Annotated in this window: 52 protein-coding genes and 1 pseudogene; 28 read left to right on the top strand and 25 right to left on the bottom strand. The window is 68.0% G+C overall.

The features are described from left to right. Positions 1 to 332 precede the first annotated feature (332 nt). The 3 genes from ABGB18_RS45850 to ABGB18_RS45840 form a co-directional block, all read right to left on the bottom strand. Positions 333 to 1,274 (bottom strand): NYN domain-containing protein, encoded by a 942-nt coding sequence (locus tag ABGB18_RS45850; protein ID WP_347701999.1) that lies wholly within the window; start codon positions 1,272 to 1,274, stop codon positions 333 to 335. Between the two features lie 107 nt (positions 1,275 to 1,381). After that, positions 1,382 to 1,591 (bottom strand): acyl-CoA carboxylase subunit epsilon, encoded by a 210-nt coding sequence (locus tag ABGB18_RS45845; RefSeq protein ID WP_347701998.1) that lies wholly within the window; start codon positions 1,589 to 1,591, stop codon positions 1,382 to 1,384. Next, entirely contained in the window at positions 1,588 to 3,177 is a 1,590-nt protein-coding gene (locus ABGB18_RS45840) for an acyl-CoA carboxylase subunit beta (protein WP_347701997.1), read from the bottom strand. The genes ABGB18_RS45845 and ABGB18_RS45840 overlap by 4 nt, the downstream gene beginning before the upstream one ends. A 36-nt stretch (positions 3,178 to 3,213) precedes the next feature. Between ABGB18_RS45840 and ABGB18_RS45835 the strand changes: the two genes are divergently transcribed. The 3 genes from ABGB18_RS45835 (at position 3,214) to ABGB18_RS45825 (ending at position 8,241) form a co-directional block, all read left to right on the top strand. Then, on the top strand, positions 3,214 to 3,990 hold the full coding sequence (locus tag ABGB18_RS45835; protein ID WP_347701996.1) for an ABC transporter ATP-binding protein: 777 nt from the start codon (positions 3,214 to 3,216) through the stop codon (positions 3,988 to 3,990). Beyond that, a complete protein-coding gene (locus ABGB18_RS45830; protein WP_347701995.1) occupies positions 3,987 to 5,552 on the top strand; it encodes a hypothetical protein in 1,566 nt (521 codons plus the stop codon). Before ABGB18_RS45835 ends, ABGB18_RS45830 begins: the two co-directional genes overlap by 4 nt. A gap of 67 nt (positions 5,553 to 5,619) precedes the next feature. Continuing rightward, a complete protein-coding gene (locus tag ABGB18_RS45825; RefSeq protein WP_347701994.1) occupies positions 5,620 to 8,241 on the top strand; it encodes a phosphoenolpyruvate carboxylase in 2,622 nt (873 codons plus the stop codon). Between the two features lie 31 nt (positions 8,242 to 8,272). Here the strand turns inward: ABGB18_RS45825 and fdhD are convergent, their stop codons facing one another. After that, positions 8,273 to 9,115 (bottom strand): formate dehydrogenase accessory sulfurtransferase FdhD, encoded by an 843-nt coding sequence (fdhD, locus tag ABGB18_RS45820; protein ID WP_347701993.1) that lies wholly within the window; start codon positions 9,113 to 9,115, stop codon positions 8,273 to 8,275. A gap of 298 nt (positions 9,116 to 9,413) precedes the next feature. Between fdhD and ABGB18_RS45815 the strand changes: the two genes are divergently transcribed. The 9 genes from ABGB18_RS45815 to ABGB18_RS45775 all read left to right on the top strand — a co-directional run bounded on the left by ABGB18_RS45815 (position 9,414) and on the right by ABGB18_RS45775 (position 17,004). After that, positions 9,414 to 10,235, top strand: a complete 822-nt coding sequence (locus tag ABGB18_RS45815) for a biotin--[acetyl-CoA-carboxylase] ligase (protein WP_347701992.1) — start codon at positions 9,414 to 9,416, stop codon at positions 10,233 to 10,235. Positions 10,236 to 10,323: 88 nt separating this feature from the next. Further along, on the top strand, positions 10,324 to 10,833 hold the full coding sequence (locus ABGB18_RS45810; RefSeq protein ID WP_347701991.1) for a PH domain-containing protein: 510 nt from the start codon (positions 10,324 to 10,326) through the stop codon (positions 10,831 to 10,833). 15 nt (positions 10,834 to 10,848) lie between these two features. Next, positions 10,849 to 11,811, top strand: coding sequence for an adenylate cyclase regulatory domain-containing protein (locus ABGB18_RS45805; RefSeq protein ID WP_347701990.1), 963 nt, complete (start codon positions 10,849 to 10,851; stop codon positions 11,809 to 11,811). 15 nt (positions 11,812 to 11,826) lie between these two features. Further along, positions 11,827 to 12,912, top strand: coding sequence for an S-(hydroxymethyl)mycothiol dehydrogenase (locus tag ABGB18_RS45800; protein WP_347701989.1), 1,086 nt, complete (start codon positions 11,827 to 11,829; stop codon positions 12,910 to 12,912). Then, positions 12,912 to 13,532, top strand: a complete 621-nt coding sequence (locus ABGB18_RS45795; protein WP_347701988.1) for an MBL fold metallo-hydrolase — start codon at positions 12,912 to 12,914, stop codon at positions 13,530 to 13,532. Before ABGB18_RS45800 ends, ABGB18_RS45795 begins: the two co-directional genes overlap by 1 nt. A gap of 85 nt (positions 13,533 to 13,617) precedes the next feature. Beyond that, complete coding sequence (locus ABGB18_RS45790) at positions 13,618 to 13,839, top strand: (2Fe-2S)-binding protein (protein ID WP_347701987.1); 222 nt, start codon at positions 13,618 to 13,620, stop codon at positions 13,837 to 13,839. Between the two features lie 18 nt (positions 13,840 to 13,857). Continuing rightward, complete coding sequence (bfr, locus tag ABGB18_RS45785; protein WP_347701986.1) at positions 13,858 to 14,337, top strand: bacterioferritin; 480 nt, start codon at positions 13,858 to 13,860, stop codon at positions 14,335 to 14,337. 714 nt (positions 14,338 to 15,051) lie between these two features. Beyond that, positions 15,052 to 15,720 carry a response regulator transcription factor gene (locus ABGB18_RS45780; protein ID WP_043620820.1) on the top strand — a complete coding sequence of 223 codons (669 nt, stop codon included), beginning with the start codon at positions 15,052 to 15,054 and terminating at the stop codon, positions 15,718 to 15,720. Positions 15,721 to 15,723: 3 nt separating this feature from the next. After that, entirely contained in the window at positions 15,724 to 17,004 is a 1,281-nt protein-coding gene (locus ABGB18_RS45775; RefSeq protein ID WP_347701985.1) for an ATP-binding protein, read from the top strand. Here ABGB18_RS45775 and ABGB18_RS45770 read toward each other — a convergent pair. Then, on the bottom strand, positions 16,988 to 17,470 hold the full coding sequence (locus ABGB18_RS45770) for a GtrA family protein (RefSeq protein WP_347701984.1): 483 nt from the start codon (positions 17,468 to 17,470) through the stop codon (positions 16,988 to 16,990). The genes ABGB18_RS45775 and ABGB18_RS45770 overlap by 17 nt on opposite strands. Positions 17,471 to 17,785: 315 nt before the next feature. On the opposite strand from ABGB18_RS45770, the gene ABGB18_RS45765 reads away from it, so the two are divergent. Genes ABGB18_RS45765 through ABGB18_RS45755 form a run of 3 tightly spaced genes read left to right on the top strand, consistent with a single transcriptional unit; the run spans position 17,786 to position 20,413 of the window. Continuing rightward, positions 17,786 to 18,946, top strand: a complete 1,161-nt coding sequence (locus ABGB18_RS45765) for a 5-(carboxyamino)imidazole ribonucleotide synthase (protein ID WP_347701983.1) — start codon at positions 17,786 to 17,788, stop codon at positions 18,944 to 18,946. A 50-nt stretch (positions 18,947 to 18,996) separates the two neighbouring features. Then, the gene (gene purE / locus ABGB18_RS45760; protein WP_347701982.1) at positions 18,997 to 19,491 is read left to right on the top strand and encodes a 5-(carboxyamino)imidazole ribonucleotide mutase; all 495 of its coding nucleotides are present in this window, start codon (positions 18,997 to 18,999) and stop codon (positions 19,489 to 19,491) included. Positions 19,492 to 19,531: 40 nt separating this feature from the next. Then, positions 19,532 to 20,413 (top strand): GNAT family N-acetyltransferase, encoded by an 882-nt coding sequence (locus ABGB18_RS45755; RefSeq protein WP_347701981.1) that lies wholly within the window; start codon positions 19,532 to 19,534, stop codon positions 20,411 to 20,413. 24 nt (positions 20,414 to 20,437) lie between these two features. Here the strand turns inward: ABGB18_RS45755 and ABGB18_RS45750 are convergent, their stop codons facing one another. Continuing rightward, complete coding sequence (locus ABGB18_RS45750) at positions 20,438 to 21,751, bottom strand: UDP-glucose/GDP-mannose dehydrogenase family protein (RefSeq protein ID WP_347701980.1); 1,314 nt, start codon at positions 21,749 to 21,751, stop codon at positions 20,438 to 20,440. A gap of 126 nt (positions 21,752 to 21,877) precedes the next feature. Between ABGB18_RS45750 and ABGB18_RS45745 the strand changes: the two genes are divergently transcribed. After that, positions 21,878 to 23,041: an acyl-CoA dehydrogenase family protein gene (locus tag ABGB18_RS45745; protein ID WP_347701979.1), complete on the top strand. Its 1,164-nt coding sequence runs from the start codon at positions 21,878 to 21,880 to the stop codon at positions 23,039 to 23,041. A 181-nt stretch (positions 23,042 to 23,222) separates the two neighbouring features. On the opposite strand, the gene ABGB18_RS45740 is transcribed toward ABGB18_RS45745, so the two are convergent. Beyond that, positions 23,223 to 23,513, bottom strand: coding sequence for a hypothetical protein (locus ABGB18_RS45740; RefSeq protein WP_347701978.1), 291 nt, complete (start codon positions 23,511 to 23,513; stop codon positions 23,223 to 23,225). 275 nt (positions 23,514 to 23,788) lie between these two features. Between ABGB18_RS45740 and ABGB18_RS45735 the strand changes: the two genes are divergently transcribed. Then, positions 23,789 to 24,709, top strand: a complete 921-nt coding sequence (locus ABGB18_RS45735; protein WP_347701977.1) for a hypothetical protein — start codon at positions 23,789 to 23,791, stop codon at positions 24,707 to 24,709. A gap of 57 nt (positions 24,710 to 24,766) precedes the next feature. Here the strand turns inward: ABGB18_RS45735 and ABGB18_RS45730 are convergent, their stop codons facing one another. The 3 genes from ABGB18_RS45730 to ABGB18_RS45720 all read right to left on the bottom strand — a co-directional run bounded on the left by ABGB18_RS45730 (position 24,767) and on the right by ABGB18_RS45720 (position 26,079). Then, a complete protein-coding gene (locus ABGB18_RS45730) occupies positions 24,767 to 25,381 on the bottom strand; it encodes a transposase (RefSeq protein WP_347701976.1) in 615 nt (204 codons plus the stop codon). A gap of 145 nt (positions 25,382 to 25,526) precedes the next feature. Then, positions 25,527 to 25,757, bottom strand: coding sequence for a hypothetical protein (locus ABGB18_RS45725; protein WP_347701975.1), 231 nt, complete (start codon positions 25,755 to 25,757; stop codon positions 25,527 to 25,529). Further along, complete coding sequence (locus ABGB18_RS45720; protein ID WP_347701974.1) at positions 25,750 to 26,079, bottom strand: hypothetical protein; 330 nt, start codon at positions 26,077 to 26,079, stop codon at positions 25,750 to 25,752. Before ABGB18_RS45720 ends, ABGB18_RS45725 begins: the two co-directional genes overlap by 8 nt. Positions 26,080 to 26,190: 111 nt before the next feature. On the opposite strand from ABGB18_RS45720, the gene ABGB18_RS45715 reads away from it, so the two are divergent. Next, complete coding sequence (locus tag ABGB18_RS45715; RefSeq protein ID WP_347701973.1) at positions 26,191 to 26,559, top strand: winged helix-turn-helix domain-containing protein; 369 nt, start codon at positions 26,191 to 26,193, stop codon at positions 26,557 to 26,559. On the opposite strand, the gene ABGB18_RS45710 is transcribed toward ABGB18_RS45715, so the two are convergent. Together ABGB18_RS45710 and ABGB18_RS45705 are read right to left on the bottom strand one after the other, a co-directional pair. Continuing rightward, a complete protein-coding gene (locus ABGB18_RS45710) occupies positions 26,519 to 26,710 on the bottom strand; it encodes a hypothetical protein (protein WP_347701972.1) in 192 nt (63 codons plus the stop codon). The genes ABGB18_RS45715 and ABGB18_RS45710 overlap by 41 nt on opposite strands. Next, the gene (locus tag ABGB18_RS45705) at positions 26,707 to 26,922 is read right to left on the bottom strand and encodes a hypothetical protein (RefSeq protein WP_347701971.1); all 216 of its coding nucleotides are present in this window, start codon (positions 26,920 to 26,922) and stop codon (positions 26,707 to 26,709) included. The genes ABGB18_RS45710 and ABGB18_RS45705 overlap by 4 nt, the downstream gene beginning before the upstream one ends. Positions 26,923 to 27,074: 152 nt before the next feature. Between ABGB18_RS45705 and ABGB18_RS45700 the strand changes: the two genes are divergently transcribed. Both ABGB18_RS45700 and ABGB18_RS45695 read left to right on the top strand, forming a co-directional pair. Beyond that, entirely contained in the window at positions 27,075 to 27,815 is a 741-nt protein-coding gene (locus ABGB18_RS45700; protein ID WP_347701970.1) for an XRE family transcriptional regulator, read from the top strand. A gap of 2 nt (positions 27,816 to 27,817) precedes the next feature. Then, positions 27,818 to 28,294 (top strand): NUDIX domain-containing protein, encoded by a 477-nt coding sequence (locus ABGB18_RS45695; RefSeq protein WP_347701969.1) that lies wholly within the window; start codon positions 27,818 to 27,820, stop codon positions 28,292 to 28,294. Here ABGB18_RS45695 and ABGB18_RS45690 read toward each other — a convergent pair. From ABGB18_RS45690 to ABGB18_RS45680, 3 genes are read right to left on the bottom strand one after another with little or no spacing between them, the layout of a single operon-like run. Next, complete coding sequence (locus ABGB18_RS45690; protein ID WP_347701968.1) at positions 28,262 to 28,828, bottom strand: HD domain-containing protein; 567 nt, start codon at positions 28,826 to 28,828, stop codon at positions 28,262 to 28,264. The two genes, ABGB18_RS45695 and ABGB18_RS45690, sit on opposite strands and share 33 nt — an antisense overlap. A gap of 35 nt (positions 28,829 to 28,863) precedes the next feature. Then, positions 28,864 to 29,382: a GntR family transcriptional regulator gene (locus ABGB18_RS45685; RefSeq protein ID WP_347701967.1), complete on the bottom strand. Its 519-nt coding sequence runs from the start codon at positions 29,380 to 29,382 to the stop codon at positions 28,864 to 28,866. Beyond that, positions 29,366 to 29,719, bottom strand: coding sequence for a hypothetical protein (locus tag ABGB18_RS45680; protein ID WP_347701966.1), 354 nt, complete (start codon positions 29,717 to 29,719; stop codon positions 29,366 to 29,368). Before ABGB18_RS45680 ends, ABGB18_RS45685 begins: the two co-directional genes overlap by 17 nt. A gap of 153 nt (positions 29,720 to 29,872) precedes the next feature. Here ABGB18_RS45680 and ABGB18_RS45675 point away from each other — a divergent pair, with 153 nt between their 5' ends. Together ABGB18_RS45675 and ABGB18_RS45670 are read left to right on the top strand one after the other, a co-directional pair. Then, a complete protein-coding gene (locus ABGB18_RS45675) occupies positions 29,873 to 30,601 on the top strand; it encodes an XRE family transcriptional regulator (protein WP_347701965.1) in 729 nt (242 codons plus the stop codon). 1,172 nt (positions 30,602 to 31,773) lie between these two features. After that, positions 31,774 to 32,021 (top strand): annotated as a pseudogene (locus tag ABGB18_RS45670) (phosphoketolase); the annotation flags it as partial. A 56-nt stretch (positions 32,022 to 32,077) separates the two neighbouring features. Here ABGB18_RS45670 and ABGB18_RS45665 read toward each other — a convergent pair. The 5 genes from ABGB18_RS45665 to ABGB18_RS45645 form a co-directional block, all read right to left on the bottom strand. After that, the gene (locus tag ABGB18_RS45665; protein WP_347702000.1) at positions 32,078 to 32,476 is read right to left on the bottom strand and encodes a hypothetical protein; all 399 of its coding nucleotides are present in this window, start codon (positions 32,474 to 32,476) and stop codon (positions 32,078 to 32,080) included. 95 nt (positions 32,477 to 32,571) lie between these two features. Further along, a complete protein-coding gene (locus ABGB18_RS45660) occupies positions 32,572 to 33,021 on the bottom strand; it encodes a hypothetical protein (RefSeq protein ID WP_347701964.1) in 450 nt (149 codons plus the stop codon). Further along, a complete protein-coding gene (locus ABGB18_RS45655; protein ID WP_347701963.1) occupies positions 32,972 to 34,951 on the bottom strand; it encodes an RHS repeat-associated core domain-containing protein in 1,980 nt (659 codons plus the stop codon). The genes ABGB18_RS45660 and ABGB18_RS45655 overlap by 50 nt, the downstream gene beginning before the upstream one ends. A 1,186-nt stretch (positions 34,952 to 36,137) precedes the next feature. Continuing rightward, positions 36,138 to 36,272, bottom strand: a complete 135-nt coding sequence (locus ABGB18_RS45650) for a hypothetical protein (protein ID WP_347701962.1) — start codon at positions 36,270 to 36,272, stop codon at positions 36,138 to 36,140. A gap of 233 nt (positions 36,273 to 36,505) precedes the next feature. After that, positions 36,506 to 37,534, bottom strand: a complete 1,029-nt coding sequence (locus ABGB18_RS45645) for a sulfite oxidase (RefSeq protein ID WP_347701961.1) — start codon at positions 37,532 to 37,534, stop codon at positions 36,506 to 36,508. 241 nt (positions 37,535 to 37,775) lie between these two features. On the opposite strand from ABGB18_RS45645, the gene ABGB18_RS45640 reads away from it, so the two are divergent. After that, positions 37,776 to 38,120, top strand: coding sequence for a DUF202 domain-containing protein (locus ABGB18_RS45640; RefSeq protein ID WP_347701960.1), 345 nt, complete (start codon positions 37,776 to 37,778; stop codon positions 38,118 to 38,120). Between the two features lie 275 nt (positions 38,121 to 38,395). Here the strand turns inward: ABGB18_RS45640 and ABGB18_RS45635 are convergent, their stop codons facing one another. The 3 genes from ABGB18_RS45635 to ABGB18_RS45625 form a co-directional block, all read right to left on the bottom strand. Then, entirely contained in the window at positions 38,396 to 39,835 is a 1,440-nt protein-coding gene (locus ABGB18_RS45635; RefSeq protein WP_347701959.1) for an MFS transporter, read from the bottom strand. Positions 39,836 to 40,213: 378 nt separating this feature from the next. Further along, positions 40,214 to 41,818, bottom strand: coding sequence for a multicopper oxidase family protein (locus ABGB18_RS45630; protein ID WP_347701958.1), 1,605 nt, complete (start codon positions 41,816 to 41,818; stop codon positions 40,214 to 40,216). After that, a complete protein-coding gene (locus ABGB18_RS45625) occupies positions 41,811 to 42,239 on the bottom strand; it encodes a hypothetical protein (RefSeq protein WP_347701957.1) in 429 nt (142 codons plus the stop codon). Before ABGB18_RS45625 ends, ABGB18_RS45630 begins: the two co-directional genes overlap by 8 nt. A gap of 107 nt (positions 42,240 to 42,346) precedes the next feature. Between ABGB18_RS45625 and ABGB18_RS45620 the strand changes: the two genes are divergently transcribed. The 5 genes from ABGB18_RS45620 (at position 42,347) to ABGB18_RS45600 (ending at position 48,286) form a co-directional block, all read left to right on the top strand. Continuing rightward, positions 42,347 to 43,273, top strand: a complete 927-nt coding sequence (locus ABGB18_RS45620) for a LysR substrate-binding domain-containing protein (RefSeq protein WP_347701956.1) — start codon at positions 42,347 to 42,349, stop codon at positions 43,271 to 43,273. A 901-nt stretch (positions 43,274 to 44,174) separates the two neighbouring features. Then, the gene (locus tag ABGB18_RS45615; protein WP_347701955.1) at positions 44,175 to 44,876 is read left to right on the top strand and encodes a vWA domain-containing protein; all 702 of its coding nucleotides are present in this window, start codon (positions 44,175 to 44,177) and stop codon (positions 44,874 to 44,876) included. A gap of 173 nt (positions 44,877 to 45,049) precedes the next feature. Continuing rightward, a complete protein-coding gene (locus ABGB18_RS45610; protein ID WP_347701954.1) occupies positions 45,050 to 46,036 on the top strand; it encodes a protein phosphatase 2C domain-containing protein in 987 nt (328 codons plus the stop codon). Positions 46,037 to 46,057: 21 nt separating this feature from the next. Beyond that, on the top strand, positions 46,058 to 47,095 hold the full coding sequence (locus ABGB18_RS45605; protein ID WP_347701953.1) for a hypothetical protein: 1,038 nt from the start codon (positions 46,058 to 46,060) through the stop codon (positions 47,093 to 47,095). Continuing rightward, positions 47,096 to 48,286, top strand: a complete 1,191-nt coding sequence (locus ABGB18_RS45600) for an FHA domain-containing serine/threonine-protein kinase (RefSeq protein WP_347701952.1) — start codon at positions 47,096 to 47,098, stop codon at positions 48,284 to 48,286. On the opposite strand, the gene ABGB18_RS45595 is transcribed toward ABGB18_RS45600, so the two are convergent. Both ABGB18_RS45595 and ABGB18_RS45590 read right to left on the bottom strand, forming a co-directional pair. After that, complete coding sequence (locus ABGB18_RS45595; RefSeq protein WP_347701951.1) at positions 48,276 to 49,712, bottom strand: hypothetical protein; 1,437 nt, start codon at positions 49,710 to 49,712, stop codon at positions 48,276 to 48,278. The genes ABGB18_RS45600 and ABGB18_RS45595 overlap by 11 nt on opposite strands. Positions 49,713 to 50,204: 492 nt before the next feature. Then, a complete protein-coding gene (locus ABGB18_RS45590; RefSeq protein ID WP_347701950.1) occupies positions 50,205 to 50,468 on the bottom strand; it encodes a hypothetical protein in 264 nt (87 codons plus the stop codon). Positions 50,469 to 50,984: the final 516 nt, after the last annotated feature.

Here is a 50,984-nt window from a genome sequence, read left to right as displayed (position 1 = left end):
GACTGGACGCCGCACACGAGGCCCGGGTTGCGACCCGGCGAGAACTACGCCAGGATCCCCTTTAACCACTCCTGCGGCTGATGGGTATTTCCGGCCCGATCTGGTGCATTTTCTCTGACACACCTCGGTGCTCGGCAGAACCCGCGCCCGCCTGCTCGCCGGCTGGACCGGCCCGCCTCCACCCGCGACCTGGCACAGCGCGCCGGACTCTCCGAGCCCGGCGCGAACCGGCACCTCACAGCGCTATTCAGGGCGGGCCTGTGCTCGGCCCACCCGTACGGGCCGCTACGCCCTGTACGCTCGTACGGCGACCGCTGAGGCCCCCTGGAGGGCTACTTGGACGAGACCCCCACCCCCAGGTCGAACTCCCGGTAGACGCGCGCCCAGAAGCCGTCACGCAGCCACACCCGCGCCTCGGGGTAGGGCCGCAGCGAGTGCCCGAGCTCCTTCTCCGCCTCGATGAGCAGCTCGGTGTCGATCACGGTCGGCAGGATCGGCCCCGGCAGCAGGTCGCGGATGTTGTCGCGGCCCCGGGTCAGTATCCACTTCTGCGCCACATGCTCGCCCACGTCCTCCACCCGCGGCCGGCTCGGCCCGAGCTTGGCGACCTGGCCGGGCTTGGCGTGCGGTTTGACGGGCGTGCGCCCGGCGAACACCTGGGCGGGCGAGGGCGCCGCGGCGGGCGGGGTGACCGGAACGGGCTGCGGTGCACGGCTGAAAAAGGGCCTTAGGAAGTCAGCGTTGATCACTTCGACGGTGTCGGACTCCCACACCAGGCGTTCTGCCTGGTTGGTGCCGTAAGGAGGTTCGACGCCCCAAAGATGGATGCGCACGCCGTACGCCTGCGCCGCCTCGACCGCCGGAACCATGTCCTCGTCGCCCGCCAGCAGGATCGTGTCGGTGACCGCATGATGCCGGGCCAGCGCCTCCAGGTCGCTTCGGATCTGCGCGTCCACGCCCTTCTGCTGACCACGGGCGTTCAGGTTGCCAAGCCGCACCTTGACCCATGGAAGCTGGGCGATGACCCGCTGGTCGACGGTGGGCACGCGGTCACGGGCTGCGTCATACCAATAGATCCGCAGAAGTTCGCCGGAAATGCGTTCCTCTGCATGTTTCTGAAGGCTCTGGATGAGCTCATCGGCGGCCACCCGATATTCCTTGCGCTCCTTCGCGCCGAGCAGCACCTCACCCGCTGCAGCGTACAGATAACCGACATCCACCAGGACGGCGTACTTGGCTGCCACCGGATGCGGCATGAGGTCTGGGATGGCCATGTCGTCCTCCAGGCCGCGGAGTTAGTTGATCGGCTGACTATATACGCCTACTTTCTCTAGATAGTCCCAACTCCCGGGGAACTTGACACCCGATTCTCAGGATCTATCTAGGGTAGTGCGCTCATCCGCCATGCCGACTTCCCTGGGACGACAGGCTTACGCATACCTCTAGCCGGGTTTCGCCATGTTTGGCGACGCGGTTGGGGAGGGGTCTCCGGTTGGGTCGCCGGGTTCTCCCGCGCGGCGAGTACGGACACCAACGCGGCGATCTCCTCGGGCGTGGCGTCCCCACGGACAATACGCAGATGGTCCGTCATAGTGGGATGTTCCCATGTTTCTTGGGCAGCGGCGTCGCCCGCTTGTTGCGCAGCGCCCGCAGCGCCCTGACGACCTGGGGCCGGGTTTCGGACGGCCGGATCACCGCGTCCACATAGCCGCGTTCGGCCGCGATGTACGGATTGGCCAACGTGTCCTCGTACTCGGTGACCAGCCTGGCCCGCTCGGCCTCCGGGTCCTCGGAGGCGGTCAGTTCGCGCCGGTAGAGGATGTTGACCGCGCCCTGGGCTCCCATGACCGCGATCTGGGCGGTGGGCCACGCCAGGTTGACGTCCGCGCCGAGGTGCTTGGACCCCATGACGTCGTACGCGCCGCCGTACGCCTTGCGCGTGATGACGGTGATCAGCGGCACGGTGGCCTCGGCGTAGGCGTAGAGGAGCTTGGCGCCGCGGCGGATGATTCCGTTCCATTCCTGATCTGTGCCAGGAAGGAATCCCGGTACATCAACAAAAGTCAGTATAGGAATATTAAAAGCATCACATGTTCGAATAAATCTGGCGGCCTTCTCGGATGCGTTGATATCGAGACATCCGGCGAAATGCATGGGCTGGTTGGCCACGACGCCCACCGGTTGCCCGTCCAGACGGCCGTACCCGACCACGATGTTCGGCGCGAACAGCGCATGGACCTCCAGGAACTCCCCGTCGTCCAGCACGTGCTCGATCGCCCGGTGCATGTCGTACGGCTGGTTCGCCGAGTCGGGGATCAGCTCGTCGAGCTCGGGATCCGGCTCCAGGTCCGTGGCCGCGGCGTAGAGCGGCGCCTCGTCCAGGTTGTTGGAGGGCAGGTAGGAGAGCAGCGCCTTGACGTATTCCAGCGCGTCCTCCTCGTCGGCGGCCTGGTAGTGGGCCACGCCCGACTTCGTGTTGTGCGCGCGCGCCCCGCCGAGCTCCTCGAACGTGACCTCCTCGCCGGTCACCGTCTTGATCACGTCAGGGCCGGTGATGAACATGTGCGACGTCTGGTCCACCATCACCACGAAGTCGGTCAGAGCGGGGGAGTAGACGTGTCCGCCGGCCGCGGCTCCCATGATCAGCGAGATCTGCGGGATCACTCCGGAGGCGTGCACGTTGCGCTTGAAGATCTCGGCGTAGAGGCCGAGCGCGACCACGCCCTCCTGGATGCGCGCGCCGCCGCCCTCGTTGATGCCGATGATCGGGCAGCCGGTCTTGATCGCCAGGTCGAGCACCTTGACGATCTTCTCGCCGTACACCTCGCCGAGCGAGCCGCCGAACACGGTCACGTCCTGCGAGAACACGCACACCTGCCGGCCGTCGATCGTGCCGTGCCCGGTGATGACGCCGTCGCCGTACGGCCGCCGCTTCTCCAGCCCGAACATCGAGGACCGATGCCTGGCGAACTCGTCGAACTCGACGAAAGAGCCCTCGTCCAGCAGCGCCAGCACCCGCTCGCGGGCGGTCATCTTGCCCCTGGCATGCTGCTTCTCCACCGCCGCCGAGGACCCCGCGTGCAGGGCCTCGTCGAGCCGTCCTTCCAGGTCGGCGATCTTCCCGGCAGTGGTGTGGATGTCCGGTTCTTCCGGCACCTTCTCGGCAGCTCCGCTCATGCGCGCAAGGCTAGTCCCTCCTCCTAGAGTGGATCCATGACGGATGCCGTTCGCACGCACGGCCTGTTCAAGCGCTACGGCGGCCAGATCGCGGTGGCGGGGGTGGATCTCGTGGTCCCCGCCGGCAGTTTCGCGGGGTTAGTCGGGCCGAACGGAGCAGGCAAGACCACGACGCTCAGCATGATCACCGGGCTGCTCCGCCCCGACGGCGGCTCGGCCGAGGTGGGCGGCTTCCACGTCTGGCGCGATCCCGTCGAGGTCAAGGCGCGCATCGGCGTGCTGCCCGAGGGACTGCGGCTGTTCGAGCGGCTGTCGGGCCGCGAGCTGCTGCTCTACAACGGCAGGCTGCGCGGCATCCCCAAGGCCGACGTCGAGCAGCGCGCGGACGAGCTGCTGGCCGTGATGGACCTCACCGGCGCCGCCGACAAGCTGGTCGTCGACTATTCCACCGGCATGCGCAAGAAGATCGGCCTGGCGGCCGCGCTGCTGCACAACCCGTCGGTGCTCTTCCTCGACGAGCCGTTCGAGGGCGTCGATCCGGTCAGCGCCAACACCCTCACCGACGTGCTGCGGCGCTTCACCGGCTCCGGCTCCACCGTGATCTTCTCCAGTCACGTGATGGATCTGGTCGAGCGGCTGTGCGACTGGGTGTCGGTGATGAGCGCCGGGCACATCGTGGCACAGGGCACGCTCGCGGACGTACGCGGCGGGCGCAGCCTCAACCAGGCGTTCCTGGAGCTGGTGGGCGGTTCGCGGGACAACGGCGAGGCGGGCCTGACCTGGCTCGGCGCCCAGCCCGGGGGCGAGAAGTGAGCACCGTGCTGCTCTTCGCGCAGCTCAAGATCCGGCTGCTGGCCGGCAACCTGCGCGGCGACGTCCAGCGCAAGCTGGGCTTCATCTTCACCCTGCTCATCGCCGCCGGCCTGGCCGTGCTCGGTTTCTTCCTGATGAGCCTGCTGCGCCTGGTCCCCGATGACATCGCGGCCTCGCTCGTGATCGTGGCGTTCGCGTTCTTCCTGATCGGCTGGATGGTCGTGCCGCTGATGGCGTTCGGGCTGGACGACACGCTGGATCCGGCGCGGCTGTCGCTGTTCCCGCTGCGTACGCACCGCATGGCGGTCGGCATGTTCACCGCGTCCGTCACCGGCGTCTGGCCCGCGGCGATGCTCGTCGTCACCTTCGGCGCCCTGGTCGGGCTCGCCGACGGCGCGGGCGGCTTCCTGATCGGGATCCCGGCCGTGCTGCTGCAGTTCGCGCTCTGCGTGGTGACGTCCAGGCTGATCACCACGGCGCTGTCCAGCGCGCTGCGCACCCGGCGCGGCCGTGACCTGCTGGCCGTGGCCGTCCTGCTCCTGGTGCTGCTCGGGCAGTTGCCCAACCTGCTGATGAACCGCGGCTTCGGCGACCCCACCGCCATGTTGCACGGGATGGCCGCCGTGCTCAGGTGGACTCCGCCCGGCATGGCCGCGCACGCGATCGCCGACGGCGGGCTGACCGGCCTGGCCGAGGTCGCCTTCCTGGCCGTGCTCGTGGCGGTGCTCGCCTGGTTGTGGATCAAGGCGCTCGGCCGGGCCCTGGTCACGCCCGACTCCTCCACCCAGGGGGCCTCCGTGCGCAAGGGCAGCGGCCTGGTCGACCGGTTCCTGCCGGACGGGCCGCTGGCGGCCGTGGTGACGAAGGAGCTGAAGTACATCAGGCGTGAGCCGCGGTTCCGGGTGAGCTGGGCCAGCGCCGTCTTCGTCACGCTGGTGGTGGCGTTCTCGATGGGCGGCAGGGGCGAGGGCGAGGCCGTCAACGGGCTGCCGATCTTCATGACCGCCCTCGGCGCCCTCATGGTCGCGTTGCAGTCGGGCAACGCGTTCGGCATCGACGGCCGCTCGCTGTGGATGAACGCCGTCGTCTTCGGCTCCGAGCGCGACCTCGGCACCGACCTGGCCGGGCGTCACCTGGCCAACGCGGTGATCGCGGTGCCGCTGCTGGCCGTGATCGCGGTCGCCACCGGCCTGTTCGTCGGCCGGCCGGAGCTGATCGTCCCGGCCGTACTGTCCGGGTGGGGCACGCTCGGCGTCGGGCTCGGCGTCGGCTCGGTCACCAGCGTGATCGTCCCCTACAGCGTGCCCGAGCGGATGAACGCCTTCAGCGGCGCCGCCCCCGGCCAGGGCGGCCAGGCGTTCGCGGCGTCGATGGGGTCGATGGTCGGCATAGCGCTGCTGGCCCTGCCGTTCCTGGTGCCGATGGCGCTGGGGCTGGTCTGGGTCTGCGTGGCCGCGCCCTTCTACGGGCTGCTCGCCGAGGTGCTGGGCAGGCGGCTGGCCTCCAAGATCGGCTTCGCCCGGATGCCCGAACTGCTCGCGGCCGTCTCCAAAGCGAGCTGAGGAATGGTCTAGTCCAATCCGTGAGACCGGTATACGGTCATTCCGGCCTACTGGATATCGTCGAAGCATGATTGACCAGGGGCTCGAACGCCGTAGCGCCGCCGTGACCGAGATGCCCGACGAGTTGCGCCACGACGTGCGACTGCTCGGCAAACTGCTCGGCCAGGTGCTGGCCGAGCAGGGGGGCGAGGACCTGCTGGCCGACGTCGAACGATTGCGCAAGGCCGTCATCGCGGCACGAAAGGGCGAGATCTCGGCCGACGAGATCACCGCCATGGTCGCCGCGTGGGAGATCGAGCGGGCGGTCGAGGTCGCCCGCGCCTTCACGTGTTACTTCCATCTGGCAAACCTGGCCGAGGAGCACTACCGCATCCGCACACTGCGCGAACGGGACGCCGAGGGCCGGGTGCAGCGAGAGTCGCTGGCCCAGGCCGTCCACGAGCTCGGGCACGAGCGTGTCGCAGAGCTGCTGCCGGAGCTGGAGCTGCACCCGGTGCTGACCGCGCACCCCACAGAGGCGCGCCGGCGCGCGGTCGTCACCGCGATCCAGCGGGTCAGCGGCCAGCTCACCGAGTACAACACCCCCGGCCGCGGGGCCTCCGAGCGTGCCGACAACAAGCGGCGCATGCTGGAGGAGATCGATCTGCTGTGGCGCACCGCCCAGCTCCGCTCGACCAAGCTCGACCCGCTCGACGAGGTGCGCACGGCCATGGCCGCCTTCGACGAGACACTGTTCCGCATGGTGCCCCAGGTCTACCGCTCGCTGGACGCCGCCCTCGACGAGCGCACCGGCACCAGGCCGCCCCAGGCCAGGCCGTTCATCAGATACGGGAGCTGGATCGGCGGCGACCGCGACGGCAACCCCAACGTCACCTCCAGGGTCACCCGCGAGACCATCCAGATCCAGTCCGAGCACGTGCTGAACGCCCTGGAGACGGCCTGCACCCGCATCGGCCGCACGCTCACCGCCTCCGCCCAGCTCGCCCCCTGCTCGCCGGATCTGAAGTCGGCGCTGACCGCGGCCGTGGACGCCTATCCCGAGGTGGTCTCGGAGCTGGCCACCCGCTCGCCGCGCGAGCCGCACCGCCAGTGGCTGCTGTTCGTGGCCGCCCGCATCGGCGCCACCCGCCGCCGCGACCTCGACCTCGCCTATCGCGCGCCCGCCGAACTGCTCGCCGATCTCCTCCTGGCCCAGGAGTCGCTGGCCGCCGTCGCGCCGCGACAGGCCTACGGGGAGCTGCAGCACCTCATCTGGCAGGTGGAGACGTTCGGCTTCCACCTGGCCGAGCTGGAAGTACGCCAGCACTCCCAGGTGCACGCGGCGGCCCTGGAGGAGATCGAGGCCGGCGGGGAGCTGTCGGAGCGCACCGAGGAGGTGCTGGCCACGATCCGGGCGATCGGCTGGATCCAGGAGCGCTACGGCGTCCCGGCCTGCTCCCGCTACGTGGTCTCCTTCACCCGCTCCGCCGCCGACGTCTCGGCCGTCTACGAGCTGGCCAGGCACGCGCTCGGCGCGCGGGCGCCGGTGCTGGACGTGGTGCCGCTGTTCGAGTCGGGACAGGACCTGGCCAATTCGCCGCACGTGCTCACCGGGATGCTGGACATCCCGCAGGTGCGCGAGCGCCTGGCGGACAACGGCCGGCGCATGGAGATCATGCTCGGCTACTCCGACTCGGCCAAGGAGCTGGGCCCGGCCGCCGCCACCCTGCGGCTCTACGAGGCGCAGGAGGAGCTCACCGCCTGGGCCGCCGCGCACGACGTGAAGCTGCGCATGTTCCACGGCCGGGGTGGCGCCCTCGGTCGCGGTGGCGGCCCGGCCAACCGCGCGGTGCTGGCCCAGGCGCCCGGCTCGGTCGCGGGCCGCTTCAAGGTCACCGAGCAGGGCGAGGTCATCTTCGCCCGCTACGGTCACATCGCCATTGCCCGCCGGCACCTGGAGCAGGTGGCCAACGCCGTGCTGCTGGCCTCCTCGCCCACGGTCGGCGCCCGCACCGCCGCCGCCGCCGAACGCTTCCGCGGCCTGGCCGAGCAGGTGGCCTCGGCGTCGGAGCAGGCCTACCGCTCGCTCACCGAGGCGCCGGGGTTCCCCGAGTGGTTCGGCCTGGTCAGCCCGCTGGAGGAGATCGGCACGCTGCGCCTGGGCTCCCGCCCGGCCCGTCGCGGCCTGGGCGCCCCCCGCTCGCTCGACGACCTGCGCGCCATCCCGTGGGTGTTCGCCTGGGCCCAGACCCGGGTCAACCTCCCCGGCTGGTACGGCCTGGGCACCGGCCTGGCCTCCGTCGGCTCTCTCGACGAGCTGCGCGCCGCGTACACGGAGTGGCCGCTGTTCAACGCGATGCTGGACAACGCCGAGATGTCCCTGGCCAAGACCGACCGCTCGATCGCCAAGCGCTATCTGGCCCTGGGCGGCCGGGAGGACTTCGCGCGGCAGGTCCTGGAGGAGTATGACCGGACCAGGGACCTGGTCCTGCGCGTCACGGGCCACAGCCGCCTGCTGGAGAACCGCAAGGTCCTCTCTCGCGCCGTCCAGCTCCGCGACCCGTACGTGGACGCCCTGTCCCACCTGCAACTGCGGGCCCTGCGCGCGCTCCGCACCGGCACCCCGTCGGAGCAGGAGCGCGAACGCCTGTCCACGCTGCTGCTGCTGTCGGTCAACGGGGTGGCGGCGGGCCTGCAGAACACCGGCTGAGCCAGCCGCTCGCGGCACACCGGCTGAGCACTCATTCTGTGATCAGCCGGTGTTCGCCCGCGTAGACGTTGCAGCGCTCGCCCCGCAGGAAGCCCACCAGCGTCACGCCGAACTCCTTGGCCAGCTCCACCGCCAGCGACGACGGCGCCGACACCGCGCACACCACCGGCAAGCCCGCCGCCAGCGCCTTCTGCATGATCTCGTAGCTGGCCCGCCCGCTGACCATGAGCACGTGCTCGGCCAGCGGAAGCCGCTCGGTCAGGGCGGCCCAGCCCACCAGCTTGTCCACGGCGTTGTGCCGGCCCACGTCCTCCCGCACCGCGACCGGCGCGCCGCCGGCCGAGAACAGCCCGGCGGCGTGCAGCCCGCCCGTCTTGCCGAACACGCCCTGGGCCGCGCGCAGCGCCTCCGGCAGCTCGTACAGGACCTCGGGGGAGACCCGCAGCGTGCCGTCGGGGATGGGCGAGCAGCGGTCGTGCAGCGCGTCGAGGCCGGCCGAGCCGCAGACGCCGCACGCGCTGGAGGTGAGGAAGTGCCGGTCCAGGGCGGGCAGGTCGGGAATCGGGCCGCGTATGTGGACGGTCACGGTGTTGTAGCGGGCCTCCGGCGGGAGGTCCTCGTCGGTGCAGTAGGCGATGGCGGCGATGTCGCCCGGGCGGACCAGGCCCTCGCCGTGCAGGAACCCGGCGGCCAGCTCGAAGTCGTGCCCAGGGGTGCGCATGGTGATGGCCACGGTCCTGCGCTCGCCGTCGGGCGCGGTGAGCCGGATCTCCAGCGGCTCCTCGGTGGCCAGGTCGTCACGTCGCTCCCGGGCGACGGAGCCGTTGAGCTCCTTGATCTTCGTGCGGGTGATGGGCCCCGGCCGCGTCTTCACCCGCTCCACCCGGCGACGAGGGCACGAAGCTTTGCGCGATCTTTACTATAAAGCCGCGAAATATCCCTCACCGCGCACCCAGCAGCGGTGCGTCGCTCAAGGATCTGCCAGGCATGGCGCCTGGCACTCCGGACCTCCATGAACGCCCTCCATGACTCCGGGTGGCGGTTGGGCTCGCGCGACCCCACGCCGGAGGGCCGCCACGAGGCCCGGAGACGCGGATGGAGAGACGTGCTCATGCCCCTATCTTCCCCTCTCAGAGCGGTGCCAACAGCGGGCCATCAGCGAAGATAGGGGGATGCCCGACTCGCGCTACTCCGACCTGGACCGTCCTCCGCTCTCCGAGGCGGCACTCATCCGTGCGCTGATCCGCCCCGGCTCCCTGTGGACGAAGCTCGCCGTCGTCGACAGCACCGGCTCGACCAACGCCGACCTGGCCGACGCCGCCCGCGAGGGAGCGGCGGAGGGGACGGTCCTGGTAGCGGAGGCCCAGCTCGCCGGTCGCGGCCGGCTGGGCCGCAACTGGTCGGCGCCGCCCCGCTCGGGGCTGACGTTCTCCATCCTGCTCAGGCCGACCCTGCCGCCCGCCGCACAGGGCTGGTTGTCCCTCATGTACGGGGTCGCCGCCGCCTCGGCCGTGCGCCGCCTGGCCGAGGTGGACGTCCGGCTCAAATGGCCCAACGACCTGCTGGTCGGGGAGCGCAAGCTGGCCGGTGTGCTGGCCGAGCGGGTGGACGACGCCGTCGTCATCGGCATGGGCCTCAACGTCTCGCTGCGGCAGGAAGAGCTCCCCGTCGAGACGGCCACCTCGCTGGGCATCGAGGAGGCGGCGTGCGTGGACCGGGACCCGCTGCTCAGGGCCGTACTGCGGGAGGTCGAGAGTCACTACCGCGACCTGACGGACGCGGCGGGCGACGCGGAGGTCGCCGGGCTGCGCGCGGCCTACGTCGCGTCGAGCGCCACGATCGGGCGGCGGGTCAGGGTGGACCTGCCCGGCGGCCGGTCGCTGACCGGCCTCGCCACGGACGTCGACGGCTCCGGGCACCTCGTGGTGGAGGACTCGGGCGAGCGCCACACGCTCAGCGCGGGCGACGTCGTGCACGTGCGTGCGGAGAAGTAGGGGGCACGTGCGCGCGGAGAATTAGGGCGTACGTGCGCTTTCAGTCGGCTGCGTGGCAGCCGGACGGGGATGGTGGCACGATTTGCCCATGACCCTTCCCGACCATCATCTGACGCAGGGTGAGCGGCGAGTCCGATCCTTCCATCCCCACTGGAAGCGGCTCATCGTCCCCTTCATCGCGCTGGTCCTCATCGTCGTCGCCGCCGCCCTGGCGGTGTACTTCATGCCGGAGTGGCAATACGCCGGCTACGCCAGGATCGCCGTCGTCGTCATCGGCCTCATCCTGCTGACGATCTGGTCGTTCGTCCCCTACCTGCGGTGGAAGAACACCGGCTACGTGCTGACCACCCACCGCTTCACGATCAGCACCGGCGTGCTCAACAAGTCGACCGACGAGATCCCGATCACCAAGGTCAACACGGTCAGCTCCGACCAGACCTTCGCCGAGCGGCTGCTCGGCTGCGGCACGCTGACCGTCGAGTCCGCCGGTGACCGGGGCGAGATCGTGCTGCGCGACATCCCCAAGATCCAGGATGTCCGCACCGACCTGTTCAGGCTCGTCGAGGACGCCTCCGACGGAGAGGTGGACGGCCGCTGACGTAACCTCCTTCGGGTGAGCGAACCTCAGCCCCGGCCCACCGCCGCAGACATCGAGCGGCAGCTCGTCGGCCTGCCGCCGCGCTTCACGAAGGAGCAGGTGGCGGCCAAGGCGGGTGTCCCGCTGGAGCTGGCCGAGCGCATCTGGCGCGCCCTCGGGTTCGCGCAGCGCGCCGGTGACGCGGTGGCGTTCACCGACGCCGACGTGGACGCGCTGCGCCGGGTGCACGGCATGCTCGGCGGCGGCCTGCTCGACGAGCAGACGGTCATCCGGATGGCCAGGGCGCTCGGCCAGACCACCGCCAGGCTGGCGCAGTGGCAGGCCGAGATCATGATCGGTACGGTGCTGCCGCAGGAGCCGTCGGACGGCGACCTGGCCCGGGTGCTCGACACCGCGCGGGGCCTGATGCCCGACTTCGAGCATGTACTGATCCACGTCTGGCGGGCCCAGCTCGCCGCCGCCGGCACCCGGCTGCTGGCCCTGGCCGACGTCAGCGACGAGCTCGCGCCGGGCCGGGTGCCGATGGCGGTGGGGTTCGCGGACCTGGTCTCGTTCACCCGGCGGGCCCGCGAGCTCGACGAGAAGGCGCTGGCGGAGCTGGTCGAGGGGTTCGAGGCGCGTGCCTCCGACGTGGTGTCCTGCCATGGTGCCCGGCTGGTCAAGACGCTGGGCGACGAGGTGCTGTTCACCGCGCCGACCGCGGCCCAGGCGGCGGCCATCGCGCTGGACCTGGTGGAGCGGGACGAGTTGCGCGTCGGGCTGGCGTACGGGCCGGTGGTGCCCCTGATGGGCGACGTCTTCGGCACCACCGTCAACCTGGCCGCGCGGCTCACCGCCATCGCCCGGCCGGGCACCGTCCTGGTGGACTCCATGCTGGCCGAGGGGCTGGAGGGGTTCGGGCTGCACAAGATCCGGCGCCGTCCGGCCCGGGGGCTCGGCGTGGTCCAGCCCTATGTCTTGCGGAGATCATCCTCCTGACACAAGATGGCTGGCATGCCGTACGAAGTGCAGGGCGTCATAGCCCGAGCCAAGGGTCAGGAAGTTTCCCTCGAGACGGTCGTCGTCCCCGACCCGGGTCCGGGCGAGGCGGTCGTCAACGTGCAGGCCTGCGGGGTCTGTCACACCGACCTGCACTATCGGGAGGGTGGGATCAACGACGAGTTCCCGTTCCTGCTCGGCCACGAGGCTGCGGGCGTCGTCGAGGCGGTCGGTCCGGGCGTCACGGGCCTTGAGCCCGGCGACTTCGTGATCCTCAACTGGCGTGCGGTGTGCGGCCAGTGCCGCGCCTGCCTGCGCGGCCGCCCGTGGTACTGCTTCGCCACCCACAACGCCACCCAGAAGATGACCCTCGCCGACGGCACGGAGCTCAGCCCCGCGCTGGGGATCGGCGCGTTCCTGGAGAAGACCCTGGTGGCGGCCGGCCAGTGCACCAAGGTCTCGGCCGAGGCGCCCGCCGAGGTGGCGGGCCTGCTCGGGTGCGGCGTCATGGCCGGCCTCGGCGCGGCCGTCAACACCGGCGGCGTGACGCGCGGCGACAGCGTGGCCGTCATCGGCTGCGGTGGGGTCGGCGACGCGGCCATCCTCGGCTCGTCCCTGGCCGGCGCCGGGAAGATCATCGCCGTCGACGTGGACGACCGCAAGCTCGCCTGGGCCCGCGAGTTCGGCGCCACCCACACGATCAACTCCCGCCAGAGCGACCCGGTCGAGGCGATCCGCGACCTGACCGGCGGATTCGGCGCGGACGTGGTCATCGAGGCCGTGGGCCGGCCGGAGACCTACGAGCAGGCCTTCTACGCTCGCGACCTCGCCGGGACGGTCGTCCTCGTGGGGGTGCCGACGCCGGAGATGAGACTGGAGCTCCCGCTGCTGGAGGTGTTCGGGCGCGGCGGCTCGCTCAAGTCCTCCTGGTACGGCGACTGCCTGCCGTCGCGCGACTTCCCCATGCTGATCGACCTGTTCCTGCAGAACCGGTTGCCGCTGGACAAGTTCGTGTCGGAGACGATCGGGCTCGGGCAGGTCGAGGAGGCATTCGCGAAGATGCACCGCGGTGAGGTGCTGCGCTCGGTGGTGGTCCTGTAATGATCGACCGGATCATCACCTCGGGGACGTTCTCGCTGGACGGCGGCACCTGGGAGGTCGACAACAACATCTGGCTGGTCGGCGACGCCCGCGAGGTGGTCATCATCGACGCCGCCCACGACGCCGCGGCCATCGCCGAGCGGGTGGGCGGGCGCACGGTCAAGGCCGTCCTGTGCACGCACGCGCACAACGACCACATCAACGCCGCTCGTTCGCTCGCCGAGCTGACCGGCGCGCCGATCCGGCTGCACCCCGCCGACCAGGTGCTCTGGGAGCAGCAGTACGGGGACGAGGTGGCGTACGAGGCGCTGTCCGACGGCGAGAAGATCGCGGTCGGCGGGGTCACGCTGGAGATCCTGCACACGCCGGGCCACGCCCCCGGCGCGGTCTGCGTCCACGCTCCGGACCTGGGGGCGCTGTTCAGCGGCGACACCCTGTTCAAGGGCGGTCCCGGGGCGACCGGCCGCTCCTACAGCTCGTTCGACACGATCATCGACTCGATCAGGAACCGCCTGCTGCCGCTGCCCCCGGAGACCGTCGTACACACCGGGCACGGCGAGTCGACCACGATCGGCGCGGAGGGACCCCACCTGGAGGAGTGGATCACCCGGGGCTCCTGACCGGAAGACCCCAGGTAGGAAACTGTGTCGCAGCTAACATAGGCAAGCCTTACCAAAGTGGGCTAGTTTAGGTGTGCCTTACCTAATGGCATCCCCTGTCCGCCATCGCCCGCGAGAGGCTTGTTCCTGCATGTACGTGTGCATTTGTCGTGCTGTGACCGAAAACGAGGTCCACGACTGCATCGCCTCGGGAGCGAGAAGCGCGAAGGAGGTCCGCGATGCCACGGGGGCTGGCGGTGACTGTGCCCGATGTGTACGAAAGATCTGTGCAATCCTGAAGCGGTCGGATGAATTGACCACCGCTTAGCCGGATAGGGGCCCGTTCATGCAGGGCGACAAGCAGATCATCGAGCTGCTCAACGAGCAACTGACCGCGGAGCTCACCGCGATCAACCAGTACTTCCTCCATGCCAAGATGCAGGAGAACTGGGGATACACGAAACTGGCCGAGCACACGCGCGCCGAGTCGATCGACGAGATGCGTCACGCTGAGCGCCTGACCGATCGCATCCTCTTCCTGGAAGGGCTGCCCAATTACCAGCGCCTGGGTACCCTGCACATCGGGCAGACCGTCGAGGAGCAGCTCAAGGCGGACCTTGAGGTCGAGATGTCGGTCGTGCAGCGCTTGCGGCCGGGCATCGCGCTCATGCGCGAGAAGGGCGACATCACCTCGGCCCGCATCTTCGAGGAGATCCTGGAGAACGAGGAAGAGCACATCGACTATCTGGAAACCGAGCTCGGCCTGATCCGCAGCCTCGGCGAACAGCTCTACCTCGCCCGCTACGCCGAGCCGCCATCCGACTGAGTTCGTCGTTGGCGTTCTTGCGCGACTTCCCGGCCCGCGCGCCTCAGACGAAGCTCCCTCCGCTGCGGGCCGGCTCATATCCGCCCAAGCCAAGCCCAACCCCATCTTGTACGGCTTCGCGCGGGTGGCCAATCCGTCCCCACCCCCAGCAAGCACCAATCGTCACCATGCTTCGCTCTCCGCACGCTGCACCTCCTGGGCGCCAGCATCACGCCCAGCCTCAATACCACCGCCAGCACCACTACCACCTCCAGCCCCCAACACCGCTCTCCTGACCGCCAACACCATCTACGACCGCCGACACGCCGCCGGTCTGCCCCGCAGGTGTGCTCAGCCTCAGCCGTCTCGTTGGGCACCATGGCCGCAGCGGTCGCTCCTGATCGGTGGCGCCTGGGCCCTTCCGGGGGGTTGGCGGGGGGTTGTTGGGTCGAAGTGCGAGATCATCGGATGAATCCGATATGTCGGCCAAGCCGCGCCCGGGGGCGGAAATATGCCGCTCACGAGGGGCAACGCTGACAAGGTGGGTATCAACGGGGTACATCTTCTGGGGCGGGTGGGGCTCGATTCGGAGCCTTGGCTGTGGGCGAGCACGGTGGTTTAATCCGGACTAACCGATGTTTAGCCGCGTTTGCCCAGGTCAATGGATAGGTCAACGACGAGTCAAACCGCGCGCTGTGCCCGGGAAACGATCGCCTAAGGTCCTACGATCGCTTCATGACCTGCGTACTTCTCGCCGAGGATGACACCTCGATCTCCGAGCCACTCGCGCGTGCGCTACGCCGCGAGGGCTACCAGGTTGAGGTGAGTCCCGACGGCCCGCAAGCCCTGGAAAGGGCGCTGTCGGGCGGCATTGATCTCATCGTTCTCGACCTTGGCCTGCCAGAGATGGACGGGCTGGAGGTCGCCCGCCGGATCCGGGCCGAAGGCCACGGAACTCCGGTCCTCATACTCACGGCCCGTGTCGACGAGGTCGACACCGTCGTCGGCCTCGACGCGGGCGCCGACGACTACGTGACCAAACCGTTCAGGCTGGCCGAGCTGCTCGCCCGGGTCCGGGCGCTGCTGCGTCGCGGCACCTCCGAGACGCCGGTCGTCCAGGGGGTCCGCATCGACGCCGACTCCCGGCGCGCCTGGATGGGAGAGAAGGAGCTGCACCTGACCACGAAAGAGTTCGACCTGCTACGAGTGCTGGTTCGAGACGCCGGCAAGGTCGTCACCCGCGAGCAGATCATGCGCGAGGTGTGGGACACGAACTGGTGGGGCTCGACCAAGACGCTCGACATGCACATCTCCTGGCTTCGCCGCAAGCTCGGCGACGACGCAGCCAAGCCCCGATACATCACCACGGTCCGGGGGGTCGGCTTCAGGTTCGAGCGCGAGTAGGAGATGCGTCGCCGACTGCTCTCCTCCACCCTGGTCGTCGCGGTCATCGCGGTCCTGCTGCTGGGGGTCCCCCTGGGCGTCGTCGTCAGCCGCCTGATCATGGATGAGGCGGCTCAGGAGCTCGGGGCGGAAGCCAAACGGCTCGTCGGTGAGGTGGAGTATGCCCGCGTACAGGAGACCCCCCTCGACCCTCAGCAACTGCAGCAGAAATATCCGAGCCGGTTCATTGAGATCTGGGAACGCGACACGCCGCTCAGGATGACCGCCGTCGGCCACCCCCCGCCGTCCGGTCAACTGATGACCGAGGATGCCCAGACCAACACCGGCGTCTACGTCCGGATAAGTCGTGACCGGGAGCAAGTTGAGCAGGACGTTCGGGCCCGACTCCTGCTCATCGTCGCGCTGGCCGGCGCCGCCCTGGCGGTGGCCGTTAGCCTGGCCGTCGTACAGTCACGCCGTTTGACGCTGCCCTTGCAGGATCTCGCGAAGATCGCCGAACGGCTGGGCTCGGGCGACGCGAGACCGAGCAAACACCGCTACGGCATTCCCGAACTCGACCGGGTGGCCCAGGTGCTGGACCGGAGTGCCAGCCGCATCTCCGACCTGCTCACGCGCGAGCGCGAGTTCGCCACGGACGCCTCCCACCAGCTCCGCACGCCGCTGACGGGTCTCACCATGCGCCTGGAGGAGATCGTCGCCGCCTCGGACCAGCCGGAGGTCGTACGCGAGGAGGGTGAGGCGGCGATCGTGCAGGCCGAGCGGCTCACCGCCGTGATCGACGAGTTGCTGGCCGCGGCCCGCCGCCAGCGCCATGCCCAGGCCGAGCCGGTCGCGGTGGACGAGGTGCTCGCCCAGCAGATCACCGAGTGGGAGCCGGTCTTCCGTGACACCGGCCGTACCCTGCACCTTGAAGGCTCCCGCGGGTTGAAGGCGATGGCCACCACCGGTGGGTTCGGCCAGGTGGTCGCCTCCCTGCTGGAGAACTCCCTGCGACACGGCGGCGGCACCGTCGCCGTCACCACCACCAGCAGCGACAACTACGTGGTGGTCGAGGTCGCGGACGAGGGTCCGGGGATCGCCGACGAGATCGCGCCCAAGATATTCGAGCGCAACGTCAGCGGCGCCGGCGGCACCGGTCTCGGGCTGACGCTCGCCCGCGCGCTCGCCGCCGCCGACGGCGGCAGGCTGGAGCTCGTACGGCGGCGCCCCGCCACGTTCGCCATCTTCCTGCGCCCAGCCGAGGACGGGAACGGCCGGGGCCGGGTGGTCAGCGGTCCTGCCTGACCCCGGAATCGGGCAGCTCCACCGGGATCGGATCGGTGGCCTCCAGGAACACCCACTTCTTGTACGACCAGTAGCGGAACAGCGTGCCGAGCCCGACACCGAGGATGTTGGCGATGTTGAGGCTCAGGCCGTCGTGCAGGTGAAGCGTGTATTTGGCGAAACCGATCACCAGCAGCCCGAACAGCAGCGCGATGCCGTTGAGCAGGAAGAACAGGAAGTATTCCCGCCTCAGCCCGCTCTGCTCGCGATGCCGGAAGGTCCAGTAGCGGTTGCCCACGTAGGCGAAGGTGGACGAGATCGTGGTGGCCAGCACCTTAGAGGTGAGCGGCCCCCACTCCAGGCCGAGCAGGAAGAGGTTGTAGACGCCGGTGTCAAGGACGAAGGCGAGGGCACCGATGCTCCCGAACTTGGCCAGCTCGTGGACCAGTGACGCGAACCGCTCGTAGAGGCGCTTGACGAAATCCACGTCTCCGCTCGGTCCCTTCAGTAGTCAGGCTGACCGTCCTCAGCGTACCGGCCATGATGTAGCCCTCGTGTGGTGCCCAAGAACATACCGCGCAAAGAACAGCGGCAGGAATATCGGCTTATGCCCGGCATTGCTGATCGGGCGGCATTACGCTGCGGGCAGATCGCGGCGAACAGGACGCCGGGCGGTCGTGCCTCATCGGGCGACCCGGAACGGCCGCCCGGTCCGCGCCGGTCGAGCGGCTCCGCGCCGACCTGGTGGGGGCCCGGCGACCGGCGTCGGTTCAGTCGTAGTGTCCCGGTAAGCTCACCTGGCGTGAGTTCCTACAGCCCCATCGGCCCGGTCGTCGGCATCGTCGGCGCAGGCCAGCTCGCCAGGATGTCCCAGCCGCCGGCCATCGCGCTCGGTGTCGAGCTGCGGGTGCTGGCCAACGCCCCTGACGAGAGCGCCGCGCGGGTGATCGTCGACACGCGCGTCGGAGACTACCGCGATCTTGCCGATCTGCGCGAGTTCGCCGAGGGGTGCGACGTGATCACGTTCGACCACGAGCACGTTCCCACCGAGCACATCAAAGCGCTGACCGCCGCCGGCCACGTCGTGCGCCCGGGCGCCGACGCGCTCGTGCACGCGCAGGACAAGGCGGCCATGCGCGAGCGGCTGACCGGGATCGGCGTGCCCTGCCCGGCCTGGGCGCGGGTGTCGTCGCCCGCCGACGTCGAGCGATTCGCGGCCGAGCACGGCTGGCCGGTGGTGCTGAAGGCCGTGCGGGGTGGATACGACGGCCGCGGCGTGTGGGTGTGCCGCTCGCCCGAGGAGGCCGCGCAGGCCGCCGCGGGCCCGTTCGGAGCCGGGCTGGAGATGCTCGCCGAGGCGTTCGTGTCGTTCGAGCGCGAGCTGGCGGTGCTGGTGGCCCGCTCGCCGCACGGCCAGGGCGTCAGCTACCCGGTGGTGGAGACCGTGCAGCAGGACGGCATCTGCGTCGAGGTGCTCGCACCGGCTCCCGGGCTGGACTCCGAGGCCGCCGCCCAGGCCCAGCGCATCGGCCTGAAGATCGCCAACGAGCTGGGAGTCACCGGGCTGCTGGCGGTGGAGCTGTTCGAGACGGCGAGCGGGCTGGTGGTCAACGAGCTGGCCATGCGGCCGCACAACAGCGGCCACTGGACGATTGAGGGCTCGACGACATCGCAGTTCGAGCAGCATCTGAGGGCGGTGCTGGACCTGCCGCTGGGCACGCCCAAGATGACCTCCCAGGTCGTCGTCATGGCCAACCTGCTCGGCGGCGACGATCCCGACCTGTTCAAGCGCTACGAGCACGTGCTCGCCCACGACCCGGGCATCAAGCTGCACTTCTACGGCAAGGAGGTGCGTCCCGGCCGCAAGATCGGCCATGTGACGGCCCTCGGCTCCAACCTCGACGAGGTCCGCGCCCGCGCCCGCCACGCCGCGGTCTACCTCGCCACCGGGGAATACACGTGACAGCGCGAAACGAACGAACGGCAGGGTGCGCTGCCGGCGAAGGAGGCAGCGTGAAGATCGGGATCGTCATGGGCAGCGACTCCGACTGGCCGGTGATGAAGGCCGCGGCGGAGGCGGTGGCCGAGTTCGGCGTGCCGTTCGAGGCCGACGTCGTGTCCGCGCACCGCATGCCGGTCGAGATGATCGAATACGGCCGCCAGGCGGCCTCCCGCGGCCTGTCGGTGATCATCGCCGGTGCCGGCGGGGCGGCGCACCTGCCGGGCATGCTGGCTTCCGTCACGCCGCTGCCGGTCATCGGGGTGCCGGTGCCTCTCAAGCACCTCGACGGGATGGACTCCCTGCTGTCGATCGTCCAGATGCCCGCCGGGGTGCCGGTGGCCACGGTGGCGGTCGGCGGGGCGCGCAACGCGGGGCTGCTGGCCGTGCGGATCCTCGCGGCCTCCGACGCCGGGCTGCGGCAGCGCATGGAGGAGTTCCAGGCGCGGCTGAAGGAGCAGGCGTATGCCAAGGGCGAGAAACTGCGCGCCGAGGCCGCCGAACTCTGAAACCGCTCCGCCGTCCCGCTCCTGCGGCTACTGTGCCGGGATGGACGAAGTGATCAGGGGCCACGCCTCCCGCGTACGGGCCGCTGACCCGCTGGTCGCAGGTCAGGACGAGCTGCCGGAGTCGGGCGAGGAGCGGGTCGCCGCCCGCGACGCCGTCGGGCTGGTCTCCGTGGACCGCATCGACCCCGCCACCATTCGCGCCTCCTGGTCGCCGCTGGTCGTGCACCGCCTGCAGGCCCGGGTCGCCGGCCCGGACCCGGAGGCCGCGCTCGGCCGGCTGGTCGATCGCTGGCTGAAGGACCTGCGCGTGGACGGGCCCGGACAGGCGCTGTCGGTGTCCTGGCCGAGCCGCGACACCGTCCCGGTCCGGGCCCTGGCCCAACGCGGCTTCGCCCCCATCGCCGCGGCCGCCGTGCGCCCGCTCCGCTGGGAGGGTCCCGTGACCTTCCCCTGGATCCGCCCGGCCACGCGGGCCGACCTGGAGTCCCTGGCCCGGATGTACGTGCGGCTGGTGGCCTACGACGCGCAGTTCGGCTGGGTGGCCGTGCGGCCCTCGACCCCGACGCGGATCATGGAGTCGGTGGCGATGGAGGTGCTGCCGCTGGAGTGGTGCTGGGTGGCCGAGGTGGCGGGCGAGGTGGCGGGCTGCGTCATCGTGCAGCCGCCGGCGCGCTCGACCTGGATGGGCAGGTCCGTACGCATGGCGCCGGTGGCGTACCTGAGCGTCATGTACGTCGAGCCGTCCGTCCGCGGCCGGGGCGTGGGAGTGGCGCTCACCGAGGTGGCGCAGGCGTATGCGGCAAGCCAGGGCGTGGCGTCGATGACGCTCCACCACGCCCTGCCGAACCCGCTCTCCACCCCGTTCTGGGCCCGCAGGGGCTACCGCCCGCTCATCACTCAGTGGGTCCGCCACCTGCAGTGACGCCGTCCTGCGTGACGGCAAGGGTCAGGGGCGGCCGAGGGCGCGGTAATGCCACCCGGCCGCGCGCCACATCTCGGCGTTCAGCGCGTTGCGCCCGTCCACGATGCGCCGGGTGGCGACCACGCCCCCCAGCTCCACCGGGTCGAGCTCCACGAACTCCTGCCACTCCGTGAGCATCAACACCACATGTGCCCCGCGAACCGCTTCGACGGCCGAAGTGCCATAGTTGAGCTCGGGGTGAGCCTTTCGGGCGTTGTCGAGCGCGATCGGGTCGTACACGGTGACCCGTCCGCCCTGGTGGCCGATCGTGACGGCGACGTCGAGGGCGGGGGAGTCGCGGATGTCGTCCGAGTTCGGCTTGAACGCCGCGCCGAGCACCCCCACCGTGCAGCCGTGGAAGGACCCGCCGGCCAGCTCCCTGGCCAGGTCCACCATGCGGGCCCGGCGCCGCATGTTGATGTCGTCCACCTCGCGCAGGAACGTCAGCGCCTGGTCGGCGCCCAGCTCGCCGGCCCGCGCCATGAACGCCCTGATGTCCTTGGGCAGGCAGCCGCCCCCGAAGCCGAGTCCCGCGTTCAGGAACCGCCCGCCGATGCGGTCGTCGTACGACAGGGCCTCGGAGAGCTGCTTGACGTCGGCGTGCGCGGCCTCGCAGACCTCGGCCATGGCGTTGATGAAGGAGATCTTGGTGGCCAGGAAGGCGTTGGCGGCCGTCTTGACCAGCTCGGATGTAGCGAAATCGGTCACCACGTACGGAACCTCGCCCAACGGCTGGTACACCTCGCGCAGCACCTTCTCGGCGTGTTCGCTGCGGACGCCGAGCACGATGCGGTCGGGGTGCAGGGTGTCCTCGACGGCGAACCCCTCGCGGAGGAACTCCGGATTCCAGGCCAGCTCGGCCCCGGCTGCGGCGGGCGCGAGCCGGGCCAGCTTCTCCGCGAGCCGCTCGGCGGTGCCGACGGGCACCGTGGACTTGCCCACCACCAGGCATTCCCGGTCGAGGAGCGGGGCGAGGGACTCGATGGCGCTGTCCATGTAGCTGACGTCCGCGGCGTACTCGCCGCGCTTCTGCGGCGTGCCCACGCAGATGAAGTGCACGTCGCCGAAGGCGGCGACCTCCGCGTACGAGGTGGTGAAGCGCAGGCGGCCGGACCGCAGGCCGCGGCGGAGCACGGGCTCGAGACCCGGTTCGTGGATGGGAAGCTCACCGTTGTTCAGCCGGTGGATCTTGTCGGCGTCGATATCAAGGCCCAGGACGTCGAACCCGAGATCAGCCATGCAGGCGGCATGGGTGATGCCCAGATAACCAGTCCCGATCACCGTGAGGCGAAATGGCACGAGTGAGCTCCTTTCGATCGCGGAGGCGATGCTACCGGCCTCCGCTACCTCCTTCGTGCCACCTGCGCCTTTTCGCAAACCGTACCGACTGGTAACAAGATGCTCGGACATCCTAGTATTTGACGCATGAGCTTCCCTCTCTACGCGCCCGCCGAAGAGCACGACATGCTCAGGGAGACGGTCCGGGCCCTGGCCGACGAGAAGATCGCCCCGCACGCCGCGGAGGCCGACGAGACCGAAGAGTTCTCCTGGGACGTCTACAAGGCGCTCGTGGCGGCCGACCTGCACGCCGTGCACGTCCCCGAGCGGTACGAGGGCGCCGGGGCGGACGCGCTGGCCACGGTGATCGTCATCGAGGAGGTCGCCCGCGCCTGCGCGTCCACCTCCCTGATCCCCGCCGTCAACAAGCTGGGCACGGTCCCGCTGCTGCTGTCGGCCTCGGAGGAGGTGAAGTCCCGCTACCTGGTCCCGGTGGCGAAGGGGGAGGCCATGTTCTCGTACGCGCTGTCGGAACCGGAGGCGGGCTCGGACGCAGCGTCCATGAAGACGCGGGCCGTGGCCGACGGTGACTCCTACGTCCTCAACGGCACCAAGATGTGGATCACCAACGCGGGCGTGTCGGAGTTCTACACGGTGATGGCGGTCACGGACCCGTCCGCCGGCGCCCGGGGCATCTCGGCCTTCGTCGTGGAGAAGTCCGACGAAGGCGTCTCGTTCGGCCCCAAGGAGAAGAAGCTCGGCATCAAGGGCTCGCCGACCCGCCAGGTCATCCTGGACGACGTACGGATCCCCGCCGACCGCATGATCGGCGCCCCCGGGACCGGCTTCAAGACCGCCCTGGCCACCCTGGACCACACCAGGATCACCATCGCCGCCCAGGCCCTCGGCATCGCCCAGGGCGCCCTGGACTACGCGATCGGCTACATCAAGGAGCGCAGGCAGTTCGGCCGCCCGGTCGCCGACTTCCAGGGTGTGCAGTTCATGCTCGCCGACATGGCCATGAAGCTCGAGGCGGCGCGGCAACTGACGTACCATGCGGCGGCGAAGTCGGAGCGGGCGATGGCCGGCGAGCCCCAGAAGGACCTGACGTTCCTGTCGAGCGCGGCGAAGTGCGCGGCCTCGGACGCCGCCATGGACATCACCGTGGACGCGGTGCAACTGCTGGGCGGCTACGGTTACACGAAGGACTTCCCGGTGGAACGCATGATGCGCGACGCCAAAATCACCCAAATCTACGAGGGCACCAACCAGATCCAGCGCATGGTCATGGCGCGGCAGCTTCTGAAGTAGCCCTGAGCAGCAACAACCCCGCCCACTCTGGTGTGCGGGCGGGGTGCTGGTGGGCTTGCGGAGGCCGTTAAGTGATCACTGTTCCGTGTCTGTTCCGTGAGAGGGGTCGATACGGCGTGAACTGGCCGCCCGCTGGGGCGTGAGTGGAACGTGCTCCGTTCCGTGTCCCCTTGCCTCAGGCTCAGTCCTCGACATCCTCTGCACCCGTCTTGGGCCGTCTCTGACTGTTCAGATATATGTGCACCGCCGAAGTGGCGGTGATCCACAGGGCTGCGAAGCCGCCGAAGGCGGTTGCCCCAACCATGATCGCGCCAGCGACGCTGCTGCCATTGGCTGTGGCGAGCATGCCCCCTACGACGCCGATCAGGAGCGAAAGCAGAGATCCGCTAAAAGCCCACCAGATCACGCTTGCCTTGCTCATGTCTGAGTCCCCCTCGAAACGCGAATGATCTTTGATGAACCAGAGGCTCATGGCGATAGGGGTACCAGTGGGGCTGGAGACTGCGCGGGCGAATGCCCAGGTCTCGGTGCTTCTCGCTCAAACTCGGACGCTTTCGGAAGGATCCGGAGGCTATCGCCCTTCTTGCTAAGCCTCCAGTCCATGGCGGTGTCGTGTCTGCGCGGACTTGAGTCCGACTTATGGCACTATTGTTAGTTATCTCCAGCGAGATCGGTGGCTGTGTTCAACTTCCCGCGCAGTCGCTTTCCTTCCCAAATCCGACATTCAGGCCTGGATCGGGCGTATAGATGAACGAAGCTGATCGAGATCTAGATCATTTTTCTCTGCTCATGAGCAGAGTGGAGAAACTGCGTAACGTCGAAGCCGGGAAGCCTTCGCTCCAACGTATTGAAACGGTATCCTTGGACCTCTTGGCGGAGCGTCCTGAAGATAAGGGTTGGCTTAGGGCTCTCCCAAAATCCACGGTTTCGGATTTGATAAACAGAAGATCGAAGAAACTGCCGGACTATATGTTGCTCCGGACTTTTGTGGAAGTGTGCCACCGGATCGCTACGAGATCAGGTATACCAATCGATCCGATAGAGGATCTGGCTAAAGAGTTTCTCGTGCTCTGGCAAAAGGCGCAGGCTGAGGAACTCAATAGGACATCTGCTGCCAAGCATAGACGCACCCCACCCAATAGCGGTCGTGCTCCTGCAGGTAGGCACCCGCAGGGTGACGTGCTGGAGTCGGCTCCTGGAGAGGCATCATCGTGGAAGCCGGCGCCCACGACCCTGCGTGTACCCCTTCATTGGGGGCGCCTGGGCAGTTTGAGGTTGCGCCTTGCCGATGAAGGCGATCCAAAGGCAGCCTATGAGTTAGCAGTCCTTCTGGCGTGCGAGGCTTGTGGTAAGGGTGACAGTGTCAAGGATCAGGGGGAGGCTAAGCACTGGCGGTTTCAGGCAGCATTTTGGCATGGCAAGGCGATAGGCGTTATTCCGGCAGCCGGAGAGCTTCAGCTCCATGGAAGGCAGTTGGTCAAGTCTGCTGAATTTCTTGCCCGTGAGTACACCGCTGCGGGGAAGCCAAGCGCATCATTCTTTTGGAAGGCTGTCCGGCAAGCAGAACTGTCCCTGCAGCGTAAGCGGCTCGTCACATCGGGCACCCCGAATCCTGATGAGCACAAGAAGCAAGCAGATGCAGTGCTTCCTGTGCTCAATGAAGGATGAACGTGAACGGGTGAGCGCGTAGAACCGAAGCTACACAGGTTGAATTCGTAGAGCCGGTCATGTGGTCACGGTGGTCTCCTCGATGATGAGTCCGGTCTGAGCCAGGCAGCCATCGATCAGGTGGGGCCGGTACTGGAGCTTCTTGAGCATGCGCTTGACGATCCGGACGAGTGCGGTCAGGTCGGTGACCACGAAGTTGGCCATGGAGCGCCGCATCAGCGACCAGATACCTTCCGTCGGGTTCAGTTCGGGGGCGTAGGCCGGGAGCTGGTAGATGCGTAACCAGTCGGCGTTGGCCTCGGCGAAGCGGGCCAGTTCGGCGACCAGGTGCACGCTCAGGTTGTCCCAGCACCACACGAGTGGGGTGCCGAGCTGCTGGTGGACGGCGACGATGAGGTCGCGGTAGTCGCTCCAGGTGAAGCTCTTGGGCTCGTTCTTGCGCCCGTGGTAGATGAGTAGCTTGTACATCAGGTGCGGGCGGTGCCCGGGCCGGTAGCAGACCACGCCGGCGATGTTGACCCGGCCGCTGCCCTTGCCGCGTACCGTCACCACCGGGCGGGCGCCGCGTGGTGCCCATGTGCGTCCTTTCGGCGGCCTCAGCCCCTGACCTGCTTCGTCCTCGAAGCAGATGTAGGCGCCCAGGTCCGCCGCGGTGGTTTTACGGCCGGCCACACCTCCTGCTCCCAGGTGGCGATGGCCTGCTCATCGCGTTCCATCGCGCGTCGGGAGGGAACCTGTACCGACCAGTCGTGCCGTCCTTGAACTCCGGCGGATACGACTTCATCGCCACGTGGAACTCCTTGTCTCCGGATCTCCATCATCCGGTACTCAAGGTGTCCACGTTTCGGGGCGAGGGCCCCCAGAAGCGTTGCCGCTTCTTGGTCAGGTTGCAGCCGAGGGCGACCCGCCGCCACGAGGCGCGTACCGACAGGGCGACCAGCGGGAAGCCGACCACCAGCCAGAACGAGCCGGGGTGCCAGCGGCGCCAGGCCCACAGCCCGGCCGCCGCAGCGGCCAGGACTGCGAGCACTTCCAGCGCGTCACGCATCGGCGGCCTCCCGCGCGGGGAGTAGCGCTGAGGCGCGGTAGGCGATGCCCCACCGGCCGGCGATCTCCCAGACGTAGCCGAGCAGGCCGACGGCGTTGACCTGGTCGCCGACGCTGATGGGCGGTTCGCCGGTGATGCCGATCTTGACGAGTTCGATCCGGCCGAACTCGTCCTCGACCGAGACGGTGACCTCGAAGACGGTGTTGCCGTTCTTGTCGGTCTTGATCTCGCCGGTGTCCTTGTTCAGCACCCGCGGGCGCGGGGCCTTGACGCAGGTGATGGCGAGCTTGCTGACATCCACAGGGATCGGGACGGAACGCATGGGGCTGTGACCTCCTCTTTCATCGTTCACCAACATAGTTAACCTAGTTGGCTTGGTTGTCAACGTCCTCTCGGTTGGCTTGGTCGACGTTTCGTGGTGTGATGGACGGCGATGGTCAAGAACACCGGGCGCCCCGGCTACCTCCAGATCGCCGACGATCTCCGCGCGCAGATCAACGGCGGCTCTCTCGCGCCCGGCACCCCGCTGCCGTCCACTGCGCAACTCGCCGACCAGTACGACGCCTCGCTGAGCGTGGTGAAGATGGCCGTCGGCATCCTGCGCAACGAGGGCCTCGTGATCGGCCAGCAGGGCAAGGGCGTCTTCGTCCGCGACGCCGACGACTCGCCAGCCGCCGGCGACACGGCCGGCGAGGTGGCCGAGCTGCGCGCCGCCGTACAGGACTTGTCGGTACGCCTGGCCAAGGTCGAGGAGCAGTTGGCTACGTCCACGACACGCCGTTCCGGACATAGCAGCCAGTGACCTTCCGCGCCAGCGACGCCGACGCCCCGTCCGGCGCGTGACGCAGGCTCAGCCGCTTGTCCTCGCGACGGATGCCGACCAGCACGGTCACGTACCCCACCAGCAGCGCGACGCCGAGCACTCCAGCGATGATCAGGGGGATCGCGGTCATGACCAGATCACTCCCGCCTGAGCCAGCCCGCGAGGGGCGCGCGGGGGACGCCGGCTCTCGGAACGCCGCCGGTTGCGCCGGTTTCTGGCCCGCTCCTTACGCGCCCAGCGGCCCCGCGCCAGGCACTTGGAGCATCGGGTCTGGCCCTCGGTCAGGGCGTTGCCGCACTCGCATGCGGGGGTCTCGCCCGGGATGGTGATCTCGTTGTTCATGAGTGCATCTCCTCCTTCGGTTGCTGCCGTTGTGGCGTTGTGCAACCGAGAATGCGACGCAGAGTCAGGACGAGATCACTACACGACGGGACATGTTCAAGACGTCCGGCCTACGATGGCCAGGTCCCCGGACGTCCTTGAGAGCAGGTGAGATGGCGAACGAACGGCTACGCGCGGCCCTGTTGCAGAAGGGCGTGAGCGTCACGGACCTGGCCGAGGCGATCGAAGTCGACCCCAAGACGGTGGAACGGTGGATCACCAAAAGCCGCGAGCCGTACCGTAAGCACCGTTTCGCCACGGCTTCCTACCTGGGCGTGGACGAGACGTACCTGTGGCCGCAGGCCCTCTCGCGCGAGCAGGTGGTCGCCGCTTCCGAGAGTGAGGTCCTGGCGATCTATCCGCACCGCTGGGCCGTTCCCCGGGACGCGTGGGGACGTCTGTTCACCGCCGCGTCCGAGGAGATCGGCGTCCTGGTCTACAGCGGGTTGTTCCTCGCCGACGACGCCGCCATGGTGCGTCTGCTCGGCGAGAAGGCGCGGGCGGGATCGCGGGTGCGCATCCTGCTCGGCGACCCTGACTGCGCCGAGGTCGCCCGACGGGGAGCGGACGAGGGCGTCGGCGACAGCATGGCCGCGCAGATCCGTAGTGCGCTGGTCTTCTACCGGCCGCTTCTCGGCCTGGACAACTTCGAGCTCCGGCTCCATCAGACGATCCTTTACAACTCGATCTACCAGGCCGACTCCGACTATCTGGTCAACATGCACGTGTACGGCACCCGCGCTGGGAACGCCCCCGTACTCCACCTTCGGAGGGTGGCCGGCGGGGAGATGGTGACCACCTACGCCGACAGCTTCGAGAAAGTATGGGCGCAAGCAACTCCCGTGGAGCCCTGATCGTGGCCAAGCGCATCGACTTCTACGACGACCCCAGCGCCCCTGAACCGAACAGCCTGGTCCCGTCGGTGAACGTCATCGTCACCAACCTGGCGGGGGACGTCTTGATGATCCGCCGCACCGACAACGACAACTGGGCCGTACCTGGCGGCGCGATCGACCTGGGCGAGTCCATCCCCGCGGCGGCCGTCCGGGAGACGTTCGAGGAGACCGGGATCACCTGTGAGATCACCGGCCTGGTCGGCACCTACAGCGACCCCCGGCACGTGATCCTCTACACCTCCGATGGCGAGGCCCGCCAGGAGTTCTCCATCGTCCTCACGGCGCGCGCCCTGGGCGGTCGGCCGACGCCGAGCGATGAGTCCCGTGAGGTGTGCTGGGTGCCCCCGGAAGAGGTTTTGTCGCTGCCGATGGACCGGTCGATGCGGATGCGGATCGAGCACTACCTAACCGGTGCCAGCCTGCCGCACATCGGATAGGGCCGCCTCCACCGCCCGCACCGAGGACACGATGCACGGCGTCGCGTCGGTGATCGACCGGCTCACCACGTGCTCGGGACCATAGCGGGAGTGGATCTCCGCCAGCCGATCGTGTACGTCCAGGAGCCGGCCATCCGGGCCGGTGGTCATGTCGCAGTACGTCAGTGCCCTGGCCAGCTCCGGCCGCTCCTGGTCGAACTCCTTGACCAGCACATCCAGCAGATCACGTTGCCGGGCCTCGTTGTCCGCGCACGAGTGGTAGGCCACCAGGCGGCACAACTGTTCGTCAGCCCCGGCCACGTCGCGCAGGTAGCGTGCACCGTCGAGCTGGTGCATACCGGTGTCAACCAGGTCCGGGGCGTACCCGATGTCGTGCAACAGACAGGCGGCGACCAACGTGTCAGCGTTCGCGCCCAGGATCGGGGCCAGGGTTTCGGCCTGGCTGGCGACCCCCTGGGTGTGTGCCCAGCGGCGCGGCAAGGTCGTCTCCAGCAGGTCCTTGGCCAGGCCGTATGCCCATTCGATATGTCCCACGGGGATCACGATAGACATCAGGGGCATAAGCGAATCTAGTAGGAGAGACCAGACGTCCTGGGACGTCCTCCCTCGCCCTGGTTCTGCCGGACGAAACGCCCCCGGCCCTGCTCCGCCGCAACGAGCCCTTCCAGTTCCAGCACGGACAACGCCTGCCGCACGGTGTTGCGCGACGCCCGGAACTGCCGCCGCAACTCGGCCTCACTGGGCAGCCCGGCACCCGGAGCCAGGTCACCGCGTACGATCTGCTCGCGCAACCACGCTGCGATCACCTGGTAGCGGTACGGGGGCGCGGCCCTCCCGCCGAGCACCACGCGCCCCTTGGACGGGACGGTGACCAGCAACCCCTCATCCTCCAGGATCGCCAGCCCCCGCCGTACCGTGTTACGCGCCACCCCGAACAACTGACACAGCTCCGCCTCAGACGGCAACACGCCACCCGGCGGAAACTCACCCGAGCGGATTCGCGCCCGCAGCCGATCAGCGATCTGGGCATAGACCCGACCACCGGTCAGCCGTCGCTCCGAGCCCACCGGGTCAGCCGCGGTAGGCATCAAGAATCTTGTCCAGATCGATGGTCAGGTCACCCTGCTCGCCCTCACGCCATCCCTCGCGCGCGGCCCGCTCGATCCGATCCACAGCGCTGGCCATCTCCAGGAACGACACCCGCTCGTCAGGCTGATCACCCCAGTAGAACCAGCAGAACGGCAGGTGCACGAACACCCGCCTCCTCCTGTACCGGACGTCGGTCACGTCCAGAGCCGGGCGCCCGTCCTTGGTAACGATGAGCACGGGTGTGATGTCCCGCTCGGCGAGGTGCTTGCCCAACGCGATCAGCAGCCGCTCCGCGTAAGCCCGTTGCTGCTCCTTGATGGTCCGACTGATCTGCACCCTCGTCCTCCCTGACGTTCGTGCGGTTTCCCGTGTGCGTCGAGGTTCGCCTCGAAGCCGGGGGCGGGAACACCGCAACTCGGGGACGTCTAGGGACGTCTGATGTTAACGTCGCAGGGCAGGGTCGTTCTGCGAAAGGAGCAGGCCGGTCACATGAACAACAACCTCCGCTGCGCACTGGCCGCCGCCCAACTCACCACCACGGACGTCGCCGCGGCCCTGGCCGTCGACCCCAAGACCGTCAGCCGATGGCTCAACGGCCGCATCCCCTACCCCCGCCACCGCTGGGCCGTCGCCGACCTCCTCAGCATCGACGAGGCCGACCTCTGGCCGGAAATCGCCCCACGGCACCAAGCACTCGCCGACGGCATACAGGCGGTCTACCCGCACCGCTGGGCCGTCCCGCAGACGGCCTGGCGCAACCTCCTCAACGGAGCCCGGCAGGAAATCGGCATCCTCGCCTACAGCGCCCTGTTCCTCGCCGAAGACTCAGCCGCCCTCCGCATCCTCACCGAGCGAGCCGAGGCCGGCGTCCAGGTCCGCATCCTCCTGGGCGACCCCGAAGGGCCGGAAGTCGCCGCTCGGGGAGCCGACGAGGGGATCGGGGCCGAGGTGATGGCGGCGAGGGTCATGAACGCGCTCACCCTGTACCAAGCACTACTCGACGTCCAAGGCGTCGAAATCCGACTCCACCACACGGTGCTCTACAACTCCATCTACCGCGCAGACGAACAACTCCTCGTCAACACCCACGCCTACGCAACCCCAGCAGCCAACGCCCCCGTCATGCACCTCACCCACACCGACAACCAGGGACCGGCAAGCACCTACCTGGCCAGCTTCAACCGCATCTGGACCACCGCACGACCTCACAGTGAGTAGCTCAAACCCCGACAGTCACGGCTACGGTCAGGCCAGAAAGCAACTTCTCTCCACGTCATCAAGCCGCCGCCCGATGGGCGGCGGCCGGCCGGGCGGTCCGGGCTGGCGTGCGGCCTCTCCGGGCCGGTCCCGCCCGGCCACCCCGCCGCACCATCGAACGCAGGCAGAAGCACGCGCAGGACGTTCACCAACACCTTGCGAGACGCAGATCCCGGACTGAGCCGATGAGGTCAAAGAATGCCTCCGGCGGGAGCACTCCGGCACCGAGGTGATCGCCACACGGCCCTGAATGTAGATGGGTGGCTGGGGACTGATCACCTCGCACACCATCGACTCAGGCAAGCCCAGCAGACCGACTCCTCCGTATCAAGCCCGGCTCTAACCGCAGGACAACGCATGATCGAGGAACGGCGACCGGCGAACGTACACGCGAAGCCGAGCTTGACACTCCGTCCCCGGCCCGCTGCCGCTACGCGGTGAGTCGACGGCGTACGAGGTGATCAGGCACTGTACGCGGTGTTGATGGCCATGGGCAGACACAGGTGGGCGGTCATGTGAGACTTGCTATGGCCACGTGCAGGCCGGGAGATGGCCGATCAGCGTCCAGGGTGGTGGCCATGTCCCCCCAGGTCCGTGGCCAGCCGTAGGGTGATCGAACGGTCCGCTCCCCAGGTCTCCGGCCACAGCCCGATTGGTCCGCAGAGAGGGTCACGCGGTTAGGCGGTGCCGTGGGGCCGACGTAGGAGGCCCTGCGGCGGCGATCTCCCCGACCCCGGTCAGCGGCCAGCCAGAGTCAGCGATCGTCACGGCCTGTACCGGAACCCAGGCTCTTCCTAGCCCAGTTATCCAGGCTCGTGGCCACGAATTCGGACGCGATGGCCATCCTCCCGGAAGCCGAGTGGCCACCCACTCACGTCGTTCATGGCCGCGAGCCGGGACCAACGTGGCCGCCATGCTCGGTCTCCCCGTGGCCGTCGTCACGCGGCTTCGCCCCGGAGGCGGCTAGGGAGCGATGACGCCAGGTTTGTACATGTCCACTATCGGGGGTAAGACGGCGCAGTTCGCTTACCTCTAGTCGTCGATCCGTGCCTCTGCGCACGACTCCCTCAGCGAGGGTGATTCACCCTTCACGATGCCACGAAGCGGTACGCCAGTCACGTGGCGCCCGAGACCCCGGGTCTATCCACGAGGGCGGCAAACTGGGGTACGCGCTCGCGCAGGCCTACGGCGCGACCTTCGACAATCCGGGCCTGGTCGTGGCCTGCGTGGTCGGCGACGGCAAGGCGGAGACCGGGCCGCTGGCGACCAGCTGGCACTCCAACAAGTTCTTCGATCGGGACGGGGCGGCGTGGTGCTGCCGATTCTGCACCTGAACGGCTACAAGATTGCCAATCCCACTGTGCTGGCCCGCATCCCCGAGGCCGCGGCTGACGTCCGCAGCCGCCGGTGGTGCTGGGGTGCGCTGGGAAGCGCTTGTCAGTGTGGGGGAGGTACCGCTCCCGCTTGCCACCTTCGCACCTTACGCGAGAGAAGGAGAGCGAGGATGCTCACGCAAAGTCCCAGGCTGAGGATATTCACCGCAGATCCCCTTATCAGAAATTGACCGATCTGGTCTATGAGCCAAGCGGCCTCGACAGATAGGGCCAGGTACCAGAGGAATAGCTGACGCCTGCCGAGAGCGGCGACCAGAATCGCCGTTGCCGTGACCAAGGCAATCGCCACAAGAAACCGAGCGAACATGGCCGCGCCGAGGTCTATAAGATTCGCGTCGCCGAAGAATAGCGATACCAAGAGGAGGCCGAGTCCGGGGACGGCCACCTGTATCGTCATCAGCACCCTGATTACATGAATCTCGCGGGGTGCGGGCGTCTCCACGATGTGACTCCTTGGTCAAGTCAAGAAAGTCCTGCGCCGATCGGAGCGCGGCGCAGGACCCAAACCGCTATGTTCAACCTGTGGGGCCTAGTCCCTTATCTCCATTCACCCCATTTAATGCCCGATTTCTGTACAGAAACCCGCCATCCCTCGTCATCGATCCACACGGTGCCGTTGCGGAAGTGGACAACAACCACACGCTTTGTGTACGTATATATGTGGTTATCTGTTCCGTAGCGGGTCTGATTAATGGTTTCTTTTTTCTTGACTCCAACGCCGCAAGCCATGAGTTGGATGCGTCCGTCGCATCGGCTCACGGTCCTGTACTGACGGTAGGTGAACACCTCGGTGCGGACGTAGGAGTAGTCGGTTATTTCCACGCTTTTGATTTCCCAGCCAACGGCGGGAATGGTGCCGAGGAGTCTCTCGTACCAGTCCTCATCTCCGTTCCAGCCATCTGCCCTGGTGGCCGTCGTTTTCGAGGTGCGGATTATTCTATCGACGAATGTCGGGGCGCCGCTGCCCCACAGCGGTTTGTCGTACATCCCAGAGAGGTCCATCCGATTCACCGGGTCGGGCGCTACAGTACTCGTAGGCATTAGCGCTTCCCCCCGGCATGGGATCCACTTGCAAGAAGCGTCCCGTCATGGGGTTGTAGACCCGTACGCCCATGAGTATCAGGCCCGCGGGTGCGTCGCTGGATCGCTGTTTGGAACCCAGCCATCCATAGCGGGCGTCATTGCCGGAAGTGTCGCCCTGCTTGACGCCGTATTCGCTATTCTCCGTGTAGTGGAGAATACTTGTCGCGCTCGACGAATTCTCCACCTCGGCGACGACGTCACCATGGAGGTTGGCCAGAAGCAAGGCGGATGAACCGTCACTTCTGTGATAGGCATTCAGCCCGGAGAAGGCGATAATATTACGGGTCCAACTACCGTCGGCCTCGGTGATCCAGGCCGGACTGTCCTCGGATCCCGCATAGTGATGGGTGACGGTTCCGGCCTGTGGTCCACCGGTCTTTGTCAGCGTTTTGACCCTGGCCGAAGGGTCCAGCGTGAAGGTGCTGGTCTCTCCGGCCTGGGTGATGGAAGCGACGAGATCATTGGCGAAGTAGCCAACGGACAGGTCACCACCGCCGGACACGTGGGCGGCAGGCACCTGCGTCGTGCGGCCCCAGCCGTCGTAGGAATATCCGGCGCCGGTGATCCGGTCCATCGTGTCATAGGTGTACTGCTCCGTCTGAGCCGACGTAGAAGTGCTGCACTGCCCAGTCTCATCCGCCGGATAGGTGCTGAGGCTCGTCCTGTTGGAATTCAGGTCGAACCCGTATACCCGGGTCGTACAGCTGTCGGATCTGTCGCGTACGGAGAGCAGTCGGCCGGCGGCGTCGTAGGAGTATTTCTGCTCGCTGCCGCCGGGGCTAGTCTGGGAGCCGATCCGTCCTTCGATATCTCGCAGGGCGCTGAACTGGAGCCAGGTGGACTCGTTCTTGGTATAGGTGAGGGAGGATTGCCGTCCGGCATTGTCATATCTGCTGACGCCTGCCATGCCATTTGGGAAAGTCTGGAGGGTCAATTGTTTGTCGGCGTCGTAGGCGCCCGTGAACGTGCCCACACCGCCGGCCTCCACCTTGGTGAGCAGGCCGCGTCGTTCCTGTCGGCCCTGGGCATCCACTCCGTTGTAGGAGAAGGTCACGGAGCCCTTGCCGTCATTCGTCGTTGCTATCTGGCCGTCTATGGTATACGTCGCTGTCGCCGTGTTGCCGGTCGCGTCCGTGTAGGACGTCGGCCGGCCCAAGGAGTCGTAGCCTTTGGTGATCTTGTCAGTTCCGGCAATCTTCTCTATTTCGAGGCCGGTGGCAGGATCGTAGGTGATCGTGGTCTCCGGGATCGGGACCCCGTTCTCCGCTGCAGACGAGGCGATCAGACTGTTTCTTACGATTCGCCCGGCGGCGTCGTAGATCCTGGTCGTGGTGCGGGTCGCAGACCCGCTCGTCATCGTGCTGGCGGCCATGGTGCCGTAGTAGGTGTGCGTATGGGTGCTGACGATGGCCGGCTTGCCATCGGCCGGTTGGGCGGCGGCCTCGGTGCGGCAGAACCATCCGGCCCACTCCGGTTTGTTGCCACAGGCAGGAGAACTCGGGTGAGCGCCAGCGGTGTAGTAGAGGGTCACCGTCGTGCCGGCGTCGTTGCCGCTGGAGGCGGGCATGCGGCTCTCTATCTCACGGCCAGCCGTGTCGTAGCGGGCGCGCTGCACGATGTCGGGCTGGTCGGGCATGTCGGTGGTAACGCTTGTCGCCAGGCGTAACGTCCACCCAGACATGTCGCCTGACTTGATCGGGTCGTAGTCGTACTTCGTGACGCGCTTGTCCGCCGTCGCGGGCGTGGCGGTGCCGTCCAGGACAAGTGGATCGGTGGTGGCCGTGGTGATCAGGTGGTAGTTAGTGGCGCTGGAGGGTTTGCCCTCGTCGAACACATTGACCTCTTTTCATCCTCATTCGGGCTGCGCGACGCGGTGGTTTTGAAGGACGGCGATGGCCTTGCACAGGTGGCCGGCCTTGCTGGGGCTGCAGCGTAGCTTTCGGAGGATGCGCCAGCTCTTGAGCTGGGCGTTCGCGCGTTCGCCGGGGCCTCGGAAGTCGGGAGTTGCCACCGTTATTCTATAGAGCCCTGGGCTAGGGAATGAAATATGTGTCAAGAAGACGCCAACTCATCCCATTCGGCAGCCTTCCTCGGGATACCTTGCGGGGAAATGCGGGATTAGTTGACCCCCTTCGCTTCCGTTTGAGACTCACTGCAGCGCGTATACTTCTCGGCGGATGGGCAGGCCGCGGCATCTGCTAATGATGGAATGTCATGCATGAAGGTGTCAACACGCTGTTCGACTTCCCTGCTTAGCGATGCGCTCGCTGTGATGGCTGCCCACTACTGCACCTGCTCCAGGTATCGTTGGCCGACGAGCTGGCGAGGCGTGACCGCCTCTGATACGTCGGAATAGAGCGCCCACTGGCTCAGGGAATGTATAGCAACGCCTCCTCACACTCGCATGGCGTGATCGTCTCTCGCCCCATCACATTTTGAACGGCGGTCGGCTCGTGGGCCACGGCCTTCCGCTCACTCCAATCAGGTGCTTGCACAAAACTGGTCCATCTTGGGGTGGTATGGGGCGGTTTAGGAGGGATTCGTATCCGCATTGCGGTGCGCCGGGTAACCGGCTTAGTGGAGCGTAGGTACATGGTTGTCTTCTCGGGGTGCCATCAGATCTTGGTACAGCGCGACTGGCGCGGCCCTGTTCCGTCGCTGTTCCGTGGGAGCCTGGGGAACAGCGGAAAGTTATGCTAGCCAACCAGAGGCCTTCAGCCAGGTCAGCGATGTGATCGTGAGATCGGCCCAGGTAGTCGGACCGGGCATCGGAGATCACCCAAATCTACGAGGGCACCAACCAGATCCAGCGCATGGTCATGGCCCGCCAGCTCCTGAAGTAGTCCTTGAGCTGCTCAAATCTCTTTTCACGGATGGGGTGGCGGGGTTTGCCGTGTCCCGACAGATGGCTTGCCAGAACACGTCGGCGGCCGTGGCCGGAAAACCGCGGTCGAGCATGAACTTGCGTGCGTGGTCGGCGCCATCAAGCTCGAAGCGCTGCTCCACGTCGGAGAAGGGCGTCAGCAGACCGAGGTCGTGGAAATGGCGGACAGGTAGAGCAGCTCCGGGTCCGGCCGCAGCCCGGCCTCGCGAGCGTGAAGTGCGGCGAAGAAGAAGACCCGCCAGGAGCGACGGATGATGAGGGGGCTGGTCATCCTCCGGATGTGGCGGATGGCTTCGGCGACCGCCGCCGGCTCTGGAACCTCCACTGCCGCGATAGTTCCGGCCATGAGCTGTGCCCCTTCTCGTCTCGGCGTTGCGAGTGGGCGGTGCGTCCATCTGCATCAGAAAGGTTGCGGGTTCGACTTCTCTCGGCGCGCACCTGTGAAAGGCCCACCACCAGGGGGACCTGAGTTCGCCCGCCTGCTCTCCGAGCCCTGATACGGTCTCAGGTCGCGGATTCGACTCGGACGGGGTGGGACAGCACCGGGTGGTAGCAGTAGCCCAGGTCATTCCATGGGACGGTGTCGGGCTGGGTACGGCCCTGGCCGTCCGTGGCGCGTACCCGGATGGTGTGATCGCCAGATTCGGGATGCCAGCTGAACTGCCAGCGTACCCACGCGCCCGGTATCTCCGGCGGAGCCAGGGACGCCTCCTGCCAGGAATCCTCGTCGATGCGATATTCGACCGCCGTGACCTGGTTCTCTCCCGCGAACGCACGCCCCCGGATGACTTGCGGTACCGGCCGCAGCCGTGCTGGCCAGGACAGTTCCACCAGGCTGGCCACCGGTATGCCGGTGATCGGCACACCGAGTGAGGGCGCCCGCGGAGGGTAGTCCGGACCGATCAGTACGTAGTCTTCGGTGTTCCACGGAACGTGCAGCGGATGCTCGGAGACTTCGATCCGGCCCACCCACTTGATGCTGGCGGCGCCGAGCCATCCGGACACCACGACCCGAGCCGGGTACCCGTGATCGAGCGGCAGCGTCTCGCCGTTCATGGCCAGCGCGAGCAGGGTGTCATCGGCAAGAGCCTTGGCCAGCGGCATGGGCCGGCGGGCCTGGATCTCGTCGAGCGCTTCCGGCATGACCTCGCAGGCTCTCGGGGTGATCCCCGCCGGTTCGAGCAGATCGCGCAACCGGACGCCGGTCCATTCGGCAGTGCTGATCGCGCCGCGGCCCCACTGGGTTCCCTGGAACTTGAGTTCGCACTCCTCGCCGAACAGCGCACGGCGGTTACCGGCGCACTCGATCGTTCGGATCATTGAGATCAGCGGAAAGTGATCCCACAAATCGGCGTAGGTGTAGGTGATCGGCTCGCGTACCCCACTTCCTTCGATCCGGAGCGACCATCGCGCCGCGTTCAGATGGGGGGTCGGTGCGTGGCTGCGAAGGAAGAAGCGGTCGATCGGGGTGATGTAGCCAGGAGTGCGGTCCGGCCGAATCCCGTAGTCCAGACCGGTCCCGGCGTCCTCCATAAGCTCGGGGGGAGTCGGCTTGACCACTTTTCGTTCTGTGCCCCCCTCAGGTGAGGGACGATCAGGCTTGCTTCCGTGTAGGGGACCACTCAAGGCGCATCGCCTCCCACGACTGGCTTGAGCCTCTTTCCGAGGCCCTCACCTGGCATAACCACTTGTGTCATCGTGTCATAGCGGATTATGGCTTGCCCTGAACGGGTCGCAATGAGGGCCCAATCGGTCGGACGGGAGTTCCTAATCGGTGAACGAGTCGTCCATCTCAGCCGGCGATCTCCGGATTCGCGAGCGCCTGGCCAACGAGCGCACTTACCTCGCCTGGCTGCGGACGAGCTTGGCCATGATGGCCTTCGGTCTGGGAGCGGCGAAGTTCGGCTCACACAACGAGGTCTACGCATTTTCCGCAGGCGGCGTGCTCGTATGCGCGGCAATCGCTGGCTTCGGCTACGCCACCGTCCGTTACCGTGCGTTGAATCAGGAAGTCACGCGGGGCCGTGTCGTCATCGGATCCAGCACTCATGGCCCGATCGCTGCGGCCATGGTCCTCGTGTTCGCGGCCTTCATCGCATTGATACTGCTCGTTCGCTGATACATCATCCAGCACTGCCTGCGACAGTCAGCAAGGCGAGATATCAGGCTCGGGAAAGCCGGCGTGCAGGGCTGCTCCGCGTCCGTGACGTTGGGCGGCCACTCCCCGGCGGTGGCGCCCCGCGGGTGCGGGTGGTGGAATCCGGCGTCGTAGTGGTCGGTCAGCACGCCGCCGAGGATCGCGCCGGTCGTGAAGCCGGCCGACATCAGCGCGCCGTTGAGGCCGAGCGCCTTGCGGCGCAGCGGCCCCTCGGGGAAGGAGGTGGTCAGGGACGATCAGCGAGCAGGCCGGTGCCAGCCGCTCGTCTGTGCCCGGAGGTCTTGGATGAGGTGGTAGACGGCGACCGCGAGAGCGATCAGCACGCAGACCAGCACCACCAGCAGTCCGTGGCGGAACGCCGTCGGCCATCCGTCCCGCAGGCTGCCGAAGAACATCGAGCCCACCGCTGCGTTCCCCATCGCCGTTCCGAGCCGCTGGCCGGTCTGCAGCACCCCTGACGCGCTGCCTCCACCGGCGGGCGGCACCTCGGACAGTGTGATCACCTGGTTGGATGAGATCACCAGGCCGCTGCCTATGCCCGCGACCAGCAGCGGGAGCGCGGTCACCAGAGCGACTCCGCGGCCGGGCACCAACTCGGTCATGGCCATTGTGGCGACCAGGCCGACGGTCACGATGCTCAGCCCGACGACCACCAGGCGCGGGCCGGCCCGCGCCACGATCCGCCCACCGGCCACGGAGGCGCCGGCCGAGCCGAGCGCGAACGGTGTGATGGACAGTCCCGCCATCAGCGGGCTGTAGTGGAGTCCGCTCTGGAGATAAAGCGTGAAGGTGAAGAAGATGCCCGTGAAACCAGCGAAGTAGAAAAGCGCGATGACGGTGCCCAGGTTGTAGGACGGCCTGCGGAACAACGTCAGGTCCACCAGCGGTTCAAGACGGTAGGTCCGCTCCCAGCCTACGAACACCGCCAACACGACCAACGCGACCGGGATGAGCAGCCACTCGGCGTTGCCCTCCCACTGGTACTGGTGGATGAACGGCACCAGCAGCCCGCCCACGCCGACGCCGAGCAGCCCCACGCCCACCGGATCCATGCTCTCCCGCCGGCGGACGCCCAGTCCGGCAGCGCGCGCCGGCCGCGGTGCCGGCAGCACCCGCCAGGCCACCGGCAGCAGCGCGATCCCGATCGGCACGTTCACCAGGAACACCCAGCGCCACCCATGTTCGGGCCCGAACACGGTCACCAGCACTCCACCGATCAGCGGCCCGGCGGTCGTGGAAATCCCGAGAGCGGCGCCGAGCGCACCGAAGGCCCGGCCCCGTTCCTGCCCCTGGAACAACTGCTGGATCAGCCCTGAGACCTGCGGGGTCAGCAGGCCGGCCGCCAAGCCCTGCACCATCCTGCCCGCGACCACCACCGACATGCTCCAGGCGAGCCCCGACACCGCGCTGGACAGTGAGAACAGCGCCACGCCGGCCAGGAACAGCGCTCGGCGACTCCGGGCGTCGCCCAGTCGCCCGGCGGGGACCAGCACCAGGCCGAAGCTGAGCGCGTATCCGCACAACATCCACTGCAGCCCGACCTCCGTCGCCCGCAACTGCTCGCGGATCGACGGCAGGGCCACGTTGACGATGCTCACGTCTAGGCCCGTTATGAATGCCGCCACCAGGCATGCGGCCAGTGCATGCCTGCGCCTTTCCAACCCGGAAGCTCCCATCCCGACAACCTGTCCGCGCGCCGGCGGCAGCAGACGGTACGGCTGGCACCCGCTCGATCATGATTCCCCGTGGGCCACGAGCTATCGCCTTTCGCGGACCATGAAAGGGAGGTCTCTCCATAGAGCGGAGGTAACGTCCGAGACCACGGACGCGATTGACGGCCTTGTCCGGGCGGCGGTTACGCGGCTCCAAGTGAGCGAGCCGACCACCTCACGGTCGGTGCCATCGCGGCGCCGGCGGCCAGGACCGGGAACAGCCAGGCAGGGCGACGGACCGGCTGTCGTCGAGGGCGTGCTCGCGCGGCAAGGTAGTCGTCGCGAGCTGAGGACGTGAGAAGCTCAATACAGAGGTGGCCCTGGGCACCCAAGGTCATGCTCCTAAACGACCTCGAGGTTGGCCATCATGCCCATGTCCTCGTGTTCGGCGTTGTGGCAGTGGAAGAGGTAGCGGCCGCGGTAGCCGTCGAAACGCGTGATGATCTCCGCCGCTTCGCCTGGGCGAAGGGAGATGGTGTCCTTGAGCCCCGTGTCGTGGGGCAGGGGCGCCCTGCCACCGCGCGAGAGCACCCGGAAGCCGACCAGATGCAGGTGGACGGGGTGGTGAACGTCGGCGATCAGCCGCCACACCTCGACGTCGCCGAGACGGACGGTGACGTCGGTGCGGGCCGGGTCGAACGGCAGCCCGCCGATCAGCCAGCCGTGGCCGCCGTTCATCCGCCCGGCGCGGAAGGAGAACTCGCGCACCCTGACGGCGTCCTGCCTGCGCCAGGTGGGCAGGTCGGTGGACAGGGTACGGGGGATGCGGCTGTCATCGGTGGCCTTGCGGGCGACGCGGAAGGCCATCATGTCGCGGGTACGGCCGATGCCCAGCCGGTTGACCACCCTGACGAGGCTGCCGACGGGGACGCGTGAGAAGTCGACGACCACGTCGTAGCGTTCGGCGGGCGCCATCGGCAGCAGCCGGTGGGTGACCGGCGCGGCGAGCAGTCCCTGGTCGGCGCCGATCTGGATGAGGTCGAGGCGGCGGCCGTCGTCGATGACCGCTTCAAGTGCGTAGTGCCGGGCGTTGGAGGCGTTGAGCAGGCGCAGCCGATAGCGGGCCGCGTCGACCTCGTGCACGGGCCACGGTGCGCCGTTGACCAGGATCACGTCGCCGAGGACCCCGGCGAGGTACGGTTCGCGCACACCGGGCCGTACGCGCAGGGTGGGGTCGAGGGCGGGGTAGGCGAGGGTGCCGTCGGCGGCGAAGGCACGGTCGGCGATCATGAGGGAAAGTTCGCGTGACCCGGAGGGCAGGCCGAGCGCGTCCTCGGCGTCGTCGCGGACGATGTGCAGCCCGGCCAGGCCGCGCCAGATCGCGGGGGCGGTGAAGTCCATCCGGTGGTCGTGGTACCACAGCATCGTCGGCCGCTGGTTCAGCGGGAAGGTGTAGTCCCTCGTCAGTTCGGTCACCACGGCCCGCGGATCGTGCATGCCATGCTCGGAACCGTGCCCCATGTGCATGGAGTGCGACATGTGCATGGAGACCTCCGGCCGGCCTTCGGGCAGCACCAGGTCGGTGGGGTACCCATCGGAGGCTGCCGGGGTCCGCCCGCCGTGCAGGTGCACGACGGTGGGCACGGGCAGCTCGTTGCGATGCGTCACGGTGATCGGCCGGCCGCGGCGCGACTCGATCGTCGGCCCGGGAAAGGTGCCCTGGTATGTCCACATTGGCGTCAGGACACCGGGCAGGATCTCCGCGCTGGCTTCGCGCTGGGTGATTTCGTACCGGTCGGCGCCGCCTGTGGTGCTGACCGGCGCCAGCTTCGCGGGAATCGGCAGCGGGACCTGGAACGGAGGCGGCAGGGGTACGGCGCTGCGCAGTTCGGCACCGGTCATCGGCGGCCGGCGGGCCAGAGCGGCCGAGGTCGTCAGCCCGGTGGCCGCCATCAGCCCGAGCGCCCCGCCGATGCCCAGCATCCGCCGCCTGGTCGGCTCACGCATGCCCGGCCTCCCTCTTCGGCAGGGGCTGCCGCCATACGGCGATGAACAGCACGACCAGCGCTGCGATGGTCATCACGCCCACCGGGATGTGCAGCCACAACGCGCCGTCCAAGCCGGCGAAGTACTGCACGGTCTCGGCCGCCACCACCGCCATCGTGGCCAGGAACGGCCACGGGTGACGCAGCCGTACCCAGACCATGATCGCGGCGATGACCTGCAGGTAGCCGAGGGAGGTGACCACGTCGGCGCCGACCGCGTGCCAGCGCAAGCTGTCGTAGTCACCGGTCAGGTAGACGCCGGCGAACACCGGCTGGCCGACGATCGCCACGACGTGCGCGCTGACGACGGCCCGCAGTATCCATCCCGTGGGTTTCGTCCGATGCTCGGCATCGGGCCCCAGGCCGTTGGCCACGGTGGTCATGACGGATCCCCCTCATTCCGTGCTTGATGCGCGAACGCTCCAACGCTATGACGTATGAGTTATCTAGTCTAAGATCAATATTGCTATGTAGTTATGATGAGGAAGTCATGATGGACTTGAACACGCTCAGGCAGTTCGTGGTGGTGGCGCGGCTGGAGCACCTCAGTCGCGCCGCCGACGAGCTGCGCGTCGCCCAGCCGTCGCTGAGCCGTACCATCAGCCGGTTGGAGAGAGAGCTGGGCACGCCGCTGTTCGATCGGGCCGGCCGGCTCCGGCTGAACGACGCGGGCAGGCTCTTTCTCGGTTACGTCGAACGTTCCCTTGGTGAGCTCGACGCGGGACGGCGGGCCGTCGCTGAGGCCGTCAGCGAGGGTCTGGGAGCCGTACGCCTGGCGTCGGAGACGTTCCTCACGCTCACCGAGCCGCTGGCGGCCTTCAAGCGAGCCCATCCCGCCATCGAGGTCGGGCTCCAGTGGATGCCGGCCGAGGACATGGCCCGCCGCCTGCGAGCCCAGGACGTCGACTTGTGCGTGGCCTCACAGCCGATCCGGGCCGACGGTCTGGAGGCGGTTCAGTTGCTCGATGAGGCGGTGGGGCTGGCCACGCCACTCGATCATCCGCTGGCCGGCCGTGCGTCGGTGAGCATGGACGAACTCGCCGACCAGCCCTTCGTCACCGCCCGCGCGGGGCACTGGCAACGCCGGCTCCTCGATCGGCTCTTCGCCACGAGTGGCCTCACCCCAAATATCGTCTGTGAGGTCGACGAACACAGCGCCATCGCCGGCCTGATCAGCGCAGGGCTCGGCGTCAGTCTCGTCCCCGGTTTCGCCCGGCGTTCCCCCGTGCAGGCCCCGCTGCGCTGGATCGCCGTCGACAACCCTGACTGCCGGCGCACACTCACCCTGTTCTGGGCTGCCGACGGCCACCTGTCGGCAGCCGCCCGCCTGATGCGTTCCACGATCATCGGCTGGGACTGGATCACCAGCGAACCCCAAGAGATACTCGTCCACCACCCAGTGAAGTTGAGCGGGTAGCACGTCGTGGGCGCGGCAGCTGGTGGACATGCCTCTGCCTGAGCGGACCCCTGGGGTGGAAGTCCTCATCCTGAGGTAAGGACATCGGAATAGGGCCCTCATGCGCGAGTGCGGGGCCTGGGATTTCGTGGAGCTGATCGCCCGATTTACCTCCTCGGGGTGGCCGTGGTGGCCGCCCCGAGGAGGCCGATCCGACCGAGGATTTCGTGCTCGCCGGAGCCGTCAACGCAGGTCAGCGTATTGCGAAACGCTGGAACCCGCGTTCTCCTCAGTAGAAGCGGCGGTAGCGGTAGCGGTAACGACGACGGCGGGGGTAGTGGTAGTGGTAATGGTAGTGGTAACGGTAGCGGCGGCGGCGAGGAGGGGGACGGAGTGCACTCATAAGTCCGGCATACATAAGCCTTCTCCTCTCCCGATTCACATTCGCACGCGGCGAATGCGGTACGCATCCATCATTGACATCCGAATCGGAGCGCGTCCAGACAAGGCGGTCTGAACCAGACGATGTGCTGCGGGTTCCCATTCTTGCCGGTAACCAGGCGTTGGCGATGGCGCAGATCAATGGGCTGTCGGATTGCCTCCGAAATACTGATGCATGGGATGTGACTCAATGGCCGGCGTGGAGGGCGCTCCAGGCGTGGCTCCAGCCGACGGGCATTACTCGGCGCATTTGTCCCGTCACCTTTCGCGACTGGCGGCGACGACGGCGACAGCGACGACGCGGGCGGGCCGCGCTGCGTCAGCCCGGTGAGTCCCCGAAGGCGGCTCCTGAAGTAGTGGGGTTGGGTGGTGGTTCGCGGACGAAGGAGGGCATACAGTCTGTAAGCCGTGAGCCCCTAGAAGTCACCCTTCTGTTCGCAACCTTGCCAAGACCGATAATCCCCATCAGGATGAAAAGCCGATGAGATCGGCTAACGGGCGCCCTCGCGCCTTCCCCTTTTACATCGTGTGCGATGTGTCGCACTCGATGCACACCGCCCGCGAGGATGGACGACCCACTCCCTTCGAGGTTCTGTCCAACTGCGTGGGGGAGCTGTTGTTCGAGCTGGAGGCGGGCGATCCCGGCGTCAGTGAGGCCGCGCACGTCGCCGTGGTGTCCTTCTCGGACAAGGTCGAGCTGGTGCTGCCGCTCACCAGGCCGTGTGACGCGATCAGGGTTCCGGCGCTGAGACCCGGCAGGCAGACGGACTACCTGGCGGTCTTCCGGGAGCTCGTGAAGATCATCGAGAAGGACAACCGGAAGCTGTCCAAGCAGTTCGACGTGCGGGCGCCGGTCGTCTTCTTCATCACGGACGGGGAGCCGTACGTCGGTGAGCACCATCAGGACGTCAAGATCTGGGGCCCGGCGCGCGACCGGCTGGCGGGTCTGGAGCCGGCGCCCTACATTGTGGCGCTCGGGTTCGGGACGGTGCGGGAGGAGACCCTGCGGCGGGTCGCCACCAGCCTCAGGGGCGAGGTGCTGGCCTTCGCGGGTGAGATCGCGACCGGGGCGGCCACCGTGCTGCACGGCATCGCGCAGGCCGTCTCCGACAGCATCAGCGCCTCGGTCAACAGGAACACGGCAGTTCTGCGCGGACCCGGCGGGATGCGGCAACTGAGATGATCAGGGCGACACTGGCGGGATTACTTCTGTTCATCGGGACGGGACAGGCGGTGCCCGGTCCGTCGCCGGTGCCGTCCGTGATGGTGAGCCCGACGCCCGGCCCGCGACCTCCGATTGTCGGCACCGGCCAGGTGAGAGCCAAGCCCGGTCCGTCGTCCGAGCCGACTGTGACGGTGACCGTGACGCCCGGTCCGCGGCAGGGTGGCGGGACGGGGGTGCTGGGCTGGCCGATGTGGATCCTGTCCGGCCTCGCCGGTGGCGGAGTCGTACTTCTCGGGCAGTTGCTGCTCGGACGCAGGGCCCGCACCTCGGTCGGCGGGAGGGCGCCGCTCGGTCCGCTGCCCCAGCCGCTGCCCGTCCTGCTGGCGGGCGGGGCGGACTCGCGCGCCCCGGGCGTCGCGCTCGACGGCGGCATGCTCGCGCAGACCACCGTCCGCGCCGTGAGCATCCGCGGCCGGCGCCATCGATATCGCGGCGAACCCCTGCAGGACGCCTACGCCGTACGGCTGAGCGCCGACGGACGGTGGGTCATCGCCGCCGTGGCCGACGGGCTGGGGAGCACGCTGCACGCCGAACACGCCGCCGCGGTGGCCGTGCGCGCCGCCACGAAGCTCTCCCTGACCTCCGACCCCGGCTGGCACGCGGCCTTCGCCTCCGTCGCCGGGGAGGTCATGCGCGCCACCGCCCGGTTCCGCGGCCAGCCGGCCGGCAGGCACGGCGCCGGGGCTTCGGATCCGCCCGCCACGACGCTGACCATCGGGGTGGTCCCCGCGGACGGCAGGCGCGGGGTCGCCGCCTGCGCGGCCATCGGGGACTCGCCGGCGCTGTGGCTCCACGACGGGATGTGGACCGAGATCTTCCCACCGGAGGGGCAGCGACCGGGCAACGTCACCTCCGCCCTGCCGGATGACCTCGGTGAGCTGCGCGAACGGCAGATCGATTGGGGGCCGGGTGATGTGCTCATCCTGTGCAGCGACGGGTTCGGGACGGCGATGGGGGGCGGCGGCAGCACGCTCGCCCAGCGGCTCGTCACATCGTGGAGCTCTCCGCCCGCGCTGCGCAGCTTCCTGCGCGATGTGGACTTCCAGCTGTCGACGTACGACGACGACCGGACGGTTCTGGCGTTGTGGGCGGGCCGTCACGACACGGCCGTCCTGTGACAGGAATGCGGCGGAAGCAGGATGAATCCTCCAGATGTGGTCGAGGAAGCGGATCTGACGCCGCCCGCGGACGTCGCCGCCTATTCCCTGCGCCCGGGCGGCCAGGCACGCAGCCTGGCGCCGTGTGAGGTCAGTGGCGTCTCCGGCCGGTTCCTGTTCAAACGGTACGACGAGGAGACGCTGGCGGGGCTGGACGAGGACGCCCTGCTCGCCATGGTGCGCTGGCGGCGCGAACTTCCCCGGGAGGACCGCGCGACGCTCGATCGGCGGTGCGCGTGGCCGGTCGCGGCGGTCCGGAACGACCGGGTCACCGGCATCCTGATCAGGCCCGCCCCCGAGCGGATGTTCGTCGAGCTCCGTACCCGCCTGGTGCCGCGGCACCTGGATGAGCTGACCCGTTCGCCCGAGCGGGCCAACGCCCTGCGCGACCAGTACGGCACGCGCTACTACGAGCCGCCCTACAAGCTGGCCGTCCTCGGCCAGTTGCTCACGACGGTGCAGTGGCTGCACGACCAGGGCTATGTGGTGGGCGACCTGCAACTGCGCAACGCCGTCTTCACCGTCGAGCCGGCACCCGAGGTATACCTGCTGGACTGCGACTCCTGCCTACCGGTCGGAGGCCGCGGTGCCCTGCCCGAGGTCGATCCCGAGCAGTGGAAGCTCCCCGGGGAAGACGGATTCACCCCGGAATCGGACTATTACAAGTTCGCCTGGGCGGTCGTGCGGTGCCTCCAGGAGAGCGCCGAGGCGTGGGATCTCGACGAGGAGGCCCTCGCCAGGGTCCTGCCCTCGCGGCATCTCCGCCTGATCAAGCAGAGCCTGGAGGGCGCGCCGGAATCGGTGGACACCGCGCGATGGCAGGCGGCGGGCGAGTCGTGGCGGTGGCTCGTCACACCCGAACGCATCTACGTCGAGACCGACTCCAACCTGCGCGAGGCGTGGCGGCGGGGGAGGTCCGCGGTCGGGGACGGTTCGCGCGGGCGGCACGGGGGAATCGTGGTGCTGATCGTCGTCCTGGCGGCGATCGCCGTCGTCGTCGCGGTCACGTTGGGAGTCTGAATGGACACCGGCGAGCCTCGGCGCATCGGGCCCTACGAGGTGCTCGGCTGCCTGGGTGCCGGCGGTCAGGGCACGGTCTATCTCGCGCAGGGCGAGGCGGGGCGGGTCGCGATCAAGGTGATCCACGCGCAGGGGGCGGCCGATCCGAAGGCACGCAAGCGGTTCGAGGACGAGGTGGCCATCGCGTCGCGGGTGCCCAGGGCGTACACGGCGATGATCATCGATGCCGCCATCGACCGTGACCAGCCGTACATCGTGAGCGAGTACGTGGAAGGCCCGTCCCTGCAGGAGCTCGTCGACAGGCAGGGGCCGCTGTCGGGGGCCCCGCTAGAACGCCTGGCGACCTACATGGCCACCGCCCTGGCGGCGATCCACGGCGCGGGAGTCATCCACCGGGATCTCAAGCCCGCCAACGTCATCATCGGGCCGGACGGGCCGCGGGTCGTGGACTTCGGGGTCGCACGGGCCCTGGAGGCGACCGCCGCGATCACCACGACCGTGGGAACCCCCGGCTATCTCGCGCCCGAGCAGGTGGCGGGGGTCGACCTCGAAGTGGGTCCCGCCGCCGACGTGCACGCATGGGCGGGAACGGTCTATTTCGCCGCCACCGGCAGGGTGCCGTTCGCGGGGAGCAACGTGGCCGTCATCATCAACCGCGTCCTGACCGAGACCCCCGACGTGCGGGTGATCGCCGAGCCGCTGCGTTCGCTGGTCGCCGACTGCCTCGCCAAGGATCCGGCGCGGCGGCCCACCACCATGGAGCTGCTCGGCCGCCTCGTGGGGTATCCGTCGGAAATCGCGCAGGCGACGGTGCCGCACATCCCGACCCTGCCGGTCACCCTCGGAACGCTGAAGGAGATCACCACGCTGGGCAGCGGTCCCGCGGCCGACATCGTGGTCCACGGGGAGGGGATCGCCCCGGCGCACGCCACCCTCCGCAAGGTGAGCGCGGGCTACCGGCTGCACGATCACAGTAACGGCCTGGGGACGCTCGTCGACGGCCGCCCTGTTCTCTACGCGACCCTGCGGCCGGGTGACCGGTTCACGATCGGTACGGTGGCCCTCCGCCTCACCGCGACGGGGGAGCTGGAGCGCGTACGGCTCAGCCGGATGTCCGCCACGCGCTGGTGGCTGCTGCTGCTCCTCGCCGCGGCGGTGGCGCTGATCGTGATCGTCGTGGTCACGGGATAGTCACGGGTGTGGGCATGGTGACGTTCACCCGTTCCCCGGTCCTGGAGTCCAGGGTGAAGGCGCCGCTGGCGCCGCGGATGACGTTGGTGCCGGTGAACAGGTAGAGCTGCCCGCGCACCGCCGCGGCGGAGGGCAGGGCGAGCTGGGACGGGTCCACGCCGATGGCCGCCTTCTGAACCGCGGTGGCCGCGGCGGTCACCGCGTCGTACGCCAGGATCGCCAGCCCGGTGCCGAGGTGCGCCGCGGGGAAGGTCACCTTGTGGTGGGGCGCCACGAACTCGTTACGGAAGTCGCGGTAGAGCTGGCGGTCCGGATTGGCCTCGTTGTCGAGTCGCGTGGGATCGGCGAGCGGCACGAACATCACCTTGATGGGCGCTTCCGGGTCGTGCAGGGACGGGTCGTTCGGATTCTGGTCCTGGGCGTCGTCCCCGGTGACCACGGTGATGGGCGTGGATCGGCAGGGCCGGCTCCGCAGCAGCTTGAGGAAGGTGGGCATGAACGCCTGGCGGCCAGCGTAGAAGATCATATCGACCTTCGCCCCGCAGATCGTGTCGCTGATGGTCCGCAGGAGCGAGGGACCGCCCCGCGGGTCGAACGGGAAACTGAGCCCCGACCTGTCGACGTACGGCTTGAGCCCGAGCTTCGGGTCGAGGAAGGCGTCCTTCAGCGAACTGGCGTAGAGGTCCTTGGTTCCCTGCGGGGTCACGTCGGCCCACATCAGGGCCGCGTTCCCGCCGACCTTCTTCTTCTTGAACTCCTCGGCGATGGCCTGCAACTGGCCCGCGGTGCTGACCGCGGTGCGGGTGAGACCGGGAATCGGGCCGCCGTCGTCGATCTCACCGGTGGTGTTGAACCCGGCCGCGGTGATGAAGTCGGCGACCATCGGGACCCCGGGATCCTTGGCCAGGGCACGTGCGGCGTCGATGCTCTCCTGCTGGCTCGGGCCCATCCCGGTGACCGCGACGATCTGTCCGGGGCTCCCCGACGCACCCGTGGCGGCGTTCCTGCGTACCGCCTGCACAGTCGTCCGCCACTTGGAGCCGTCGTGACCGGTGTTGGCCAGCAGGAGCCGGATCTTGGGGAACGTCTCCGAACGGTTGGCGCGATACTGGCCGATGAACGCGCCTTCGAGCTGGTGGAGGGCGCGATCGCCGACGAGCCCGCGCGGGCCCGCGCCCATCGGGGCCATGAGCGCGATCGTGCTGTAGCCCTCGCCCTTGGCGACCTCGCGGTTCTCCGCCGCGATGGCCTCCAGGACCGGACGGTACTGCTCGCCCAGGACCAACGTCCCCTCGGCCGGGTCCAACAACCCGACGCATTCGTCGTCCATGGCGACGACGTCCGTGCTTCTGGTCTCGCAGCCGCCCCATGGCCACCAGCCCTGGGTGTAGTTCACGAGCACCACAGTGGATATCAGTACGGCCACAACAACGACGATCACCACCAGACGCCGCCTGAAAAGCGTCCTCACCTGCCGTAACAGGCTCCAGGCACGCGCGGCGAGGGAAGGTGCCGGTGCCGGTTCGTCATACATGTGGACTCCAAGCCGTCACTCGTCCCATGACCGTGCGGGCGCGGTTTCCCCGAATATCTATCGCACGCTTTCCCATCCCTGGGCCGACGGCCGCCTAAACTCATCGTCATTAAAGCGTGATCAATGGCAGCCGGACAACAGTCAGTTGGTCGGTTCGTCTCGGTCGAAACCCGTCGCCAAAGCCCTGTTCAGATCCCTCCTGTCGCGGGAGGCATCATCTGACTACCGGATCTGGACGCCACGGGGGAGGTCTTCGATGCCGCCACCCTCCGGAATCATGCCCCAGAGGAAGGGGATCAGATACCGCGGCGGCGCGCCCAGGAGCCCGGTCAGTTCGTCCTCGGTGAGGCAGAGGGGGAAGGGCGGGCCGGGTTGCCGGGAGTTTCATCCCTGTTCGACGGCCCGCCGGACGCAGCCGCTGACGAGGACGGGCCGGACGGCGATCGTTCGCGCGGCGTGCCCGTTGTCCGGCCGGGCGCAGGGGAGTGTCACCGCGAGAACGCGTCCCGGCGCTTCGGCCCGCTCGGCGGCGAAGCTGAGCGGGGCCGGGCCGTCGCTCTCGTTGTGGGGCGGCGTGCGGTTGACGCGCCAGCGGTAGGCGGTGCCGTCGACGGTGATGAGCCGCGATCCCTTCTTCGGCATCGCCACAGGCGCCTCCAAGGCTCTTGTTCCGTCACTTTCCGTAGCGGGAAATGACAGGTAGGACGCCCGTGAGCGTAATCGCCGCTCATGGAGGTGCTCAAGTCCTTTCGCAGGTGGCTCCGGTCACCTTCCCTTGTGTACGTCACCGAGGGAGACCGCTGCGCCGAGTTTCAGGGAGAGTTCGCCGACGCCGGGACTCGCCTGTTTCGACATTGACCCGGTAATGGCCGAACGAGCCTCCGTCAGGCTCCGGGGCCTCGGCTCTGGGGATGTATTCGTCGGCGTCGAGTCCGCCGTGGCCTGCGCCGTACGCGAGGTTCGGCTGTCGTCCTTCGGCGCGTGGTTCAGGTGCGGTCGCCACTCGCCGCACATGACGAATTTCTGGAACGAATGCGTAGTGAAGTTTTCTCAGCAGGCAAACCGGGTGATAGCGATCGGATGACCATGGATGTGGAGGTGTCGTCGATCGCCTGACAAGAGCATGGAGCCCTCGATAGAAGCGGATGTGCGACCATCCGTGCT

The sequence above is a fragment of the Nonomuraea sp. B12E4 genome (assembly GCF_039871825.1).
In the GTDB taxonomy this organism is placed as follows: Bacteria; Actinomycetota; Actinomycetes; order Streptosporangiales; family Streptosporangiaceae; genus Nonomuraea.
This window is presented reverse-complemented; position numbering and strand designations above follow the sequence as displayed.

Excerpts from the sequence above, each read along its gene's own strand:
- ABGB18_RS45850 (WP_347701999.1), bottom strand. The coding sequence starts at position 1,274 with ATGGCCATCCCAGACCTCATGCCGCATCCGGTGGCAGCCAAGTACGCC.
- ABGB18_RS45845 (WP_347701998.1), bottom strand. The coding sequence starts at position 1,591 with ATGACGGACCATCTGCGTATTGTCCGTGGGGACGCCACGCCCGAGGAG.
- ABGB18_RS45840 (WP_347701997.1), bottom strand. The coding sequence starts at position 3,177 with ATGAGCGGAGCTGCCGAGAAGGTGCCGGAAGAACCGGACATCCACACC.
- ABGB18_RS45835 (WP_347701996.1), top strand. The coding sequence starts at position 3,214 with ATGACGGATGCCGTTCGCACGCACGGCCTGTTCAAGCGCTACGGCGGC.
- ABGB18_RS45825 (WP_347701994.1), top strand. The coding sequence starts at position 5,620 with ATGATTGACCAGGGGCTCGAACGCCGTAGCGCCGCCGTGACCGAGATG.
- ABGB18_RS45815 (WP_347701992.1), top strand. The coding sequence starts at position 9,414 with ATGCCCGACTCGCGCTACTCCGACCTGGACCGTCCTCCGCTCTCCGAG.
- ABGB18_RS45810 (WP_347701991.1), top strand. The coding sequence starts at position 10,324 with ATGACCCTTCCCGACCATCATCTGACGCAGGGTGAGCGGCGAGTCCGA.
- ABGB18_RS45800 (WP_347701989.1), top strand. The coding sequence starts at position 11,827 with ATGCCGTACGAAGTGCAGGGCGTCATAGCCCGAGCCAAGGGTCAGGAA.
- ABGB18_RS45795 (WP_347701988.1), top strand. The coding sequence starts at position 12,912 with ATGATCGACCGGATCATCACCTCGGGGACGTTCTCGCTGGACGGCGGC.
- ABGB18_RS45790 (WP_347701987.1), top strand. The coding sequence starts at position 13,618 with ATGGCATCCCCTGTCCGCCATCGCCCGCGAGAGGCTTGTTCCTGCATG.
- bfr (WP_347701986.1), top strand. The coding sequence starts at position 13,858 with ATGCAGGGCGACAAGCAGATCATCGAGCTGCTCAACGAGCAACTGACC.
- ABGB18_RS45780 (WP_043620820.1), top strand. The coding sequence starts at position 15,052 with ATGACCTGCGTACTTCTCGCCGAGGATGACACCTCGATCTCCGAGCCA.
- ABGB18_RS45775 (WP_347701985.1), top strand. The coding sequence starts at position 15,724 with ATGCGTCGCCGACTGCTCTCCTCCACCCTGGTCGTCGCGGTCATCGCG.
- ABGB18_RS45755 (WP_347701981.1), top strand. The coding sequence starts at position 19,532 with ATGGACGAAGTGATCAGGGGCCACGCCTCCCGCGTACGGGCCGCTGAC.
- ABGB18_RS45745 (WP_347701979.1), top strand. The coding sequence starts at position 21,878 with ATGAGCTTCCCTCTCTACGCGCCCGCCGAAGAGCACGACATGCTCAGG.
- ABGB18_RS45740 (WP_347701978.1), bottom strand. The coding sequence starts at position 23,513 with ATGAGCCTCTGGTTCATCAAAGATCATTCGCGTTTCGAGGGGGACTCA.
- ABGB18_RS45735 (WP_347701977.1), top strand. The coding sequence starts at position 23,789 with ATGAACGAAGCTGATCGAGATCTAGATCATTTTTCTCTGCTCATGAGC.
- ABGB18_RS45725 (WP_347701975.1), bottom strand. The coding sequence starts at position 25,757 with ATGCGTGACGCGCTGGAAGTGCTCGCAGTCCTGGCCGCTGCGGCGGCC.
- ABGB18_RS45720 (WP_347701974.1), bottom strand. The coding sequence starts at position 26,079 with ATGCGTTCCGTCCCGATCCCTGTGGATGTCAGCAAGCTCGCCATCACC.
- ABGB18_RS45715 (WP_347701973.1), top strand. The coding sequence starts at position 26,191 with ATGGTCAAGAACACCGGGCGCCCCGGCTACCTCCAGATCGCCGACGAT.
- ABGB18_RS45710 (WP_347701972.1), bottom strand. The coding sequence starts at position 26,710 with ATGACCGCGATCCCCCTGATCATCGCTGGAGTGCTCGGCGTCGCGCTG.
- ABGB18_RS45705 (WP_347701971.1), bottom strand. The coding sequence starts at position 26,922 with ATGAACAACGAGATCACCATCCCGGGCGAGACCCCCGCATGCGAGTGC.
- ABGB18_RS45700 (WP_347701970.1), top strand. The coding sequence starts at position 27,075 with ATGGCGAACGAACGGCTACGCGCGGCCCTGTTGCAGAAGGGCGTGAGC.
- ABGB18_RS45685 (WP_347701967.1), bottom strand. The coding sequence starts at position 29,382 with ATGCCTACCGCGGCTGACCCGGTGGGCTCGGAGCGACGGCTGACCGGT.
- ABGB18_RS45675 (WP_347701965.1), top strand. The coding sequence starts at position 29,873 with ATGAACAACAACCTCCGCTGCGCACTGGCCGCCGCCCAACTCACCACC.
- ABGB18_RS45660 (WP_347701964.1), bottom strand. The coding sequence starts at position 33,021 with ATGTACGACAAACCGCTGTGGGGCAGCGGCGCCCCGACATTCGTCGAT.
- ABGB18_RS45650 (WP_347701962.1), bottom strand. The coding sequence starts at position 36,272 with ATGACCAGCCCCCTCATCATCCGTCGCTCCTGGCGGGTCTTCTTCTTC.
- ABGB18_RS45645 (WP_347701961.1), bottom strand. The coding sequence starts at position 37,534 with ATGGAGGACGCCGGGACCGGTCTGGACTACGGGATTCGGCCGGACCGC.
- ABGB18_RS45635 (WP_347701959.1), bottom strand. The coding sequence starts at position 39,835 with ATGGGAGCTTCCGGGTTGGAAAGGCGCAGGCATGCACTGGCCGCATGC.
- ABGB18_RS45630 (WP_347701958.1), bottom strand. The coding sequence starts at position 41,818 with ATGCGTGAGCCGACCAGGCGGCGGATGCTGGGCATCGGCGGGGCGCTC.
- ABGB18_RS45625 (WP_347701957.1), bottom strand. The coding sequence starts at position 42,239 with ATGACCACCGTGGCCAACGGCCTGGGGCCCGATGCCGAGCATCGGACG.
- ABGB18_RS45620 (WP_347701956.1), top strand. The coding sequence starts at position 42,347 with ATGATGGACTTGAACACGCTCAGGCAGTTCGTGGTGGTGGCGCGGCTG.
- ABGB18_RS45615 (WP_347701955.1), top strand. The coding sequence starts at position 44,175 with ATGAGATCGGCTAACGGGCGCCCTCGCGCCTTCCCCTTTTACATCGTG.
- ABGB18_RS45605 (WP_347701953.1), top strand. The coding sequence starts at position 46,058 with ATGAATCCTCCAGATGTGGTCGAGGAAGCGGATCTGACGCCGCCCGCG.
- ABGB18_RS45600 (WP_347701952.1), top strand. The coding sequence starts at position 47,096 with ATGGACACCGGCGAGCCTCGGCGCATCGGGCCCTACGAGGTGCTCGGC.